Origin of the sequence: Draconibacterium mangrovi (assembly GCF_010586825.1) — a bacterium.
Classification (GTDB): Bacteria; Bacteroidota; Bacteroidia; order Bacteroidales; family Prolixibacteraceae; genus Draconibacterium; species Draconibacterium mangrovi.
Window position 1 is genome coordinate 173,015 of sequence record NZ_JAAAGB010000009.1, and the last position, 53,955, is coordinate 226,969.

Below are 53,955 nucleotides of genomic sequence, written 5' to 3' on the forward strand. Positions count from 1 at the left end.
GGTGATAAAATCGGCAAGGGTAATGAAAAAAGCTGTAGCTTATTTGCTGCCGTTTATTGAAGCCGATAAAGCAAAATTCAAAAACAGCACGTCGCAGAAAAAGGTGCTGATGGCCACCGTTAAAGGCGATGTTCACGACATTGGTAAAAATATAGTTGGTGTGGTACTGGCCTGTAATAACTACGAAATCATAGATTTGGGCGTTATGGTTCCAACCGAGAAAATCCTTGAGGAAGCCATTAAAAACGAAGTTGATGTAATCGGGCTGAGCGGATTAATCACTCCGTCGCTGGAAATAATGGTGGAGATTGCCAAAGAAATGGAACGCCGCAAGATGAATATCCCGGTGATGATCGGCGGTGCAACCACGTCAAAAATACACACTGCCGTTAAAATTGCTCCTGAATATTCGGCACCGGTTGTTCACGTAAAAGATGCATCACTGGCCGTTAATGTGGTTTCCCACCTGATTTCCGGAAACGAAAAATTCCTTCAGAATCTGGATGCTGAGTACGCTCAGATTCGCGAATTCCAGGGAAAACGAAAAACAAAAGAATACTTAAGCCTTGAAAAAGCACGCGAGAATAAATTCCCGATCGATTGGAACAATACTCCAATTTATAAACCGAATTTTACCGGGGTAAAACACTTGATCGACTTCCCGCTGGAAGAACTGCGGAATTACATCGACTGGACATTCTTTTTTATCACCTGGGGATTAAAAGGACATTACCCGCAAATTCTGGCCGATGAAAAACAGGGCGAAGAGGCTAAAAAGCTTTTCAAAGAAGGAAATGAATTCCTGGATGAAATTATAGAGAAAAAGATGCTGCAGGCCAATGCTGCTTTTGGAATCTGGCCGGCACAATCGGATGGCGACGACGTTGTTCTATACGAAGATGAATCGTGCGAGAAAGAGATCGGACGTTTCTATCATCTTCGCCAGCAGGAAAAGAAAAAAGAGGGTGTGGCTAATTTCTGTTTGTCAGACTTTGTCGCTCCAAAAGAGTTGGGGAAAGTGGATTATTGCGGAGGTTTTGCCACTACTGCCGGAATTGGAATCGAAAAATGGACGAAACAATTCCGCGAAGAGCACAACGATTATAAAGCCATCATGGTAGAAGCTCTGGCCGACCGTTTAAGTGAAGCTTTTGCAGAACTGCTTCACCTCGAAATTCGTAAAAATTACTGGGGTTATGCACCCGACGAAAAACTGTCGCTCGACGAAATCCTGAAAATAAAATACCAGGGAATTCGTCCGGCTTTGGGTTACCCGGCTTGTCCGGAACACGCTGAAAAAGAGAATCTGTTTCAACTGTTAGATGCTGAGGAGATTGGCATTTCGCTTACCGAGCATTTTGCAATGTATCCGAATGCATCGGTTTCTGGACAGTACTTCGTGCATCCTGAATCGCGCTATTTCAGTCTCGAAAAAGTGGGGAAAGACCAGGTTGAGGATTATGCGAAACGTAAAAATGTATCGGTAGAATTTGTTGAGAAGTTTTTGCCAACAAACCTGAATTATAAATAACAGAGTCCGATTCATTTTAAAAAACTGTCATTTATTTTTCAATTTGAAGTTTATTCAGACGATCAGGTACGAAATTGTTAAATTTGCATCAGCAAAACAGACTAAAATCGCATGAAAGTTATAGACACCATAAATCAGGCAAAGAAAACCGTTTTTTCTTTTGAACTGTTGCCGCCATTAAAGGGCAACGATGTTTCGCGCCTGCATAAAACGATTGAAAGCTTAACCGAGTTCGATCCGAAATACATTAACATTACTACCCACCGCGACGAGATTGAATTTAAAGAACTCGCCGATGGAAGCATTGTAAAACAAACAGTACGCAAACGCCCGGGAACAGTTGCTATTGCTGCCGATATTCAGCACAAATACGGCATTCCGGTGGTTCCACATATTTTATGTGGCGGTTTTACAAAGAGTGAAACAGAACACGTACTTATCGACCTTAACTTTTTGGGAATTAACAACGTTCTGGCCTTACGCGGCGACGGGTTAAAAAACCAGCATGTGTTTCAACCCACCGAGAATGGCCACTCAAATGCCAACGAACTGGTAAAACAAATTAAAGATCTTGGAAAAGGGAAGTACCTGGATGCCGACCTGAAAAACAATAAACCACTTGATTTTTGTATTGGCGTTGCCGGTTATCCGGAGAAGCATTTTGAAGCGCCAAACATGGAGCAAGACATGGCTTACCTGAAACAAAAAGTTGACGAAGGAGCCGATTACATTGTAACCCAAATGTTTTTCGACAACCAGGTATATTACGATTTTGTGGACAGATGCCGTGCAATGGGAATTACTGTTCCGATTATTCCGGGTATTAAGCCTATCAACCTGAAAAATCAGTTGACTGTGCTTCCAAAAATCTTTAGCATCGACTTGCCTCAGGAGTTGTCAAAAGAGCTGACAAAGTGCAAAAATAACGATGACGCACGCCGTGTAGGAACAGAGTGGGCCATTTTCCAATCGAAGGATTTGGTTGCGCATAATGTACCATCGTTACACATTTATACGTATGGTATTTCTGATAATGTTAGTGAAATTGTAAAAGCTGCTTTCTAAGCAGAAATTAACCAAAATCAAAAAAAAAAAGCAGGCTGGAAAAATCAATTTCCAGCCTGCTTTTTTTAAATGTATTGCTCAATTATATTCTTTCTAAAACATCCTCCGGCTTCCTTCGTCAGCCACCTCCTTTAGAAGGAGGATTGACAATATTCCACGTCAGTGGTTAAGTAAGAATTCCCCTTTGAAGGGGAAAAGAAGGGGATGATAGCTATTAATTCCCTGAATAATTATAATTTTTATTCTGAATTTCCACTTATCCTTCCACCTGAATTTCAATATCCTGCTGATTTAGTTTATCGTTATCAGCCTGGTTGTTTAACTTTAATGAATAAATCATTGCTTCCACCTGGCGCAACAAGTTGCGTTTATCTTTACTTGGCGCATACACAAAGCCAAAAGCGTTAATTACACGCTGGTTCGAAGCATCCAATTCCGATAGAGCAACGTATGGTCCACCCATAAAATCATTCTCAACACGCCACAAACCACGCATTTCGGATGCATAATTTCCATTGTGCTTAATTACATTATTAATCTGGTCGATGCGTTTTTCTGTCGACATATAACTTCCGTCGGTTGGGCCGGGAACATATTTTTTAAGCAAACTGTCGCGGATTGGCAACTGATAACCAACTGTAAAAGCGCTGTCCGAAACATACGGATACGAATAAATTACAATTCCCTGTGTAATTTCAGGCGAATCGAACTGTACCCACAAAAAATCCTTTTTCTTTTCCATGATCCGGAAACCCGGTGGCACTTTCATGGTTGCATTAAACTCGGTATTCAGCGTATTAAAAACGGCCTTTTCGTAGGTGTTTTTATAATTCATTGTTATACGCTCTTTCTCGGCCTGCACAAAATAGGAGAGTATTCTGTCCTTGTTTTCGTTGAAGATCTTTTCAAATTCTTCGGCATTTTTAGCGCTAATTTGTATGGTGGCCTGTGGATAAGCCCATACATCGTCGGTGAATTTTATACCGCTCTCGTCAACATTCGGTGAGATAGAAGTTTGTACAATGTTTCGGGTCGATCTGAAAATATCTTTAAAAGCTTCGTGCGGCACATCAATCAAATCGAAAAGCGGTTCTTCCTGTGGCAAGCCCGCGTGCGGCTGCGCCAGTGTTTCGCGAAGAACTTCTCCGGGCTTACCATTCCACGAATCTTTTGATATTACTACAACCATTTCACCGGCTTTTCCGGTAATATTCTTGTACATAACAGTTGAATCTGAATCGCAGCCGGCAAAAATTGCAGCAACGAGTACCAGATAAACAAGGTGGCTAATACGTTTCATATAATCAGTTTTTTGGATTTCTAACATAAATAACAAAAACCTTACCAGACTGTTATTCTACAACATGGTGTAATAAAAGACCATTGGATGAAATACAAAAAATCCCGTAACTGTAACACAGACGGGATTTTAATATCTATTTCGATATTAATTACTTGTCGATTTTTTCGCTTTCCGGTTTTGTATCCTCAGCGTCGTCCTCTTTTGTGGCTTGTTTAAATTCCTTCATTCCTTTTCCCAGCCCTTTCATCAATTCCGGAATTTTACGACCACCAAACAGAAGTAAAACAATAATTAAGATGATTATTATTTCCTGAGGTCCGATAAATCCTGCAACTACAAATAAATTCATATACTAATAAGTTAATTGGTTCAACAACAAAAATAGTTTTTTTTCATTAAAATGTACCGTTAATCATTTTAATTATATCGTTGGCATTTGCATAAAGTACCAAAGCCAAAAGTAATACCATTCCGGCAATTTGTGCATACTCAAGGAATTTTTCTCCGGGCTTTCGTCCGGTAATCATTTCGCCAAATAAAAACATTACGTGTCCGCCATCCAATGCAGGAATTGGCAAGAGATTCATAATGGCAAGAATAATAGAAATAAACGCTGTCATATCCCAGAAATGTGCCCAATCCCAGGTAGGTGAAAATATATTTCCAATGGTTGCAAACCCACCCAGCGATTCGTATGCTTTTGTTTCTTTCTTAAAGAATAACTTAAACTGTTTCAGATAATTACCGGTGGTTTGAACACCACGATTTATACCTGCAGGAATAGATTCAAGGAAACCATATTTTATGGTTTTAAACTCGAACATATCTTCAGGATTATTAAATGCAGCATTAAATCCTATTTTCCCATCTTCGTTTACCGTCAGCGTTTTAGTCATTTCCTGACCATCGCGGGTAATTTCCATCGCAATTTGCTGATCTTTCTTTGATTCTAAATAGTTGGTAAACTGATCGTAATAATCAAACGAATTACCATCAACATTTCCCAAAATATCTCCAACCTGAAGACCGGCCTGTTGTGCCGGAAAATCTTTTGCCAAGCGTCCGATCTGAATATCGTAAGGAATACGTTCTTCCCAGATACCTTTGCTTTTTAGCAATAGCGCCAGATCCTCTCCTGTGATCTCCACATCTACTTTTTGTCCGTCGCGTTCTACCTGAACGGTTTTTGCACCATCTAAAACAATGGTTGGTACAATTTTGCGGAATTGCTCAATGTATTGATTATCAACGGTAAGAATTTTATCGCCTGTTTCAAATCCGATCTTCTCCCCCGTTTCGTTAACAACAACTCCGTATTTTACATTCTCGGTTGGCAGGTATTCTTCGCCCCAGGCATAAAGCACACCGATATAGATTACCATGGCAAAAATAAAATTCATCAGTACTCCACCCACCATAATAAGCAAACGCTGCCAGGCCGGTTTTGCCCTAAATTCATAGGGTTGCGGTGGTAGTTTCATCGCTTCTTTGTCCATCGATTCATCGATCATTCCCGAAATTTTTACATAACCGCCAAGTGGCAACCAACCGATTCCGTATTCGGTTTCGCCCTTTTTTATTTTAAAAAGCGAAAACCACGGATTAAAAAAGAGGTAAAATTTTTCTACCCGCGTTTTAAATAAACGGGCAAACATAAAGTGGCCGGCTTCGTGCAAAACCACTAATATCGACAGACTTAAGAGTAATTGTGCTGTTTTAATTAATATCGACTCCATTAAATTCTTCTAAATTTTGTTTTCTGTTAACAACTGTGCCACTGTTCTTGTTTCGTTGTTGGTCTCAATTAAATCATTGAGTGTTGGCTGATTAACAAAATCAACCTTGTTCATGGCTTGTTCTATTATTTCGGGCATTTGCAAAAAGCTGATTTTCCGTTTCAAAAATGCCTCAACAACTATTTCGTTTGCAGCATTTAAAATACAGGGCATATTTCCGCCCTTTTCCATTGCCGCAAAGGCGAGTGCAAGGTTACGAAAAATTTCTGTATTTGGCTGCTCAAAATGCAAAGACGGGTAATCTAAAAAGTTGAACCGCGGGAAGTTATTTTTAATCCGGTTCGGAAATCCCATGGCATATTGTATGGGTAACTTCATGTCAGGCAATCCCATTTGTGCTTTCATCGAACCATCTTCAAACTGAACGATGGAATGAACGATAGACTCGGGATGAACGATAACATCTATTTTTGAAGCAGGCAATCCAAAAAGCCAGTGCGCCTCAATTACCTCGAAACCTTTGTTCATAAGCGTTGCCGAATCGATGGTAATTTTTGCGCCCATATCCCAGTTGGGGTGCGCCAGGGCATCATCAACGGTAACATGCTGAAGTTCGTCAAGTGTTTTTCCACGAAACGGACCTCCGGAACAAGTAAGGTAAATTTTTTCAATCGGATTCATAAACTCGCCAACCAAACACTGGAAAATGGCTGAATGCTCCGAATCAACCGGCAGCAGATCAACCTGTTTTTCGAGGGCTGCTTTTGTTATGATTTCGCCGGCAACCACCAGCGTTTCTTTATTTGCCAGCGCAATTGGTTTCCCGGCCTTAACGGCATTATAAGTCGGAATCAATCCTGAATAACCCACCATGGCTGTTAAGACCAAATCGATGGTATCCATTTCCACCACCTGGTTTAATGCCTCTTCTCCGGCGTATACTTTTATATCTTCATCCTCAAGAGCATCAGAAACCAGCCGGTAGTTGTCCTTGTTGGCGATAACCACCACATTGGGCTGAAATTTTTTTGCCTGCTGAATGAGCAGTTCCACACTGTTATTTGCTGTTAAAACCTCAACTTCAAACAATTCAGGATTTCGCTCAATCACCTCGAGCGCCTGGGTTCCTATGGATCCTGTTGATCCAAGAATTGCTATTTTCTTCTTCATCTTAAAAGTCAATGTACTGTTCCGGATCAAGTGCGGTTCCATCGTGCCACAACTCAAAATGCAGGTGCGGCCCACTTGATAATTCTCCTGTATTTCCGATAATGGCAACGGCCTCCCCGGCTTTGACTGTCTGTCCGGTTTTCTTCAATAATTCGGCATTGTGTTTATACACCGAAACCAAATTGGCTTCGTGCTGAATGTAGGCTACATAACCCGTTTCTAGCGTCCACCCGGCAAAAATCACCGTTCCGTCTAACACCGACGAAATACGGGCATTGGGCTCACTCACCAAATCAACACCAAAATGATCGGGTGTATTTTTAAAATGTTGCGATACAACACCTTTTACCGGCACAAAAAAGTGTACCTGGCTGAGTTGTGTAATATCGGTATTATTGTTTCGAATGGAAAGACTCAACTGTTCGGCCAGCAATTTATCCTGAAAAACAGAATCGTGATTGTACTGTTTAAATTCTACCTCATCCGTCTCAATATCGGCTGCGGTCATTTGGTCATCCTCTGGTACTTCGCCCGACATAATGGCCTGTATACCTTTAAAAAACTGATCGCGTTTTGCCAACTCCTGTTCCAGCGAATCGACCACCAAAGCATTACGTACCAACATTTGCCGGTACTCTGCTTTTGGGTAACCTGGAATATATTCACGCAACCCGGTAGTTGCAATCAGCAAAATTACGAGTATTACCAAAACTGCCGATGTTAAACTGGTTACAGTAAACACTTTCAGCCGCGAAAGCTTCATGCTCCACACCGACTGAAACGTGGTATCGTTGTAAATAATTAACCGGTATTGATTTTTTAGTTTATCAAAAAACTTCTTCTCTTCCACTCCCCCAAAATTTTTAAGGCTACAAATTTAGTAAGAATTGAGACATAGCCCTGCCGTTTAGGTATTTTTAACCAATTGATTTAGAACTAAAAGAAATTAGGTTGTGCCTATTGTTCAACAGGATAGCAAATTCGGGTGATCCATTTTGCCGGATCGGGTTCCTGCTGCGGATCAGTTAGGTATATTTCCATTGGTGCACTGGCTAGGTTAAAACCGTGTGCTTCCATCCATTTTTGCAACAAAATGTGTCCTTCCTGCAAATTGCTGTAATCGCCATAAAAATCGAGGCAGGCACAAGTAGTGGTTGGAAAGGTAGACACTTTTACAATACTGTTTCCATCAACATCGGCGTCAATCGGGATACCACATTCAAGGTCAATATTTTCTTCATCCATCAGGTGGTACAGGGCAAAAGGCATTCCAGCCATTTCAATTTCCTCTTGTGCCAAAAACCTGCTAATCTCGCTGTACATTTCACTCATTTCACGACTCACCTCAATAAAAGGCACTGTTTCGCGAATACCGGCATATTTCATTTCTGCTATATCTTCAAGTAATATTACTTGTTCTTTCTCTTTTTCAATTACCTGGCAAAGTGCTTTTAATTTAACCAGACCGTTGTCGAAATCGGTTGCCATACTCTTTTTCATCAGCAGCCCGATCCAACGTGCAAATGGGTTATTACCAACATCATATGTCAGTGTCCAGGTTACTGTGGCTCCTTCGTTTTTATCTGCTAATAAAAAACTACTTAAGGCCTCGCCTCGCTGCATAAAATCAAGCGAAACGGTAACTTTGCTTAATGGGTCTGCCTCAATAATTTCAATGGTTGCGCCACTGTTTTCTTTGGTTTCATTTGTCCAGATATAGCCGCCGCCCATACCAACACCGTGGTTAATATACTCCACACTCATATTCTCGCCCATTCGTTTCCAGGGCGACCAATGATCCCACTGATGCAAATCAACTAGTTGTGCATATACGGTTTTTACAGGGGCCTGAATATCGGTACTCCGCTCAACTACTACTGTTTTGGGTAAAAAATAAGCAAGGGCAACAAACAACGCTCCCCACAACAAAACCCACATAATAATTCTGGCAAATCGGCTCATAAGAAGTTTTTAATTTCAATATAGTGCAATTCGTGTAATTCAAGCAGCATTTCAAATACAAATGTTGAAACCGGACCAAAATTTACAGGAAAGTTAAAAATGCTACTGTAGATTGACCTAATTACAATAATCTATATTCTCTTCCTTTAAATAAAACCGAAGGACAAAAGAGATATAAATCACGTTGTCAAGTATTTTGAAAAACTATATTTGCACAAATTTTTTGAATAGAACAATTATTAAAATGATGAGAAAATTAAATCTGATACTGTTGATATCGATCTTCATGATTGGTTCAGCAGTTGCAAAAGAAGGAATGTGGCTTCCTTCACTTATTCACAAACTGAACATTAAAACCATGCAAGATATGGGCTGCGAATTGAGTGCTGAAGATATTTACAGCATCAATCAATCGAGCCTGAAAGATGCGATCGTTGCACTCGACCGCGGATCGTGTACCGCCGAAGTAATTTCAAAAGACGGTTTGCTTTTAACCAACCACCACTGTGGTTTTGGCGAAATTCAACAACATTCGAGTGTTGAGCACGATTACCTCCAAGATGGTTTTTGGGCCCGTTCGAAAGAAGACGAACTTCCGAACCCGGGCAAAACAGTTACTTTCCTTATTTCGGTTGAAGATGTAACGGCTAAGGTTTTGGCCGACATTACCGACGAAATGAGCGAAAGCGAAAGAAACAACAAAATCGACCAGGTAGTTCGTCAGCTGGAAAGAGAAGCAAAAGGCGACTCGCACTACGAAGTTTATATCAGAGACTTTTTTAAAGCCAACCAATACTTCCTGTTTGTTACCGAAACTTTTAAAGATGTTCGTTTGGTAGGAGCACCTCCGCAAGCATTGGGTAAATTTGGTGGCGACACCGACAACTGGATGTGGCCACGCCATACCAACGATTTTTCGATGTTCCGCGTTTATTGCGCTCCTGACGGAACTCCTGCAGAATACTCGGAAGACAATGTGCCTTACCAGCCAAAACACCACCTGCCAATTTCGCTTAAAGGTGTTGACGAAGGCGACTTTGCTATGGTATTTGGCTACCCTGGAAGCACCAACCGTTACAAAACATCGTGGGGAATTGACTACACCATGAAAGTAACAAACACTGCCCGTATATTGGTTCGCGAGAAAAAACTGGACATAATTGCCAACTATATGGCTACCAGCCAAAAAGCAAAAATCCAGTATGCATCGAAACACGCACGCAGCGCCAACTACTACAAAAATGCAATTGGCCAAAACGAAGCATTGACAAAACTGGGCATTATTGCACAAAAACAGGAATTGGAAAAAGAATTTACCAATTGGGTAAATGCCAATGCCGACAGAAAAGCAAAATACGGAGAAGCACTTCCTTTAATTGAAGGATCGTACGAAAATGTAGAGGCTGAAAAAGCAATGGAATTTGCCGCCGAAGCTTTGTTGCGCGGACCAGAGATTTTTATGTTTGCCTACCGCGCCAGCCAATTGGCCGACCTGTTGGAGAAACCGGAAGATAACAAAGACAAAATTGAAGCCTTTGCCGGCAGACTGGAAGAATCACTGGATGCTTTCTACAAAGATTACGACGCTGCTACCGACGAAAAAATTGTTGCCGCACTGATGAAGATCTATGCTGAAAATGTTTCGTCAAGTTATTACCCGTCTTTCTACTCTGAAATTCAGAACAAATACAAAGGTGATTACGCTAAGTACACCGAAAAAATGTTTAATAAGTCGATTTTCGACAACCAGGAAGAGCTAACTGCATTCCTCAAAAATCCTTCGTTAAAAACACTGCAGAAAGACATGGTTTTCCAGGCAACTGTTGATATTTTTGATATGTACCGTGCCACATCGATGAGTTTAAGAGAAGGTGACGAAAAGCTGCTAAAAGGAAGAAGATTATTTGTAGCCGGTTTGATGGAAATGCAGCCTGACAAGAAATTCTACCCGGATGCCAACTCAACCATGCGTTTAACTTACGGAACCGTAATGCCATACGATCCGCGCGATGGCGTAACGTACAAATACTACACAACAACTGATGGTTACCTGGAAAAAGAAATTCCGGGCGATTACGAGTTCGACGTTCCAAAACGAATGAAAGAACTGTTGTTGGATGAAAATTTTGGTCAGTATGCTGACGAAGATGGTAAACTTCGTACTTGTTTTATCACCGATAACGACATTACTGGCGGAAACTCAGGCAGCCCTGTTATTAACGGAAAAGGCGAGCTGATCGGTATTGCTTTCGACGGAAACTGGGAAGCTATGAGTGGCGACCTTGATTTTGAAGAAAACCTGCAACGTTGTATTAACGTTGACATCCGTTTTGTACTTTGGGTAGTTGATATTTATGCCGGAGCACAAAACCTGATCGATGAAATGACAATTATTCGCTAAGCGAATTCAAGATATTCAATTAAAACCTCGTCAATTTTGGCGGGGTTTTTTGTTTATCAGATATGAGATTATGAGTATTGAGCAATGAGACAAACAAAAACAAAGTTTGTTTATTAAAAAGAATACTCACTACTTTGTATTCAAAATACAAATCAACAAATGGCTCGTCCAAAAATTACGATATATACCGATGGTGCAGCACGCGGAAATCCGGGAAACGGAGGCTACGGAATTGTGATGCTTTCCGGTCCTCACCGCAAAGAACTTTCGGAAGGGTTTAAACATACCACCAATAACCGGATGGAGTTGCTGGCGGTAATTGTAGCATTGGAATCGCTGAAGATCGAAGGCTGCGATGTTACCGTTTACACCGACTCGAAATATGTTGCCGATGCGGTTGAAAAAGGATGGGTGTTTAATTGGGTAAAGAAACGTTTTAAAGGCAAAAAAAATCCCGACCTTTGGATGCGTTTTCTCGAGATTTATAAAAAGCACATTGTTAAGTTTGTTTGGGTGAAAGGCCACGCCAATAACCCGCTTAACGAGCGTTGTGATGAACTGGCAGTTGAAGCATCGATGAAGCCAAATCTTTTAGTTGACGAAGGTTATAAACCGGAATAATTTGAAATGAAACGTTTAAGTTTGGTCCTGCTTCTTTTTACTTTTATTTCTTGCCAAAAAGAAGTGGAGCCGGATAACAAAATGGAAACCATAAAATATATAGAAAGAGCAAGCGGGGAAGTTAAAACCGAAAATGTTCCCGGCGAAGGAATGCTGAAATGGTTGTACGCACCGGGAAGCGGGAAAGCTGCCCTGAATTTGTTGTTTAAACGCAAAATTGTTTCGGCAATGGGCGGCTGGTATATGAATTCCAGGCTTTCGGCTAAACGTATCCCGAAATTTGTTAACGAGCACCGCATTAATTTAAACGAATGCGAAATCAGCGATATTCAGCATTTTAAAAGCTTTAATGACTTTTTCTATCGCAAGCTAAAACCGGGTGCGCGGCCTTTGCAGGAAGGTGTTGTTTCTCCGGCTGATGGAAAAATTCTGGCCTTTCAATCGATGAAGGATATTCCGTCGTTTTTTATTAAAGGATCTGAATTTAACCTGCAGACTTTCCTTGGCGATGAAAGTCTGGCACAGAAATACGAAGCAGGAGCAATGGCAATTGTTCGTTTGGCTCCGGCCGATTATCACCGTTATCATTTCCCGGCATCGGGAAAAGCGTCTGAATCGCATAAAATTAATGGCCACTATTATTCGGTTTCGCCACTGGCCTTGCGCGGAAGTCTGAAAATTTTCTGTGAAAACAAACGCGAACACTGCACACTTTCAACCGAAGAATTTGGAGATATTCTAATCGTGGATGTAGGTGCCACAATGGTGGGAAGTATTATTCAAACCTACGAGGCAAACAGCAAGGTAAATAAAGGAGATGAAAAAGGCTACTTTGCTTTTGGCGGCTCAACACTGGTTTTGCTGTTCGAAAAAGGAACGATCACATTTGATTCCGACCTGATTGAAAACACAAAAAAAGGCATGGAAACCACCGTTAAGGTTGGCGAAAAAATTGCTTCTGCTATAAATGAGTGATAGCATAACACGCATTCATACTATCACCTCTTAAACTTTTTTATTTAATACTCCCTTACTTTCTCGCCAACAATTGTGATATTTGGGTAATTAACGAAACTAAACCATGAAAAACCTAAGTCTCATTTTTCTTGCACTTGTACTTTTTGGGTGTAATCACTCTAACTCTGTCGTTCTTCAAAGTCCCGACAGAAAGCTAAAAATAAGCGTTACTGCCAACGACACAGCTTTTGTTGTCTATTCAGTTGAATCGGAGGGAACTCCGTTAATCCAAAAATCAAAGCTGGGCTTTGCATTTGAAAATGCACCTACATTAGGCCGGAACATGGAAATTGTTTCCTCCTCCGAATTGCATGTCAACCAAAGCTGGAAACCGGTTTACGGTGAACGAGCAGAAATTCCGGATACATACCATCAGGCCATCATTCACCTGAAAGAAACGGTTGAACCGGAACGGGAAATGGAGTTAACGGTTCGCGCATATAACGAAGGTATTGCGTTTCAATATACATTACTTCCAACTGGAAATACAGAATCGGTAACAATTCAGCAAGAACTCACCGAATTCTGTTTTAGTAAAGATTATAATGGCTGGGTTTCCGACCGGGCACAATCGGAATACCGGAAGGTTCCCATCAGCGAGATCACCAGTCCGGCCGAACGTCCGCTGGTGGTGGAAGCCGATGAAAAACTTGTGGCAATTGGCGAGGCAAAACTTGTCGATTTTTCGCGCATGAAACTACAGGCTGGCGAGCGAGCCAATTCACTGGTCGCCACCTTACATGATAACCCATCAGTGAAATTGCCCTACACCTCTCCCTGGCGAACTATTATGACCGGTGATTCTCCCGGAGAATTGCTGGAGCACAACTACTTTCTGCAAAACCTGAATGATCCGTGTACTATTGAAGATGTTTCGTGGATTAAACCGGGGAAAGTAATTCGCGAAGTTACGCTCACCACCCGAGGCGGAATGGCCTGCGTGGATTTTGCTGCAGAGAATGGCCTGCAATACGTTGAATTTGATGCCGGCTGGTACGGTTTTGAATACGACGACAGCTCGGATGCCAGCACCATTACCGTTGATCCAAAACGCTCTCCCGGCCCATTGGAGCTTCAAAAGGTCATCAATTATGCCAATACCAAAGGAATAGGAATTATTCTTTATGTAAACCGCCGGGCGCTGGAAAAACAACTTGACGAAATACTGCCGCTGTATAAATCGTGGGGCGTGAAAGGCGTAAAATATGGTTTTGTTCAAGTGGGTTCTCAGGAATGGACCACATGGTTACACGAGGCCGTAAAAAAAGCAGCGGATAACCAACTTATGGTGGACATTCACGATGAATATCGTCCCACCGGGTTTTCACGTACTTACCCCAATCTTATGACCCAGGAAGGTATCCGTGGCGACGAAGAAAGCCCGGACAATCAGCATACTTTAACCACACTTTTTACCCGGATGCTTGCCGGTGCTGCCGACAATACCATCTGTTACTTTGCTCCACGTGTTACTGAAAAAATGGGCGGCCATGTTTCGCAGCTGGCAAAGGCAGTTATGATGTACAGCCCATGGCAATTTCTGTTCTGGTATGACCGGCCACCCAATTCTTCCGAAGTGATTGGCGGCGTTCCCGGAGCCAAGGATTATATTGAGATTACCCCGGAACTGGAATTCTTTAAAAATATGCCCACTGTTTGGGACGAAACAAGAGTACTGGAGGGAGAAATCGGAGCATATGCCACGCTGGCACGCAAATCCGGTAACGATTGGTATTTGGGTTCACTCACAGGGAATGTTACGCACACCGCCCAACTGGACTTATCATTTCTTGAGCCAGGCAAAAATTATGAAACCTTAATTTACTCTCATGATCCGGATGCTGAAGTTGCGACAAAAGTTAGAATCGATCATCAGGAAATGCGTTATGATTCCATTTTGAGTTTTGATATTGGCGCGAATTCAGGCTTAGCTATTCATTTCAAACAAACGAACTAAGTACATTCCTCTATTTTTTAAAATGCCACCGACAAACGGATTCCCGGATATACATTTTTAAAGAAGTCGTTAAAATAAAGTTCAGGTTTAATCATAAATGTATTGTTGATCTTTTTGTTTACCGACACTCTAAAAGTGTTGTCCTTAAAAAAGTCGTTGTTCCGTTTCACCAGGTAACCCACCGAAAAACCGTACCATTTGTCCTGCCCTGTAACATCCGAGAAATTGTGTTCCCAGGCCAGTGAAACAAAGTGGTTAAGTTCAAAAAACTTGTTGTCGTTCGATTCCGAAAAATCATACATCATGTTGTAATCAACAGCGTACAAATTTCTAAATACTCCCTTTTTGCTGAACGATACTCCCAGCCTGAAATTAATATCAGAAACAAAGGTGTTTTTGATCCAGCCCGAACCAATTCCTCCTGAAAGGATAAGCATATCAAGGTTTTTACTGTTGTTTTGGAAATTAGCTTTCACTTCGTCGCCACGTAAATCCAGCCAGGCAATAATCCCTTTCTTGTATTTATCGCCGTACTCCTTTTTCAGGAAATCCTCGCTTTGCTGCGCCTTCTTTTCAAATTCATCGGAGAGGAAAAAGTCAAGATCATCCAGATCGTCAACAAAGATTTTCATTTCCATGGCACGGTACGAAAAGTAAATACAGTAACGGCCAAAGTCTTTTTCAAAAGTGCTTCCATCGTCGAAAACTACCAGACTTTTGGTGTTCCTTTTGCTGCGCGACAACTCAATCTCTTTATAATTCCACACCCACATATCTTCACCCTGATCTCGAAATTCAATGGTGATCATTTCATCATCGGCCGGCGGCACAACAGTCATTTCAGCAAGTACTTTTTGAATCTGTTCTACCCTGCCCTGCATACTCATTTTGTGTGGTGTTTTATTTAGGGCATTGGTGCTGGCCACCTCAATCAGCATTTTATCGAACTTATATCTTACCGTATCGGCTTTAAAATAGCCATCCATGGCTGATGCTGAAAGTGCGAGGCTTAGAAAAAGAAAAATTGAGATAATTGTTTTCATGGTTCTTTAATTGTAATTGTTGTTTACTTTTTGAAAATTGTACTGTTCAGGTTATTTCTGTTCTCGATAAAGTTTTTCTGAAATACTTTCATTTCCATCTCCGGCGATTTAAGTGATGGTTTTTGTTGAGGCCCCAGTTCTACGCGTTCGCTTTTTAACTCAAAAGGATTTGCGGTCGGAGAAGGCTCCGGGCTTTCCGATTCTGCCTGGTTTTTTAAAGCAACTAGTTCTTCATTTAACGTCTCTATCTCGGCTTTCAAAGCAGCATTTAGGTTTTGAATTGTTTGCATTGAATCCATGGCCTGCTGATAATTCTGCTGCCATTCAATAGATTCTTCTTGAACATTGCTTTCAACTACCCTGTTGCGGTAAACTACTTTTTCCTTTTCAACCACCTGCACTTCGGTTCTTACTTGTGTAGGCAAGGTTTGTAACGAGTCGACCAATAATTGCAATCGTGTGATTTCATGCTTTACATTTTCCATTTCAGCACGTTGTTTGGCCCGGCTGTTTAGTGACGCCATAACGCCCAGCGTAAGCAATAAACCCAGAAAAACCGCTGCAATTCGCCAGAATGCGGCCACTCCTTTTCGTCCGCTCAATTCCGAATCAAGGCGGCTCCACATTTGCTCCTTTCCGGCAAACGATGTTTTTTTATCGCTTGATTCAAATGCCTTTTTTATTCTATGTTCCAGCTTGTCCATAATCCTGTGCAAGTTTCTTTTGTAAAAATTGGCGTGCTTTAAAAAATTGCGACCGTGATGTGCTTTCCGAAATTCCCAGCAATTCGGCAATTTCTTTGTGTGCATAACCATCGACAACATTCATTAAAAACACGGTTCGGTATCCATCCGGCAATTCATTTACCAGGTCAATCAGCGCTCCGTCGTCCATCTCTTCAATCCAACTGCTTTCATGACGTTCTTCATCCAGCGTTTCCACTTTGTAAAGTGTACTCAGTTCTTTTCGCCTGTCCATCAGCGTTTGGTTAATTACAATGCGTGTTAACCACCCCAGCAATGCCGGCTCGTTGATGTATTCAAACTCAGGCAACTTGGTATAAATCTTCATAAAAGCCTGAAAAAGTGCGTCTTCTGCCAATTCATCATTAACGGCATAACGCCGCGCAACGGCAAACAGGCGGTCGACATATTTATCGAACAGCAGCTTCTGAGCCCGCCGGTCGCCCCTTTTTACTTTATGAATTACTTTTTCGAGTTGCACTTATTTGTTTGCTTTCAACTTTAAAATGCAAGGTAAACCAAAAACGTTGCCTGGGTGCTAAAATATTTTCGTAAAGAATGGAGTAATAGCATGAATGTGAGGCATACTATCACTGAGGCATACTAATTTTGGCAAAAAATATGGCACCACCCTATACAACTTATATTTTTCATTTAAATGACATTCCCGAATTTCACACACAAACACTATTACTTTAAATAACTACAGCAGTGACAATTACACAACCCACCTCAATTTATATCGAGATTTTAAGGGGGACCTTCCGAAGGTATCGTTTTACCTTCCAAAGGTATCGTTCTACCTTCCGAAGGTATCCGTTTACCTTCAGAAGCTTAAACGCCGCATTCGGAAGCCCGAGTTTGGGCTTCCGAAGCTCAAGTGCCGCCTTTTTAAGGTATCAATCCGGCTTCTGAAGCTCAAGCGCCGGCTTTTTAAGGTATCGATCCGGCTTCTGAAGCTCAAGATTCAGCTTCAAAAGCTCAACGTTTGGCTTCGAAAGCCGGACGTTGAGCTTTCGAAGGTATCAACTGTATTTTAGAAGCATTCGGGTATACATAATAATTTAAATTGTGAAGCTAAGAACAGCTGTCCTCACCTTTTTTACAACAATCTTTGGTTCTGAAAGGCAGCACTTCGAATTATAAACTAAAAAACGTTGTTCTGGAAATATGCACATTTATAATAGCATCGAATTTTGAAGAAAACGATAACAACTGGAGGGAAAAATAATGAAACAGAAAAATCGCCGGTTATTTAGAATTTAAGTGACAGTTGTTCATCAAGCAAACGAAATGTCATTCGGTGGTATTTGCTGGCTCCGTGTTCTTTTATTGCCGCGCGGTGTTTTTTTGTCGGGTAACCTTTGTTCTTATCCCAATCGTAATATGGAAACTCCTTGTGGATTTCTGCCAAATAATCGTCGCGGTACGTTTTAGCCAGAATTGATGCTGCGGCAATGGAATAAAACCGTCCGTCGCCCTTTATCATGCAGGTGTAAGGGATTTTGCTTTTTGTTCGGAATCGGTTACCATCTATCAGCAAATGTTCAGGAACAGTTGCCAACTTTTCTACCGCCCTGTTCATGGCCAGAAAAGAGGCATTCAGAATATTTACCTCATCAATTTCCTTGTTGTCGACCGCAACCACTGCCCAGGCCAGCGCCTGTTCTTCAACCAGCGGACGTAAGTGGTAACGTTGTTTTTCGCTTAGTTTTTTTGAATCGTTTAACAGTTCATTTTCAAAGTCGGCCGGCAGAATTACCGCCGCAGCAAATACCGGTCCGGCCAGGCAGCCTCGTCCGGCTTCGTCGCAACCGGCTTCAATTGTATTCTTGTTGTAAAAAGGAAGTAGTTTTTGTTTCTCCATGAAAACGGGCAAATTGCTAAACTGTCAAATTGTTAAACTGCTCACTGCGACTGAAAACTATTACTGTAAACTCTTTTCAACGCTCATCCACAGCAAACGTGCTGTTTCGTCCCAGCTAAACTTCTTTTTCTGCTGAAATCCTTTCTCCACCAGCTCGGCGCGCAAATCAGGGTCTTCGTGCAACTTAATCATGGCATCGGTAATCTGATCAATTTTTAACGGATCGGCATAAAGTACTGCATTGCCGCCAACTTCAGGGATTGATGTTGTATTGGAACAAATCACCGGAACACCGGCACTCATGGCCTCCACCACCGGGATACCAAAACCTTCGAAAAATGGTACAAAAGTAAGTGCCATTGCAGCCCCAAAAATATCATGCAAATCGGCCGTTGTTACCCGCCCCGTAAACACTACATCATCTTTATGGCGCATATTTTCGAAGGTTTCAAAAATATCGCCTGTTTTATGCATTTCGCCCCCAACAATTACCAATTTTGTTGTAGTGTTAACCACACTTTTAAACGCATCGAAAGCCTTTAGCAAGCCACAAACATTCTTTCTCGGATGTAAGGCTCCAACAAACAGAAAATATTCTGCACCATTTGTAAACATGGAACGCACCTCCATTTTCTCTTCTTCAGAAAGGGGCTCAAAAATCTGGTTAATACCGTCGTAAACCACATCAATTTTGTCGTAATCGACTTTAAAGGAACGGGTAATATCTTCTTTCGAATAAAACGATACTGTGGCAATCCGTTTAGCCAGGCGGGCAAATCTCGGAAAATAATGCTTGTAATATTTACCTTTTAGCCAGGGAAGATCATCGGGACGATGCACAAAGTTAATGTCGTGAATAACGCCCAACTGAGGCACCTTGGTGCGTTGCGAAAGATAACCATCGGGCGACAGAAAAAGATCTGCTTTGTATTTTTTCAGGATTGCCGGTATCCGGAATTCAAACCAAAGATACCACAAAACAGGATGACGTGTTGGCGGCCCAACAATTACCGGAGTAACATTTTCGGCAAAAATAAAATCCTCGCTGAATGCCCTGTCGAATATAAAAATAAACTCATGCTCGGGATGATTGATCGTCATCCGTTTTAGCGTTTCGTAAGTAAACCAGCCTATTCCCTCAAGCTTCCCTTTTATTAATAAACGAGTATTTACGGCAATAACCATAAGTGCTGTCGATTTTTCGTAAATGTACAAAGTCTGTTCAAATATTTGTTACTTTTAAGTATTCAAATTCTAGATACAATTCAAGAAACACGGTGTTTTGAAACGCAAATTTGTAACCAACCTGATATTATTACTTTTCCTGAATCTGCTGATAAAACCAATGTGGATTTTTGGTATCGACAGGACGGTGCAAAACACTGTTGGCGACGAGACTTTTGGTCTCTATTTCGCGTTGTTCAACTTCTCGATGTTGCTTAATATTTTGCTCGACGTTGGGATTACCAACTATAACAACCGCAACATTGCACAGCATAACTTTTTATTACCGAAACACCTTTCCAATATCATTGGTTTGAAGATTATTCTCGCCATTGTTTATGCCCTATTTAGTTTAGGAATTGCGGCCATTATCGGGTACAACAACATTCAGTTTCACCTGCTTTTCTTTTTAATCTTCAACCAGTTTCTGATCTCTTTCACACTTTATTTAAGGTCCAATCTCAGCGCTTTACACCTGTTCCGGACTGACAGTTTAATATCGGTTTTAGACCGGAGTATTATGCTCATTCTTTGTAGCATTTTACTTTTTACATCGTGGACAAATATCCGTTTTTCAATCGAATGGTACGTTTATGTTCAGACTATTGCTTACGTGCTGACCGCTATAACGACTTTTGTTGTCGTGCTTTCTAAATCGGGGCGCATAAAAATGCGATTCGACCTTTCCTTCTTTCGGGTATTTCTCCGGAAATCATATCCTTATGCACTCCTTATTTTACTGATGTCGTTTTACAACCGTATTGATTCTGTTTTGCTGGAACGTTTGCTCCCGAATCCGATTGGAAAAGAGCAGGCCGGTATTTATGCGCATTCGTTTCGGTTGCTTGATGCTGTATCGATGTTTGGGTTACTGTTTGCGGGATTACTGTTGCCGATTTTTGCAAAAATGATCAAACAAAAAGAACACGTCGGGCAGATGGTGAAACTTTCATTTACGCTTTTAATCGTGCCTGCAATAATTATTGCTGTTTCGAGTATATTTTACGATAACGAGATAATGGCCGCACTATACACTTCAAGTACTGAGTATTCTTCAGGCATTATGGGAATTCTGATGACCGGATTTATTGGCATTGCCTGCACTTATATTTTTGGCACTTTATTAACCGCCAATGGCAGCATGAAACAACTAAACATTATGGCTTTTTGCGGAATGGTGTTGAACATTGTGCTTAACCTGGTGCTAATTCCCCGTTTTATGGCATACGGATCAGCCTATGCAAGTGCGGCTACCCAGTTGTTTACCGGATTTACCCAGGTAGCTCTTGCCCTTTTTATTTTTAAAATAAAACCTCAAATTTCTTATATCTTCCAATTAGCTCTTTTTACCGGGGCCGTTATAGTTGTCGGACTGATTTCGAAACAAATCAGCCAATGGGTTTATGGATATCTTGCCATGTTGGCAGGCTCGGTAATTCTGGCGGTATTGTTCAGGCTTTTTAACTTAAAAGATCTGTATCAGAGCATTCGTTATGAAAAGGAATAATCCATCGATTGAAGAATTAAAAAACGGAGACGATTACGAACTTCTGGCAGAACCGGAGCATGATGAGATTAAGTCGTTTGTACTTTCGCAACTGGAAAAAGGAGGTTGGCTGGTTAAAGGATTTATGGTGTATCAGGCTGTTATGATACTGCTGGGTTTATTCATTATTACCCGCGCTGTGGTTTTTAGTTTCAAAGGCATTCACGAACCACTTTGGTACAGTATCGGAACTGTTATTTTTTGTGTAACGGCGCTTATTATCATTCACGAACTGCTGCATGGTGTTGCGATAAAACTTACCGGTGCCAAGAATGTGCGATACGGAGCCTATTTTAAAAAGTTTATATTTTATGCCGAAGCCGACCGCCATGTTTTTAATCGCGGGCAGTTTACCTTCATCGCGCTTGCTCCGCTGGTTGTGGTAAAACTAATCACCGTTGTTGGGATTATTATCTTTTTTAGTCATCCGCTGGTTTATGTGTTTACACTAATCATGTGTATACACAGTTTGTTCTGTGCCGGCGATATTGGCTTACTTTCCTTATTCTATTCAGAAGAATCAGAAGTATTTACCTTTGATAGTAAAGAGGAGCGAAAAAGTTATTACTTCAGAAAGAAGTATAATTTTGGGCAAAAAAAAGGCAGCTTCTACAAGCTGCCTCAAAGCCATGAAAACAATTAAACAATGTTCAGAAAACAGAAAACTAGAAACAATTAAATAGTCATTATATCTTCTTCCTTGGCTTCCACCAAGGCTTCGATCTTCTTACCAAATTCATCAGTCAGTCGTTGCACTTCCGCTTCCGCGTCTTTCTCGATATCCTCCGACAATCCTTCTTTTAGAAGTTTCTTAAGACTATCGTTCGAATCTTTTCGTGCTCCGCGAACGCTTACTTTTGCGTTTTCGCCTTCCTGATGGGCTTGTTTTACCAAACCTCTTCGTCTTTCTTCAGTCAGTACCGGAATATTTATTCTGATAATCTCGCCGTTGTTATCCGGATTCAATCCCAGATTTGCATTTTGAATTGCTTTTTCAATTTGTGGGATCAAATTCTTTTCCCAGGGTTGAACAGCAATTGTTCTTGCATCAGGTGTACTTACGTTAGAAACCTGATTTAGCGGCGTTTGACTTCCATAATATTCCACATGAACTCCATCTAACATAGCTGGATTTGCTTTACCTGCACGGATGTGAACTAATTCCTTTTCAAGGTGTTCAACGGCAGCTGCCATTTTCTCTTTACAATGGTCTAAAATAAATTCTACTTCTTCTTGCATCGGTATAACACTGTCTTTCCAACTGCGGACTGTCAGCAAATATAGAAAAAATATAAATTCACAAAAATTTTTTACCCAATTTATTCCTGTTTCAAATAAATCAAGCCTAGCTATAAACCAAAGTTCCTAGATCTTCGCCACCCATAACTCTCTGTAGATTACCCTTTTGATCCATATTAAACACATAGATCGGAAGATTATTTTCTTTACACAACGTGGTAGCGGTAAGATCCATTATTCGGAGATTACGGTTATATATTTCGTCGAAACTGATCTTATCGAACTTGGTAGCAGTTTTATCTTTTTCCGGATCTGCAGTATAAATACCGTCAACGCGTGTTCCTTTTAGCATAACTTCGGCTTCAATCTCGATTCCACGCAGGGCACTTGCTGTATCGGTGGTAAAATACGGATTACCGGTCCCTCCTGATATAATTACTACTTCGCCATTTTCCAAAGCCTCAACTGCTTTGTCTTTCGAGTAATATTCTCCAACAGGTTCCATCCGAATTGCGGTTAGCACTTTCGATTTAATCCCCTGACCAACCAATGCCGAGTTTAAAGCCAGACTGTTTATTACAGTTGCCAGCATCCCCATCTGGTCGCCTTTTACTCGATCAAAACCTTTGGCTGCTCCGCTTAGTCCGCGAAAAATATTACCGCCGCCAATTACAATTCCAACCTGTACACCCGATTTTACAATTGCTGCAATCTCTTCGGCATAATCGCCAAGTCGTTGCTGGTCTATTCCGTATTGTTGATCACCCATCAACGATTCGCCGCTGAGTTTTAGTAGAATGCGTTTGTATTTTGCCATGATTATTTGCGTTTTTTAGATGCACAAATATAGTACAACCTTATTTAAAACAGGGAATGGTTTTATAGTTAATTGAATCAAACATCCTGATGTGCTTTGCGATTGGGGTTCGTTCAACAACCACATTTCAATGCGCTACGTTTATGAAATCTGAGTTTCATGAATAAAAAAGCCACTTGCGTTTTGCAAATGGCTTCAAAAAACTCTGTGCTGTCTAATCAATTACCCTTCGCAGTGGTAATTAAATACTCATAAAAAACTGCTTCTCTGAACAGCCACGAAAATTGCGCTTTTTATATGCCGAAAACATGACAAAAATCAATTTTCATCAATGACAAAATCCGACCGATTTACTGCTTTTAAGCGAATGAGGAGAAAATACACGAAACCCTAACTGAAATTGTTAGGAGAATAAAAAATGATAGCGTTTTATGTTTTTCCCTTGCAGATTGTAACTTATTAAAAAGATCAAAAATGCATTCGATTATACCTATGAGATACAACATTTTAATAAGTAAACTCAATCATTCTTTGCATTAGATAATCTCTATACCCTGATCCTTACACAGTTCAACCGACATTTCGCTTAGTTTGTATTTTTGGATCTTTCCGCTGGCGGTCATCGGGAATTCATCAACAAAAAAGATGTATTTCGGAATTTTAAACCGGGCAATATTTCCGCGGCAAAAATCTACAATCTCTTCCTCGCTGAGTGTTTCCCCATTTTTCAATTTAATAAAAGCACCAACTGCTTCGCCATATTTTTTGCTTGGAACACCTGCAACTTCAACGGCTTCGATTTGCGGCAAACGATACAGGTAATTTTCAATTTCGCGCGGGTAGATATTTTCGCCTCCACGCACGATCATATCTTTTATGCGGCCGGTAATCTTATAAAATCCATCTTCGGTTTTTACAGCCAGATCGCCCGAGTGCAACCACCCTTCCTTATCGATAACCTTTGCCGTTTCTTCAGGATTGTTGTAGTAGCCTTTCATGACATTATAACCCCGGCAGCAGATTTCACCCTGGTCGCCCGGCTTACATTCTTCGCCCGTTTCAGGATCCACGATTTTCACTTCAACATTAGGGAATTCAAAACCAACCGTGGAAGCCCGAACTTCAACCGAGTTATGTGTACGTGTAGCCGTCATTCCCGGCGAACTTTCAGTTAAACCGTACACAATAATTATGTCTTTCATGTTCATTTTATCCATCACCTGGCGCATGGTTTCGATGGGGCAAAGTGCTCCGGCCATAATTCCTGTGCGTAACGACGACAGATCGAACATATCGAACATCGGATGATTCAACTCGGCAATAAACATGGTTGGCACTCCGTAAAGCGCCGTACATTTTTCCTTTTGTACAGAAGCCAGCACCATTAAAGGATCAAAATCCTCGGTAAAAACCATTGTTGCTCCGTGCGTTACGATGGAACACACAGCCAACACGCAACCAAAACAGTGGAATAGTGGAACACAAACCAACAAACGATCGTCTTCGGTGTATTTCATACACTCGCCGGTTGCAAAACCGTTGTTCAGAATATTGTGGTGCGAAAGCATTACACCTTTCGGGAAACCTGTTGTTCCCGAGGTGAATTGCATATTTACCACATCGTGGCAATTGAGCGTTATTTTAACGCTTTCCAGCTCCAGATCATCAATGTGGCTTCCCAGCAACATTAACTCGTCGGTACTGTACATCCCACGATGTTTTTGCTGACCGATAAATCCTACATTTTTAAGCTGCGGGAATCTGTCTGATTTCAGTTTTCCGCGTGGTTGTGTTTTTAGCTCGGGCACCAATTCAAACACCATCTTCACATAATCGCTGTCGCGGTATCCATCAACAATAAACAGCGAGTTTATATCGGCATTTTTCAGGATGTATTCCAGCTCCGCCAGCTTGTAATTGGTATTAACCGTTACCAGAACCGCCCCGATTTTTGCAGTGGCAAACATCAGAGTGGTCCAGTCGGGAACATTTTTTGCCCACACACCTACTTTATCTCCCGGTTTTATACCGATAAAAAGCAATCCTTTTGCCAGGCGGTCTACCCGTTCGTTAAACTGCTTATACGAAAACCGCAGGTTACGATCGGGGTAAACAATAAAATCTTTATCTGGCGTTTCAAAGGCCCATTTTTCAAGTATATTTCCTAAGGTATAATCAAGTAGCTGCATGAAAATGTTTTTTAATTATACGGGAGTATAAACTACCGCTAGAATTTTTGCAGCCTGTTCGCCGGCTGCGTGAATATTGTGGGCAACAACCGAATCGATATAGATGGTATCGCCTTTCTGTAAGAGGTAAACTTCTTTTCCGTAATTGATCTCAATACTTCCTTCGAGCACATATATAAACTCTTCGCCTTCGTGCGACGACAGTTTATAATCCGACTCTTCCGCAGGTTCAATTTCAACCAAAAACGGTTCCATATGTCTTCCGGATTTTGCCTGTGCCAGCGAGAAAAAGTTAAGGTGCTCGCGAGTACTTTCGTCTTTTGTAGAAAAGCTAAGCGTTTCTTTAGCTTTGCCAGCATTTACCAGAGCCGGACCAATGGTTTCCTGATCGTCGAGGAAGGTTCCTATACGCACACCCATTGCACGCGATATTTTAATTAGCACACCTAACGAAGGAACATTCCCCTCGTCTTCAATCAGCTGTAACTGGGCCTCATCCAAGTTGGCCTGTATTGCCAAATCACCACGCGAGAGTTGCCTGAACTCACGAAACTCTTTGATCTTATTACCGATCTTTTTACGGTTTTTCATACGATTAAAATTGTTAAATTTATTAGGGTATCGTATGGAACTCACACATTTTTAATTATCCTCTTGGGTGTAATTAGTTTATATGCTCGTTTCATCCTATTTATTTTTTACTTTATCTTGTATTAGATGCCTGTCTGCCATTGCTATAAAACTCACCCCTATTTACTGAGACTTGTTTTATAAGACATTTGATTACGGTGTAAAAATAACAGTTTGGATGAAATGTAAAAATGACGCCAATTAGTATTTTGGGTTCTAGGCCATTTTGAAACTAATGTTGCACAACAGCATTACTTCACAACAATAAAAAAAGGTGCCCAAACGAGCACCTTTCTGTTTATTTTATTTTTGCTTTCGCAAATACATCAATGTTCCACTGCCGGATTAGCTGATCCATTTTATGAATCGGAAATCCTGGCGGTGTGGCAATTCCGGATGTTTGGCATACAAACGGAAACTGTATGAGAACGATCCCGGATGGTCGGGTAAAATGGTATGCTTATAACAGCAAGTTGTGCCCTCGCACTTATCCGGATAGAATTCAACTGTATCAACAATTTTTTCCTGCCCGTCTCTATTTTCAGCAATTAATAATTCCACACCAACTTCCTCAGGTTTCAGGCCTTTTAAGTCAACCGATACTTTAACCGGGTACTTATCACCCATCACCATTGTGTGCGCAATACCGTCGATGATTTCGATGTTTTTCACCTCAACTCCATCCCATTTTGCAGCCATTTTGGCTTTCCAGGCAGCAATTTCTTTAGCCAGTTTAAAACCATCTGCATTCACACGCTGAGAACGCTCATACTGCGGATTGTAGTAACGGTCCTGGTAGTCGCGCATCATTCTAGATGTGGTAAAGTTTGGCGAAACATTTGCAATGGTATTTTTCACATATCCCACCCATTTTTCAGGAATATCGTATTGGTTGCGGCCATAATAAGCAGGCACAACTTCTTCTTCCAGAATATTGTAAATGGTTTCGGCATCCAGCTCATCCTGGAAATCCTGTACATCATAAGCACGCTCGGCCGGCAGTGCCCAACCGGCATCTTTCCGATAACCTTCAACCCACCAGCCATCAAGAACTGAGAAGTGCAGCGTACCGTTCATTACTCCTTTTTCGCCACTGGTACCCGAAGCTTCCAACGGACGGGTTGGCGTGTTCATCCAAACATCAACTCCCTGCAACAGCATTTTTGCCAGGTTCATATCATAGTTCTGAACGAAAAGAATTTTACCACGGAACTCGGGACGTTTCGATACTTCAACAATATTTTTAATCAGATCCTGTCCTGCTTTATCTGCCGGGTGAGCTTTACCGGCAAAAATAAACTGTACCGGACGCTCAGGATTATTTACAATTTTCGCTAATCGGTCGAGATTACGGAACAACAAGTGCGCACGTTTGTAGGTGGCAAACCTGCGTGCAAAACCAATTGTTAATGTATTCGGATTCAGTTTTCCGAGAATCTCGCTGATCAACTTCGGATTCTCCGAACGTTTAACCCAGTTATCCGAAAAACGCTCTTTAATATAGTTAATCAGCTTTTGACGTAATTTTTTACGCAGCTCCCAGATCTCGTAATCCGGAACATTGTAAATATTCTTCCACACATCAAAATCCAATTGATTGGTCGGAAATTCTTCGCCAAAATATTTTTTATGAATGTCTTTCCACTCCTGTGCTGCCCAGGTTGGGTAGTGAACACCGTTGGTTACATAACCAATCTCCAGTTCCTCCTCGAGGTAACCCTGGAACAAATGTTTTAGCACCGCCTTACTTACATCGCCGTGCAGCATACTAACGCCGTTAATTCCCTGCGACAAGTTGCTGGCCAGGTAACTCATATTAAAATGATCCTCTTCAACCCTTGCCTTACCCAGCATCTCGAAATCTTCCCAGGTCAATCCCAACTTTTCGACAAAGAAATTCATGTAATGACGGAACATATCGACATGAAAAGAATCGTGCCCTGCCGGAACCGGCGTGTGCGTTGTAAACACTGTTGATGCATTTACAACTTCTCTGGCCTCGGCATAGCTAAGTTTCTGTTCAGCCATCAGATTGGCAATACGTTGTATTCCAATAAACGCTGCGTGCCCTTCGTTACAATGGTAAATATCTGATTCTACACCCAGCTTTTTTAATGCCTGAATACCACCCAACCCAAGTAACATCTCCTGTTTCAGGCGGTTTTCGTTGTCGCCACCGTATAAATGATGGGTTACAAAACGGTCGGCATCGTTATTTTCATGATGATCGGCATCAAGCAAATACAGTTTTACCGAACCAACATTGGTTTGCCAAACACGTCCGATCAATGTCCTTCCCGGATATTGCACTTCAACGCGCACCCATTCGCCATTTTTATCTAATGCCGGCTGAACAGGGATTTTCGAGAATTGCTGTGCATCGTAAACAGCCATTTGCTCGCCGTGTAAATTCAGTGTTTGTTTAAAATACCCATAGCGATACAACAAACCTACGGCAACCAGTTTTACTTTCATATCGCTGGCTTCTTTCAGGTAGTCGCCGGCCAAAATACCCAAACCGCCCGAGAATATTTTCAAGCTGTCGTGCAAACCGTACTCCATACTGAAATACGAGATTCCGGGGCCTGCAAGCTCCTTACGCTCATCAAGATATTGGTTGAACTTTGCATTTACTTCGTGCATTCGGGCTACGAACATTTCATCGCGCTCCAGCTCTCTAAAACGGTTGTAGCTCACCTGGTCGAGCAACACAATCGGGTTATGGGCGCATTCTTCCCAAATTTCCGCATCTATATGCTGAAATAATTCGCGTGCTTCAGAATTCCAAACCCACCAAAGGTTTTTTGAAAGCTCGCGCAGCGGTGAAAGACTTTCCGGAACGTTAGATTCTACAATAATCCGTTTCCATACCGGCTCTCCCACAACCGGATTCTTTATAAATTTTTTCTCTTCCATTTTCTTCTCATTTTATTAATTACAAACTATGCCCGGCGGGCAAGCTGATCGTTCTAACTTACTTAGAACGAGCTGCAAAATTAGATTATCATTTCAACAAAGTGTTTGTTCTACAATTATCGTTAAGTGAATTTAATGTTAGCGACAAATCGTCTATTTCTTATTTCGCAAAGCCGTTTTTTGCTTTTTCGTTTTTTGCAAACGGCGCAAATCGGCTTCCATTCTTTTAATTTTTTCTTCTTTTTCTTCGAGTAAACGATGAAGCGAAGCAATTTCATTCTCCACTTCACTTTCGGGAACATGCGCATTTAAACGGATTTTAAAATCACTCAGCACATTCATATAATTGATAAAAGCCTCGTAAGGCGAATCAAAATGGCTGTAGGATTTATGTGGATTACCATCGGCAAAATACTTGGTCGACATGTAAAAGAAATGATCGCTCGCCTGCAGGTAATTCCAATCCTTCTGAAGAACAGCGTCGGTACACCGGGCCATTTGTCCTTTCATGGCATACAATTTTTCAAAGGCCTCCTTCTGCATCTCGTTCCCCAGCCAGGCACTGAGATCGCGCTCTTCGTCGGACCAGGAAATTGGATGAGGAACACTAACAACTGAAATCGGCTGAAGTTCATTAACAGCCTCCGAAGGTGTTGAAAACTTTAGCTTATCGCTTTTAATGATCTGTTCAGCCAGCGCATTTAAGAAATCGAATATACCGGCTTCTTTTGGCTGCCGGGTTCCAAACGAATCGTAGCCCATAAACAAGTTTATTACCTCTTCTTTTTCACCAACTTTTTCGAGCCAGCTCACATATTTTTCTGCTGTTAGCGGATATTTATCCCAGTTTTTATCGGAGAAACGAAATCCAATGTCGTCGCTCAGTTTATAGTTCCGCATTAATACTTTTAGCCGCGGATTAATGGCGTTTACATACAGAAAATCCGGGCTTTTCCATCCCAGCACGTGTTTGGCTCCTTCAGTTAACATGGCCGAATAACCCAGCTTGGCCACTTTCTCTCCAATTTCGTCGGAGTAGATCATTTCAGTATTGCGGAAAACACGCGGTTTCTGACCAAACAACCTGATAATCTGCTCGTCGTGCTTTTTCACCTGGTCGGTAAAAGCATGGATATCTCTTAACGAACTTAATGAATGCGAATAAGTTTCTGCCAGAAACTCAACACAACCGGTTTTTGCCAACTTCTGAAACGACTCGATAACATCGGGCGCATAAAGTTCAAACTGTTCCAGTGCCACGCCGGTTATCGAAAAAGCTACCTTAAACTTATCACCCAGTTTTTTAGCCAGCTCAAGCAACAATTTATTGGCCGGCAAATAACTTTTGTCGGCTATATTTCGGATTATGCTTTCGTTTGAATAATCGTCGTAGTAATAATGGTCGTTCCCGATATCGAAAAAACGGTAACGCCGGTGTCTGAATGGTTGATGTATTTGAAAAAACAAACAAATTGATTTCATAACAGTTGGGTTAATATTCTTGCAAGGTACTTTCGTAAACTTTTCTCACTTCACGGGCCGAGTGTGTCCACTTTAATTCATCCACCTCTGTTTTTCCGGCCCTTTTAAAATGCTGGGCCAAAGAGGAATAATTTAATACTCCATAAATAGAATCGGCCATTGCGTAGGTATCCCAAAAATCGATCTTTATGGCATGTTTTAAAATTTCCGACACCCCCGACTGGTTGGATATAATTACCGGCACATTTAACTGCATGGCTTCAAGCGGCACAATTCCGAAAGGCTCCGATACCGACGGCATAACAAACACATCGGTCATGCTAAAAAGGTCGTTTACATCATTCCCATTCAGGAAACCGGTAAAATGAAATTTATCGGCAATGCCCAACGCTGCTGTTCGTGCAATCATTTCGTTCATCATATCTCCGCTTCCGGCCATAACAAAACGCGCATTCCGCATTTTTTTGAGCACCAGGTTTGCGGCTTCAACAAAATAACCGGGGCCTTTTTGCATGGTTATCCTTCCTAAAAAAGTAACCACTTTATCGTTAACTCCTTTTGGCGGCAAACTTCCTTTTTCTTTATTTACCGATTCAACCGCATTATAAACGGTAACCACTTTTTCGGGCGGAATTCCGTACTTATCGATCACGATTTTCCGTGTAAGGTTGCTCACTGCAATAATTTTATCGGCCGCTTCCATGCCTTCGCGCTCAATGGCATAAACCCGCGGGTTTACATCGCCTCCGCTTCGGTCGAAATCGGTGGCATGCACATGAATAACCAATGGTTTCCCTGTGGCCTGGCTGGCAGCAATTCCTGCCGGATAAGTGAGCCAGTCGTGTGCATGAATAATGTCGCAGGGATTATCTTCGGCAATCAAACGAGCCACCAGCGCATAATCGCGAATATCTTTTAACAGACCGGGGCCGTAACCACCGCTAAATTCTATTTTTGAGTCTTCGTCGGTTTCAACAAATTTTGTCTGGCGTAAATAACGTTTGCTTTTTAATGTCCAGAATTCCTCTTCGGTAACATAGGGAAGAATGGGCGAATCTACTTCGAGGTATTCCATTGTTTTTCCGCCTTCATCAAAAGTAAAGGTCGTTCGGTTTACGGGAATAGTATTGGCTCCAATCAGCTTTATTCGCGACTGATCTTCGTCGCCAAAAGCCTTCGGAACCACAAAAGTTACGTCAATATCTTCAATATCTGCCATACCTTTTGTAAGCCCGTAACAGGCTGTCCCCAATCCACCGGAGATATGGGGAGGAAATTCCCATCCAAACATTAATACCTTCATCTGATCTTCTAATTTTCCGGTTGCATCCAAAAATCAATTGTTTTTGGTTTATTCTGTATAGTTCTGTACCAATTCGAGCGCATACGAAACTCCGGCCACATTCCAGGCCTGCGAAATGGCGCCTTTTCCAACATGCGGTGGATCGCCATCGTACATTTCCGGAATATTCCCGATACAATGCTCGGTCATTTCGGCTTCAAAACTTTCCATAATCTGCTTCACAAACGGCAATCCTCCCCGCTTATGAATTTTCAAATAAGCTTCAACAAAAAACTGAAGTAACCAGGGCCAAACAGCTCCCTGGTGCACCGCCAGCTCCCGTTCTTTTGGGCCTCCGCTGATATTACCAAAGTAACGCAAATGATCGGGCGATAATGTTCGCAGCCCCCTGTTGGTTAACAGTTTGCGCTTCACTACACTTAACACCTGCTTTTGTTGCTCTTTTGTAAGCGGTGTATAATCCATGGCCACAGCAATTACCATATTTGGTCGTACTGCCCATTCGTGCTGTTCATCTTTTACCACATCGGCCAGGTAGCCATGTCCATCGCTCCAGAAGGTTTTCAGGAACGACTGCGCCACTTTATTAACCATGTGTTTCCATTGCGTAATAAATTCATGGTCGCCGGCCATGTCAGCCAAATCAAGGGCAAAACAAATGGCATTAAACCACAGGGCATTCACCTCAACAGGCATTCCGGCGCGTGGTAAAACGGCCTTGCCGTCAACACTGGAATTCATCCAGGTTAATGCTGTATCTTCCTTTTCGGCATAAATCAATCCGTTGGGCAACACCTTTATATCTTCCCGTTTCTGACTGGTATAGGCATTGAGTATTCGTTTAATCACTTCGCCATACGTTCTCCAAAGCAACTTTGGATTGTTCTTTTTCTTTAAATACTGCTGAATAACCCAAATAAACCACAACGATGTGTCGGCAGAATGGTAGGTAAGTTCTTTATCCTTGATCTGATCGGGGAAAAAACCATCGTTAAAATATTTCAGGTACGAATCGAGTATTTTCTCACACAGTTTCGGATCGTTAAACGCCAGACACAATCCGGGAAGCGACACAAATGTTTGACGGGTAATGCTGTCGTACCAAGGGAAACCGGCAATAATATCGGCCGTGTAACCTTCGTGCATGATAAACTGGTGAGCAGCCCGTTCCAAAACACTGTTGAAGGTTTCTTTGCCTCCTCGTTTGTTCTGCTCTTTGGTAAACCGCTGTTTTAACGAGACCGGATTAGCTTCTGTTAAACCTGCAGCAAAAACGATCGACTCCCCTTTTTTCATCGGAAACTCAAAATAGCCCGGCACAAAAAGATCTTCCAGATAATCGTAGCCCCGGATCAGCTCTTTCAGGTATTCAATATCGTAATACCAATCGGGTACACCAACAAAATCAACTGCTTTGCTGCATTGCATAAACAAATCGGGGTAGCCTTCGTACAAACATGTTTTTATGCCGTTTTTGGCCTTCCTAAACTTGCGGTTTACAAACATATTTGCCTTACTCAGCTGATGAATATTTCGGAAAGCCAGAAATGGTTTTAATCGCAAAGTTGTTGGCGATTTAGCTTCCTCAAGCGTATATTTTATCAGAATTTGTTCCTCTTTTTCAACCAGCAGCCGTTCTTTTGTAAGCACAACCCCGCCAACCCGGTAGGTAATTTTGGGTATGGCATCAAACTCTACATTGCGGATATATTTGTGCCCTTTGGGTTCGTAGGTTCCGCCTTTGTAGCGGTGGATTCCGAGGTTGAATTCGGCCTCGTTTTGTATCACTGTTTCATCGAGCGACGAAAGCAACACATGTTTTTCACCTCCAAATTTTTCAATAGGACAAACAAGCAAACCATGGTATTTTCGGGTATTGCAGCCGTTTAGCGTAGTACTTAAGTAAGAACCGGCTCTATTTGATCGTAATATTTCTTTGAACAGCGAATATTCAAGATTTACCAGCTGCTCCTTATCAAATTCAAGGTAATGCATATTAGTAACACTTTGGTAAATTGAGTATTGGTTCAGCAGCCACAACGAAGTTGTCTCTACTAAGTTAAGGGATTTAACTTACAATTGTGTGGTCACCACCACCAAATTGCTCAATCTGTACATTAAAATAGTCTTTTTCTAACTTTAAATTAAGATACGGGAATCTTTTTTCCAGCAACTCTAATTTATTTAGAAAACTAAGGAGAAATTTGGAATATTCAAGGGACTTTTTGTTGATTGGGCGATGCTTTACAGCATTGCTTATTTTTTGAACTTCCCGCGCAATTTCGATACTTTCAGGGTTGATTAGTGCCGCTTCAAAACGCGACCAGATATGCTTAATGGCCACCTCTGAAATGTGCAACATATCTTCGGCATAAAAACGATAATCGCGCAGTTCATCCATCACAATTTCGTACGACGGGAAATAGGCACATTTTTCAGCTCCATGTTCCTGAATAAGTTGATCGACAGCTAGTATCAACGTCGACTTACTTCGCTGGTTTTCAATAGCACCGTCTTTCCAATGACGAATCGGGCTGACCGTAAAAACCACTTTTAGCTCAGGATTTATTTGCCAGATTTTGTGCAGCAATTTACGATAGACTTCAACGATTTGTTGTACCGACAAACGTTCGCGCGCAAACTCGCGGGCCGGAATTTTATGGCAATTCGAAACCAGTTCACCACTTTTTTTATACCGGTAAATCCATGCCGTGCCAAAAGTGAGAAATAGAAAACCGGCCTGCTTTAAAAAAGTTGCCGAAATTTTAATACGCGTATTGATGTCATCCAAGGCCTTATTTTGTTCCGTATTCGAAAAACGGCCATGATGACTAAAGCTGTGCCAAAGGCCGTTGTGCTCTATAAGATCGATTGCCGAAAGCTGCTTTTCTTCGAGCAATAGCTGCAGGCCGTTGGCAACAGAAAGCGGATTATACAAAATTCCAAACGGATTGATGTCAACCGGGTATTTCAGGGCTTCCATTTTTGCCCCAACATTTTCGGTAAAACACGATCCCAGAAACAGGTTCTTTATTTTATAACCCGTTTGCCACTTAAACTGCGGCACATCTACTATGGTTTGAAATTTTGCTTCGGCCATTTACTTCACTTTCGGGATATCCACTTTTTTCAGCACCAACGCCGTTCTTGCCGGAAGGTAAAGTCTCAGGTAATGCTGGCTATCCAGTCCTTTACTTGGCATGGTGTAGTAACTGATCTCCTCATCAACCCGGTCGTGACCACCAAAACGGCCGGAATCGGTATTGAGCACAATTTGATATTTCCCGGCACCCAACGGAATTCCGTAATCGGTAAACGACTGCGTTGGGTTAAAATTGAAAACAAACAAAAACAGTCCGCGGTGGTAGGCCAGCACTTTATCCGGCTTATTTTCCAAAACCTTGTCAACCGGAGGAATTGAAAGTATTTTGTTTTGGTTGATCAACTGAATCATTTCCTTGTCAAAATCATACAGCCAATGAAACTTCAGATCCTGATCCTCGGCAATGCTCCAAATTCGACGGGCATGACTGTACGACCAGTTGTTTCCTACGCGCGGAAAATCGATCCATTCGGGATGTCCGAATTCATTTCCCATAAAATTCAGGTAAGCACCGCCGGCAGTACTTGCAGTTGCCAGCCGGATCATTTTATGCAGTGCTATTCCACGGTCAACAATCAGGTTCGGCTGATCTTTTCGCATGGAAAAATACATCTCTTTATCTATCAGCCGGAAGATAATGGTTTTATCACCCACCAAAGCCTGGTCGTGCGATTCGGCATAACTCACCACCTGCTCGTCCATACGTTTCGAGGTTAGCTGGTAAAAAATATCGCCAACCTCCCATTCGTCGTCCGACTTTTCTTTTATCATTTTTATCCAGAAGTCAGGAACGCCCATTGCCATTCGGAAATCGAATCCCAAACCACCATCGTCTATCGATGTTGCCAGGCCGGGCATTCCACTCATGTCTTCAGCAATCGACAGCGCCCGCGGATTAATTTCTTTAATCAACTTATTTGCCAGTTTAAAATAGGTAGTTGCCTCGTGGTCTACATTGGCATTAAAATAGTCGTCGTAAGTGGTAAAAGCGATCTCCAAACCATGGTTGAAATACAACATGCTGGTTACGCCGTCAAAACGGAATCCATCAAATTTATACTCCGTGAGCCAGTAGCTGATGTTTGATAAAAGGAAGTGCAGCACCTCATTTTTATCGTAGTTAAAACAATAACTGTCCCAGGCAGGATGCTCACCTTTTCCGCCCTCGTGGAAAAACTGATAGCGTGTGCCATCGTAATTTCCGAGGCCTTCAACTTCGTTTTTTACCGCATGCGAATGCACCAGGTCCATAATCACAGCAATTCCCATTCCGTGTGCCTCATCAATCAGCTGCTTTAATTCTTCGGGGGTTCCGAAACGCGACGATGCTGCAAAAAAGCTACTTACGTGGTAACCAAAACTCCCGTAATAAGGATGCTCCGGAATAGCCATTAACTGAATTACATTGTAGCCGTTGGCTTTTATACGCGGCAACATCTGCTCACGAAATTCATTGTAAGTATGTACACGTTCCTCTTCGCCGGCCATACCCACATGCCCTTCATAAATCAGTGGTTGCTCATCGGTCCGCTGGAACTCCGGGTTCTTCCACTCGTAAGAATTTTCGGGCGCCCAAACCTGCGCATTAAATATGTGTGTATTTTCGTCCTGCACAACACGCGTGGCCCAGGCAGGAATTCGTTTCCCATAATTTATCGACCAATGCACATTTAAGGCATACAAATCGCCATGCGCCAGTTGATTGGCTGCCAGATGCAATTCCCAAACACCGTGGTCGAGACTTGCAAACGAGTACTCAACACTTTCATGCCAATCGTTAAAAGTACCAACCAGATAAATATGCGTTGCATTGGGTGCCCACTCGCGAATTACCCATCCCGATTCAGTTCGGTGCAAACCAAAATACAGATGCCCGGTAGCAAAATCGGCCAGACTCCGTCCTCCGGTAACTTCTCTTTCTTTACGATCAGCAAGTATCATCCGGTCGGAAATAACTCCGGCATAAGGCTCAAGCCACTTATCGTTCTGAACTAATTTTGGCAGGTATCTTTTCATTCGTTTGGTTCCTTTCTTTTAGTCTTTCAAATCCGGATAACACTTCCGAATTTGTTTTTTAAAGATATAGAAACAGACGTGAAAATGCAGATTATTAAAAGAAAATGCGCTTCCATAGCTCTTCTTTTTCCCTAAAGTTCATTAACTAACTGACAGGCAGACTTCTGTTATAGCGCATTGAACATTTAGAATTATTTAACTGCGAAAAATTACCCTTGCCCGGGAAATCCAAAAGATGTTGACGGATGTACATGAAAAGGAAGGATTGTTTATGACAACAATCAGAGAAAGAAATAAAAAAAACCATGGCGGGGGGCGCCATGGTTAGTAGTTGTTAATTAAATGCTGTTTAATTATAACTTAAAGATGCAAAGGTACGGAACAATTATCGTACCATAATGCATCGACACCCTAAAAACAATTATGTTGTAGAATTGTTTTGTGGATGTCAAATATCAGGCTTTTTCAACTGGTATTTTGTAACAGCAGGCCAGGAAAGGAATACAAAAGATTACTTTTACGCCTTTAAAGATTGACAAATGAAGAAAACCGGATTTACTACTACAGCATTAAATGTACCCTACGCCAAACAAGATCCACACAAGGCACTGCAAATGCCTTTATACGAATCGGTGGCGTACGAATTTGATTCGGCCGAACAGATCGAAGCCAATTTCAGAGGCGAGTACATTGCTCATGTTTATTCTCGAACAACCAGCCCAACGGTGGAGTATTTCGAGTTAAAACTAAAAGCGTTGACACAAAGCAGCGGCGTAATTGCTGTAAGTTCGGGCATGGCCGCCATTACAAATACGATTATGGCGATTACTAAAACGGGCGACAATATTATCTCCGGAAATCGTTTGTTTGGGCACAGTTATGCCTTGCTGCAAAATACGCTCTCGGAATTTGGGGTGGAAACACGATTTAGCGATTTAAGCTCGGAAGAAGAAATTGAAAAACGTATCGATAAAAATACCCGCGCCATCTATTTTGAAACGGTAACCAATCCTCAACTGGATATTGCTGATATTGAAATGCTGTCGCGCGTGGCCAAAAAACACGGGCTGGTTCTGGTTGCCGACAGCACAATTACTCCGCCCAATGTTTTTAGCGGCGGGAAATTTGGTGTGAATATCGAGGTGATGTCGACCACAAAATACATCTCGGGAGGAGCCACTTCGTTTGGTGGTGCCATTGTGGATCATGGCAATTTCGACTGGAACCGAAACCCAAATACGGCTTCGTACACAGAAAAATTTAAAGAGAATGCCTTTCTTATTAAAGTAAGAAAGAACGTTTACCGAAATACCGGCGGAAGCATGGCACCACAAACTGCGCGCTTTCAAATCCAGGGGCTCGATATACTGGAGCTTCGGGTAGAAAAGTGCTACCAAAACTGCCTGGCTTTGGGCGAATTTATGAAAGCACATCCCCGGATTAAAACGGTGAGTTACCCGGGACTGAAAACCGATGAAAGGTACCCGCTGGCGCAAAAATATTTTAACGGTGTTCCGGGTACTATTATGAGTTTTGAGCTGGAATCGAAAGCAGCCTGTTATTCGTTTATGAACAAGCTTCAAATCATTCGCCGGGCAACAAATTTAAACGACAATAAATCGCTGATCATTCACCCGTACTCAACTATTTATGCCGAGTTTACCGAAGAGGAACGTGTTGCAGCATGCATAAACGACCGCATGATGCGCCTTTCGGTGGGCATTGAGAATGTAGCCGATATTATTGCAGATATTGAAGCGGCGCTGAAATGATATTTAAACACCAAGACTCAAAGACACTAAGAATTAAACCACAGTAGGCACATAGGAATCAGTAGGTATTCTACTGTTAAATTGTTCTATTGCTAAATTGTAGAAGTGTAAACTGCGACTGAAAACTGCTCACTCTCCTCAAGGTTCTGCAATCTTAAATCGTTAATCAGCATTCGAAATTCATTATTCAATTGCTCCTCATTCACTCAATAACCCATTCACTATTCTACTGCTAAATTGTTCTATTGCTAAATTGCTACACTGACCCATTGCTCAACTTTAAACTGCGACTGAAAACTGTCTACTTTCTTCCTGATTCTGAAATCTTAAATCGTTAATCAGCATTCGAAATTCATCATTCAATTGCTTCTCATTCATTCAATAACCCTTTTACTATTCAACTGCTAAATTGTTCCATTGATAAATTGCTACACTGACCCATTGCTCAACTGTAAACTGCGACTGAAAACTGAAAACTTTCTTCCCACTTCTGAAATCGAAATTCATTTGGGTAACGAGTTCCGAGCTACGTGTTTCGAGTTTTACTTCTTTATGAAACTTTATGCATTCTTTATGCGGCTTTGTGGTTAAAAACTTTAAAACACAAAAATTCTAAGGCGCGAAGACTTGAACCACAATAGACACATAGGAATCATTAGGATCTCTTTACTATTTCTATATTGTTCTACTGCTAAACTGTTTACTGCGACTGAAAACTGTCTACTTTCTTCCTGATTCTGCAATCCAAAATCGTTAATCAGCATTCGAAATTCATCATTCAATTGCTCCTCAGTCATTCAATAACCCATTCACTATTCAACTGCTAAATTGTTCTATTGATAAATTGCTACACTGACCCATTGCTCAACTGTAAACTGCGACTGAAAACTGCTCACTCTCCTCAAGGTTCTGCAATCTTAAATCGTTAATCAGCATTCGAAATTCATTATTCAATTGCTCCTCATTCACTCAATAACCCATTCACTATTCTACTGCTAAATTGTTCTATTGCTAAATTGCTACACTGACCCATTGCTCAACTGTAAACTGCGACTGAAAACTGTCTACTTTCTTCCTGATTCTGAAATCTAAAATCGTTAATCAGCATTCGAAATTCAGCATTCAATTGCTCCTCAGTCCCTCAATAACTCATTCACTATTCTACTGTTAAATTGTTCTATTGCTAAATTGTTAAACTGAGAACTGCGACTGAAAACTGTTTACTGTATTCTATAATCCTTAATCCTTCTTAGTACGCCAACATCACTGTACCATTCTTAACTGTTCCTTTTCCATCGTTCAGCAGCAGTACGTAGATGTAGTTACCGGCCGGTAATCCTCCTGATCGGCCAAGGGTAAGTACGTTTTCAGATGTTCCCCACCACCATGCATCCTGGTAAGTTCCCCAAACATCGAGGTTACCGTAGTGTTCTTTCTCCCAAAGTTTAACACCGTTACGGTTAAAGATCATCAGTTTGGCATTCGGATATTTCTGAATACACAGAATCTGGAAGAAGTCGTGAACATCATCGTCGTTTGGCGAGAATCCTTCAGGAATAAACAGCTCACAATTCAGCTCGGTATCCAGGTATTCCGGATAACCATCCAGATCGAGGTCGTCGTCGCTGTAGTCGCCGTTACCGTTCAGGTCTTCATTCACTGTCAGGTAATCATCATCTTCATCGTTGGTATCGCGCCAGTCGCGTGTTCCGTCATCATCAAAGTCCTGCAGCGGCGCATTACTACCAATCTCGTTACCATAATCGGCCCATCCGTAATAGGTATCATAAGCATCATCCAATCCATCGTGGTCGGCATCGGTATACCATCTTAATACATCGGCAATACCATTGTGGTCGGCATCGTGACCTTCAATCATATCAAATACACCGTCGTTATCCGAGTCAATATCCAGGTAATCAGGCATTGAATCGCCATCGGTGTCGGTCAACTCTTCGTCGAAAGTAATTACACCACCAATGGTTACGTCGTAAACATCATCCCAGCCATCGTGGTTGGCATCAATTCCTGAAGGCGGTATGTAATTGTGCTCGCCCTGACCTTCAATATTATCCGGTATTCCATCGTTGTCCGAGTCAATATCCATATAATCCGGTATTCCGTCATGATCGGAATCGATTAATCCCATCTGTTCCTCAGGCCAGTAACCGCCATTCTCAATATTATCGCGGATTCCATCGTTATCATCATCAATATCATCAGCATCAGCAACACCATCACAATCGTTATCCGGAACACGGGTGATATAAACCCAGGCGGTGGCACACAACGATGAAGGAATTCCATCGTCGCAGATCCTATACTGGAAGCTATCGGTGCCAAAGAATCCATCAAACGGAATGTACTCGAACCTTCCGTCTTCAAACAAGGTTAGGATACCGCTGTCAGGAGGTGTTACCGGTGTAGTATTTACGGTAATGACATCACCCTCATCCGGATCGGAATCATTATCAGTAACATTTCCAAACAGTTCTCCACAAGGTACCTCGTAGTAGTCGTCAACAGCCACCGGCGGCTCGTTGGCCGGAAGTACAGTGATAAATACAATAGCCTGCCCACACTCTGGGTCACAAGGTATACCATCGTCACAAATTTCGTAGTAGAATATATCTTCCCCTACGAAACCCTTGTTTGGTATATAGGTTGCAGTACCGGTTGTTTTATCGATAACTACTGAACCATGATTAGGACCGACTTTTACACCAAGTGATTCCAGATTAATGTTCGTTTTCAGGTCGAAGTCGTTATTGGTTACCGGAATATCAACCGGAACATCCATTGCAGTGATAGCCGAATCGTTTTCAACAATTGGAGGCGTATTACCTATAACAACAAACTCTGAAGTACAAGTACTTGAATTACCATTTACATCGTAAGCTGTTGCCGTAATTGTTGTGCGTCCAATGTCGTCACATCCCAATATGTACTTATCCAGTAATACCGTGTCAATTCCACATTCATCCCAGGCTGATTCCGTAACAACATCCCATGTTAGTAAGAAAGTACCATCTTCTTCGCTTAACTTTACGGTATCTCCCGGGGCACAAGTAATTTGAGGAGGAATCTCATCGATAACAGTCACGTTTGCCTCGCAGGTATCGGTATTGCCATAGATATCCGTAACAATTAACTGAACAAGGTTAACACCAACATCGGTACAGTCAAAACGATCTCTGGAAATATCGATGGATGCAATTTCACAGTTATCGGTTGAAGTATTGTTGATTTGTTCAGCCGTGATTGTTACCTCTCCGTTTTCATCCAGGTAAACCGTAATATCCTGACAGATTGCATCCGGCGGAACGGTATCAAGCACGGTAATATTTGCCACACATTCTGCCGAAAGGCCTACCTCATCATAAACAATTACCCGGGCCTGTGTTCCTGACTCTATATCCTCGCAGGTGATCTCGTTCACTTCAATTACTACCCTCAGGTTTTCAGGAGCGGTACAATTATCGAACACACTGTCGACCATGCCAACCGAATCCTGCACAGAGATACGATAAGTTCCGTTTTCATCCAGGTAAACGGTAATATCGGCACAATATACCTCAGGTGGTTCCTGATCGAGAATGAGGAAATAAGTGGTATCGCGGCCAATGTTTCCGCACATATCGGCAATACTGTAGTAGTAAATTAACTCCGAACGACCAGGTTCAATATTAATTAAGGTGTCGCGAACGGTAAACGACGATGGATCGATTGCACAGTTATCGTAAGGCACAGGTACTCCCGATGCGATAAAATCAGTGTAGGTTTTGTAATCCGCATAAACAGCAGAGTAACATTCCACGGTATCGCCTTCAGGCGCATTGAGTACCGGTGGAATAGTATCGTGGAAGTCGATGGTTTGTATACAGGTATCCAATCTTCCGTAAATATCTTCAATTATGTAAGTACGTTCAATGGTTAAACAGTACTCACTTGAAACCTCATTATCAAAACTTGTGATGTTAGCCACTATATTGGCCGGATTAAAGTATCCGCCTATGGCAATAAACTCAGCAATATTGGTAGCTGCAGGGTATTGGGTTACATCCGGGCATTCAAATATTGTATCCGGCGGACAGCTAAACTCCGGCTCAAAGGTTCGCAAGGTTACAGATAAACTATCGTAACAGCCAATCTCGTCGCTTACTTCCACCCAATAATCACCGGCGTACAGCTTGACAATATCCTCTGAAGATGCAGAATATCCGTCAGGGCCTGTCCAGTTAATGGTATACGGTTCGCTTCCACCGATGATATTCAGATTGATGCTTCCAACCGGATTTGGATCATAGCCCTGATCCACCAAATTAGCACTCAAGTCGATTGCAGGAAGAACAGTTATAGTTAAACGATAAGGCGCTGCGTGATAGCTTGAATCAGGATAGAAAATATATTCGAAATCGCCTGCTGTAGCCGTACTTATTGTGTCCGGTAGCCAATACCCCGGTGTTCCGTTTAATGCGGTGTCGGGAAATTCGGGTGCAACAGAATACTGGCAGAACGGGCCGACAGCTGCAAAAACAAGATCGTTGGTTACTTCTATCTCCTGCTCACATTCCCTGGTATTGCCACAGAAATCAGTTACCTCGTAGGTTCGTGTAATCGTTTCCGGATTGGTTTTTCCATCAGAAACATCGCTTACATGGCGGAAACTAACAATTCCACAATTATCATCAAAAGTACCTCCTGCAGCTAAAAATTCAACAGAATCAAGAGGTGGCGGAACGATACCTCCGGACACCGCGAAGCCCGGCGGACAACTGATTGTTGGCTCTTCGTCATCATCAACAATTATCCGGTGCGTTGCACTTAAGGTTTCACCATCAAAATCCTGGATGCTGTATGTTCTAATTTCTTCATAACAATATTCACTACCTCCAATAATTACAGATTCTAGCTTGAAGGTGCTGGTATCCAGTCCCCAATCGGAGAATACTTCAACATCAGGATGTAATGCCAGGTATTGCTTCAGTGAGTCGAGAAGTGGGAAATTGTTACGGTCTTCGTAACAGATTGGCGTTTCAACCGGTGACATTCGCCTTTCGGTTGCTACCGGCTCAGTAATTGTTGCGATTAATATTTCCTCACAACCATTCGCATCAGTTACTGTTAGCGTATACTCCCCGGCAGGCTGGTTATACAAGTCTTCGTCAGTACCAACAATATCGCCTGCTTCATTTGTCCACACATAAGTGTAGCCCGGTGTTCCACCACCAAGCGAAACTTCTATGCTACCGGTTGATTCACCTATAACGAGAACGTCGGTAACTGCATCGAGTGTAATTTGTATCGGATCAGGCTGCGTAATCTGAATACTGAGACTATCCGTACAACCCAATGAATCACGAACCCATACGGTATAAACATCGGCCGGTAAATTACTTATATCTTTAGTGGTTTCACCGTTACTCCATACAAATGTATAAGGTGCTGTACCTCCTGAAACCGTTAAATCAATGGCCCCATCTGCAAAGTCGTAACAGCTTACAGGTATTGAATCGGCCACAAGCTCCATAGGCGGACTGATAAACAAGTGTAATCGTAAAGTATCTGAGCAGGCTCCTAAATCGGATATGTAATCATAAATGCCCGACTCTGAATAGGTAATGCCATTTCCGGCAGTCCAGGTATATTCTACACAGGCTGTATCATAAATCTCTGTAAGGCCGCCATCAATTATGCTAACAGATAATATTAGTGTCGAATCACAACCTGATAATGTTGGATAGGTCACGCTGTAAACACTATCAACTAAACTTGATATGGTTTGGCTTTCCCAATCCGACACTTCCTGGCCGTAACACAGAACTGCGGTACTATCGTAACTGAATCCGTCGACTATACTTACTGTAAGCGTCAGCGTGGAATCACAACCGGCTACTGTTTGGTGTTCTGAAATATAAACACTGTCAACCAGGCTCGATATGATCTGGCCTTCCCAATCCGATACACTTTGGCCGTAACACAGAACGGCGGTACTGTCATAAGTAATTCCGTCAATAATACTTACTGTAAGCGTCAGCGTGGAATCACAGCCGGCTACTGTTTGGTGTTCTGAGATATAAACGCTGTCAACAATGCTAGAAACGATCTGACCTTCCCAGTCAGATACGCTTTGGCCGTAACACAGAACGGCGGTACTGTCGTAACTGAATCCGTCGACTATACTCACAGTAAGGGTTAATGTGGAATCACAACCTGACAATGTTTGATATCCTGAGATATAAACGCTGTCAACAATGCTAGAAACGATCTGACCTTCCCAATCCGATACACTTTGGCCGTAACAAAGAACGGAGGTACTGTCGTAACTGAATCCGTCGACAATACTTACTGTAAGAGTTAAGGTAGAATCACAACCTGATAATGTTGGATAGGTCACGCTGTAAACACTATCAACTAAACTTGATATGGTTTGGCTTTCCCAATCCGACACTTCCTGCCCATAACACAGAACTGCAGTACTATCGTAACTGAATCCGTCGACTATACTTACCGTAAGAGTTAAGGTTGAATCACAACCTGATAATGTTGGATAGGTCACGCTGTAAACACTATCAACTAAACTTGATATGGTTTGGCTTTCCCAATCCGACACTTCCTGGCCGTAACACAGAACTGCGGTACTATCGTAACTGAATCCGTCGACTATACTTACTGTAAGAGTTAAGGTTGAATCACAACCTGACAATGTTTGATATTCTGAGATATAAACGCTGTCAACAATGCTAGAAACGATCTGGCCTTCCCAATCAGATACACTTTGGCCGTAACACAGAATTGCAGTACTATCGGAACTGAATCCGTCGACTATACTTACCGTAAGCGTTAGCGTGGAATCACAGCCGGCTAATGTGGGATAGCTTATTGTATAGAAACTGTCAACAATGCTTGAAACGATCTGTCCTTCCCAGTCCGGTACGCTCTGTCCGTAACACAGCACAGCGGTACTATCAATCGTTATAGAAGGATTAACCGTTATAGTTACCGAATCAACAGCCGGAATACAGGTTCCGTTGTCGGCTAAACCTTCGGCAGTAATAAAGAGGGTAACTTCACCATTAAGAATATCGTTGGGGCCAAAAGTGTAGGTGGGATGCAGACTGTATTCATCGCTGAATGTTCCGTCGCCGGTTCTGCCCCAGTATATTTGGCTGTGGTTCCAGGCGGTATCGCCTAACAGGGTATAATCGTCGAAGCTACAAAGCACATCATCCTCGCCGGCACGTGCTTCGGGAAGCGGGAATACCCGAACCATTCCTTGTTGTACAGTATCACAACCGTGTTCGCTGGTTACATACACCCGAATATCATAATCGCCATCAGTATCCCACAATATGGTGCTTTCACTTCCGTATATGGTATCGGTTCCCAGATCCACCTCAAAAGGTACGGATGATACCAGGAAGGTATCATTAAGCTGGTGGTCGATAATGTACCAGGAGTACGTATAACCGGCTTCACCATCGCGGCGATAGGTGCGTTCGGTACCTTCACATACCGAATCGATGACATAGCTTTCCTGGGCGAGCAGATTGGTCGCTATCATCAGGAAGAATACTATGTACATCAGTCTTTTCATATTTTATTAGTTACGAGCTGCGAGTCGCTAGCTTCGAGTTTTTTCTTTTCTTGTTTTTCTTTTTTGTGGTTCTCTGTGTCTTCCTTGTGAATCTCTGTGTAATTTTTTTTACAACTAAGACACGAAGTACACTATCTTTTTCTCTCGCAAAGACGCTAAGTCGCTAAGGTTTTGCCTATCGCTTTTCCCCTATTGCCTGTTATTCATTCTGCAATCTTAAATCGTTAATCTTCATTCTTTTATCAACCTACTACCTGTCTTGCTCCAAACTACTGTTGTTCGCTGATCATTGCCACATCGTGGAGCGCGGTTGACGTCTACTTCTTATCCCAGGGCGTTGCCCCGGCTAGTTGCCAGCGCCCCATTGGGGCTTTTTATCAATCATTCTGTAATCTTAAATCGTTAATCATCATTCTGCAATCTTCTCCTCCTCCTTCACTCAATTACACATTTACATTTTCATCCTTTACCAATGTTCTTCGCCGCGGAGGCCATTTTCATTGGCCGGAAGCCCGCTAACGCTTGCGCGGAGCCTTCTTCAGGTCGCCGGAAGGCTTCTTTTGGTCGTGCGGAGCCTTCTTCGTATGACGCGCTGTCAGCTTTCAGTTGTGCGGAACACTTTTCACCTGACGCGCTGTCAGCTTTGAGTCGTGCGGAGACCACTTTCACTCGCGCAGAATACATTTTCACCTGTGCGAAATCCTTTTGTTCCAATTCACGATCGATATATATTCCTTTTTGTTTCATTGTTAATTCCTTTGCCTTTTGCCAACTCATTCACTCAGTTACTCATTCACTACACTACTGTTCAATTGCTAAATTGTAAAACTGAAAACTGCGACTGAAAACTGCAAACTTTCCTCCTATTCTGCAATCTCAAATCGTTAATCTTCATTCTGCAATCTTCTCCTCTTCATTCATCCGTAATCGTTAAAATTAATCCTTTCCACGCTAATTCTCCTCTTTTATATAAATTGGTTGTTGCGCCGGTTTCGGGAAAATAACGATACCCGTGCTTGGCCGCTCTGATTCCGGATACTCATAGGCTTTACAACCATCATCAACACTAATTACCCAGAAGGTTGTTTCGCCTTCCGGTAATGCTTCTATTATCGGAATAGTGATCTCCGGACCAACTACATCGCCATTTAAATTAAATACACTTGGTGTAACAGCATCGCCAATGGTGTAGGTAACGGTATATGGCCCTCTTCCGGTAAAGCGAATATATACATTGGTTGGATCGCCAATACAAACCGAGTCGGCGGAAAATGCCATATCCAGATTGGATTCCAGAACTTCCATTACATACATTTCTACATTATCGGTACATGACACCTCGTCCCAAACATGAATTCGAACGTAATATTCGCCCGGAGCAAGACCGGTTACTTCAACCGTACTACCCGCATACTGCCCATCAACAAAATACAATGCAGGATCGAGCGTTGTAGCCGGATCGAGCACATCGGTTGGACTGGGCGACGCATTATATATTCCCCACACAAAATGTGTTTCAGGAATATTGGGCCGACTGCTTACACTAAACGTCATCGTATCGCATTCCTGAATAGCAATCTGTGCTGCAGCATTTGCCACAGCCAGCACCGCCAGCAGAATTGCCAGAATAAAATGGATAATATGTTGTTTTAATCGGTACATAAGTATTAGCTGCGGGTTTCGAGCCTTTTCTGTCATTCCGAGCACAGAGAGCCTGCCTTACGGTAGTCAGGAAATCTGTTGCGTCAGAGTTCTCTTGTTACAGATCTCTCCTCACCTATTCGTCGAGATGACAGCTTTTATTTCTTCTTTTGTTTGTCTTTCTTTTTTACACATTCTCTTTTACAATTCTTTTCTCTTACCCGGACAGCCGGTTTTTAGTCTGCAAATATTTACCTATTCTTTTGTTTAACCTCTACCGGCACTGGTAAATTGATAAACTTTTAAACTATATGTTTTGCACATTGCCTGTTGCTAATTCAATATTCCCGGCGCTAACGCAACGGGCTATAACGTTTCGCCCCTTTGGGGCTATTTTGCATATTGCCATTTGCATATTGCCTATTCATTTAATCCATGCTTCGATCGAGACAGGTCCGCTCCGGATGACAGTCCGGCATTCTACTATTCCACTCTTCCATCATTGGCTTTTCCTCCTGCATTCGGACATTTCCCGTGCAGTATTGGCGGAATGCCTTTGTTGGATGGAGTGCATAAACCGCTGTGTGCTCTGTGTTTTCTCCGCGTTCTTTGTGGTTATTTCTTTTTACCACAGAGTCCATTGAGAATCCACAGAGGCTCACAGAGGGTTGATTAAGCGTGACAAGCCCGTTGGCCATAGCAAGGCTATTTGCCGGTGCACGGCCACGAGGCCCGTCGCGCATATTTAGCAATGGACTGCCCTTAAAGAAGCTACAAGCTTCGAGCTTCGAGCTTCGAGTAACCCCCTTTGTCCTTCGGACACCCGCCGGTTGATCGGGCAGGTTTCCCCCTCCCGACAAAAGTACGGGACAAGCTAAGTGGGGAAAGACGTTGTGAACGATGGATTGTACTCGCCACTCAGGTCTCGTTTCTCGCGACTCTACGGGCGGCGCATTGCCTTTCCAGATGTTGTGTATATTATACTTCACATTTCATCATGTTTTTAATTTTTAAATCGTTGCGTTCTTACTATTGATTGTCATTCCGAACGAAGAGAGGAATCTTTAACTCCTTTGCTCCTCTGTGACAGATCTCTCAGTTGTCCCTCCTTCGAGATGACACGAGAAACTGCAATGACAAACGCTATTCAGAAACGCTGTTTATTTCACATGCCCTACATGGGCTTCTCTCCCAAGTGCTCCGTCAAACGACAGATAGTTCATTTTAATCCTTTACTATTAATCGTTAATCCTTTCTCACTTCCTTTTCATAACCTTTTCAGCTACAAGTTGCAAGTTGTTAATCACTTTTGCCTTTACACTTTTAACTTTTGCCTTGAAATTGCCCAGGGCGAAGAGCAAAGGGCACGAAACCGTGGCTCCATGCGCTTTGCCCGTTACGCGCTGCGCTATCTTGTCCGTCAACCGACGGATTAGGTTATGAAAAAGCAAAGTTCGGAACTGTTATTGTTCGTCACCTGTTTTAAGTTCAGTATCAACTGCACCTCCAACTGCATTTTCGACTTCAGGTCTTGGAGTAATATTATATAAAATACCATCATGAGTAAGACCACCAAAACGGTCAATTGTACAATCTCCATCGTGTAAATCACCCAATACTGGATTTTCATATCCGTCAGCAGCAGTGGTACCAGCTCCATCATATGCAAGGCCATCTACTTCAAAATGTATACTGCGGACTGCATCATCGTGTTCATATTGTGTACCCCAATCCAGCCTTACTCTCACAACAATACAGTCGTGACCACCAGTAGGAATAGCACCTGCACCGATTGTTCCGGCTGCAGCAGCACTAGCAGCAGCAATAACAGCTGTACTTTCATACCCTGTGGCCTGAGTAGAATCAGCCCAATTACTAATTGTATTCCAACCTGTACCAGCAGCAGCATCAGCAGCATAAGCCCACTCTGCTACAAGCGCCTCATAATCGTTTCCACCAGAATTGTATTCTATAAAGAAATTTGGCAACCAAGAATCTACATAATTTGCGGCAGTTACCATAAAGTAAACCCAGTTTTCTCCATAATCAACAATCAAAGAATCTCCAGGAGTAATATCCGGACCAATAGTTCCAGTTCCTGGATTATAAATAGCAGATTCGATTGGAGAAACACATTCGAAATATGGCTCAGTAGAAGTTCTATCAGCAACGCTATCGCCACTTTGACTCAAAACGGCAACATCAAGAGTAAATGCAGGTTGCGGAATAATTCTATATACCACAATGTTATCGTTACAGCGATCTTCGCTTTCAACATACGCTACCAGCAAAATAGCTTCGTTCGCTGTAGTTAAACCACTAAAATATTTCCATGACATTGTTATTGAGTGTGCAATAGTACCGTCAGAAGTAATACCTGCAGTAGTGGCTCCGTCTGCGTCTAGGTTATAAGTAGTTGCTCGATCTATAACACTTAGAATATAACTACCGTTACCATCACCAGGATCAATATCATCATCTGTTCTTGGCAGAATTTGATTATTATTATCTACTAACTGCTGAGAATCGTCAATTAAATCAAAGTTGTTAACCACAAACCATCGAACGTCGTCGGTCGCATTAGTAGTATTAACTATATAAGTATACTCTACTCCGGGATTAGGGTGTAATTCATCCACCAGATCACAGTTTGATAATGGTGTTGGCGCAATACAATCCGGTACCTTGTCCAAATACTGCAAGTAACCATTACCTGCTGTTCCATCATAATGGGCATTAGTTTGTCCATAAGAATTCATACCGACTAAAATAGCCGCGACAAAAACTGTTAGAATTAAAATTTGCTTTTTCATAATTTAAAATTTTAATGTTTGCTGTTCTTTGGTTTATATCTGGTTAGTGCTGATCTTTCACCCCCTGTCCTGCGGACATCCTCCGTCAGCTGACGGAGAACCTGCAACAATGTTGCTTTTCCGATAAACAAGTTGTTTCTAATCTGCCACTTGCCCTTTCAATAAACTTCAGAACGTTTTTTTGTTGTTTGTTGACCCCCTTGTCCTTCGGACATTCCCCCCAAGGGGGAAAATTCCCAAAAACAAGCTGATCAATTTTGTTTGTTTGTTGATTGACATTTTGGTTAATTGTTGAGTGTCAATCAGTTTTTTTACTTAATAATGATAAGGTGTCTCTTCATTGTTTCATTACCCCTCTGTCTTTCGACATCTCCCCTTAATAAGGGGAGAGCGCCTTTAAGGAGAGCTGCTGCATATTCAATACTTTTGCTGTCCTTGCTTAAAACGTCTTCCCCTTGCAAGGGGAAGTGTCCCGAAAATTCGGGACGAAGGGGTATGGTACAACTCCAAAACCTCTTATCCGGTTTTCAAAATTTCAATTTTCTCTTCAACTTCTTTGAAGAGGTTTGTAAATAGGTCACCCCCTGTCCTTCGGGATCCTCCGTCAGCTGACGGAGAACTAGCTTTATTGCAGCTTTTGCAACGTTTAGCTGGCCTTTAGCCAGAAGATGTTTTCAGTACTTCAATTTTTTCTTCTGCTTTTCAGAAGAAGTTTGGTTTAATCATTCAAATTCACCCCCTGTCCTTCGGACATCCCCCTAAAGGGGGAATTAGCTTTGTTGCAGCTTTTGCAACGTTGAGCTGGCCTTTGGCCAGAGGTTTTTGTTCGCTAAATCAAGGGGGCATGCCACGTTTGGCAATTCCCCTGATTTCCTAATACAGATGGCCGGGCCACGGAAGCTGATTAAAGATTAGGAATTCAAATCCTTATGCGTCTTTTTCACTTATACTGCGTTAAGCTCTCCTTAAATAGCTGATGCTATTCGCGTCGATCTTGCCTTGTCTAAGTAAAAAATCCATCATAACTCTTTTAAATTTTAATCATTAAACAACTTCCAGAGAAAGTGGTGATTATTTAGTGTATCGCCTAAATACTTGTTGTTGTTGTAGAGAATAACCACCACGGTTCTCTTTAGCCTCAGGCAACCGGAAACCAGTCGCCTTTACAGAACCATACTTTCTGCCTACTCTGTTCGGTAGAAAGATTTAATCTTTAGTCATGTTTCATAGGCACTCATTTTATTGGCGTTAGCAAATGTCCCAGACTGTCCTTTCAGAACGGACTGAATTAAGCAAGTTTCTGAAATGTTACCTGAGTTTGATAACTGACCCCTCCTAACCTCCCCAAAGGGGAGGAAATTTCCCCCTTCGGGGGACAAAGGGGGTCTGTTCCCTTTTCTACAATAACTCATTTCAAAAATGCTGGCTAAACCACTCCACTGTTTTTCACTCTTTGAAATCAGGAAGAATGGGAATAATTTATTATCTCCTGTGCCCATGGTTTCGAATACAGAAAGATGGGCGTTTTTTGTTATACCCGCTACCCTCTTTGAGGACGGGTTATTATATTTTATTGTTAATAACGTAGCTGTTAGCTGCGAGCCGCGAGCCGCGAGCCTGTACCCCCCGACTTCCGCCGGGTCTTCTTCGAAGCCACCGGCTCCACTCGTCCCCCTACCAGTAGGGGGACAGTTGAGGCCGCAAGCTCCGTTGTACGGAGTGAGGCCGAAACGGGGGGTAAAGTTTTCTCCTTTATCTTCTGTCATTCCGAACAAAGTGAGGAATCTGTTACTCTGTTGCTCTAATGCTACAGATCTCTCAGTCCGACCTCCTTCGAGTCTCTCTGTCATTCCGAACGAAGAGAGGAATCTGTTTCTGTTTCGCTCCGCTATGGCAGTTCTCTCCTCGTGTCCTCGTTGAGATGACAATTGATGCATGGTTTCTATGTTATTATCGTATCTCATTTTTAATAGGCCGCTTTAATTACTTGTGGTCGTGGTGTTATCGTAATGTCTTTTCTAAGCTCTTCAGTAATTGGATTACCGTTACAGTCTTCTATCCAGTAGAATATGCTGTGTGTTACCGTGCTAAAGGTTACGCCATCGCCCCACAGGTAAATATCCTGTGGAATACCACCTGCATCTTCATATTTTGATGGTTGCCCTGTACCCGTAACATCCGGATGACTAACGGCAGCTCCGGTAACCGGATCGGGTGTATCAGCAAACTCAATGCGCCACTGCAGGTTAGTAATCATCGATAGTGAATCGCAGCAGTTATCAGTAAGCGATGTTAAATCAAGATCGGTATCGCCCGCTAATAAGGTGCGGTAATCGATTGGCGATTTTTCCATGTTCGGATCAACATGATTAAATACCGGATCAGGATCGCTTTCGTTGTAGGTTGCCCAATGCAGCGGATCAACACAGTTTTCATACGGATCGGCGGTAATTACCGGCGGCTCTTCGTCGGTAACAATTACCAGGTGTTCGCATTCAGCAGATCCTGAAATATTTTCAGCATACCAGTGAACTCTTGAAGTGCCTGTCTCAAAATCATAATCAGGAATTGTTGGTGGTCCCGGATTGGCAGCACTTCCAACAAAAGGAGATGCACTGTTTGTTGCCCCAACAGAACCATCCGGATTATAAATCGTCCAAATCCAGGTAATTGGTTGTATACCTTCGTTTAAGGTTGGTAATCCAAAACCATCAGGCTGTGGCTCCGAATTTCGGGTAGCTGTACAAACTCCCGGATCGGTTGTTGTTTCATAATCTGGCGGACAAGTAATTACCGGTGGGCCTTTTACGGTAATTGTAAAACTACAGTCAGCCGTATTTCCATTCCTGTCGGTAACGGTATAAGTAATGGTTGTTACACCAATATAGAAGGTATTTGGACTAGGATATTCTCCTACTCCGGTCAGTTCACCTGCATCATATTCTGATTCGTAACCTGCAGGAGGAGTCAATACCCATGACAATACCGAATCCGGACAATTGTCACCCCAATCCAGCGGTGCCAAGCCCGTTACATCATCCTGATAAGGCAGGTCATAATCGGCCTGTACTTCAATATCAGGAGGACAAACAACAAATGGCAGAAGATCGGTAACTTCGATGTTAATTACACAGGTATATACATTACCCGAAGCATCAACAATGGTCCAGGTTACGGTATGTGGACCTACTTCAAAACGTTCGGTTAATGGCAACAGGGTAGTAACTGTTCCTACTGCAGCCGGTGGAGTA

General features: G+C 42.3%; 36 protein-coding genes (1 of these 36 running past the window's edge). 9 read left to right on the top strand and 27 right to left on the bottom strand.

Translation table 11 applies throughout. From position 1 onward, the window contains the following. Both metH and metF read left to right on the top strand, forming a co-directional pair. On the top strand, positions 1-1,531 hold the 3' end of the coding sequence (gene metH, locus G4420_RS19270; RefSeq protein WP_163325576.1) for a methionine synthase. Its footprint begins 2,138 nt before the window's first position; 1,531 of the gene's 3,669 nt are visible here — the last part of the coding sequence; its start codon lies beyond the left edge, outside the window; it ends in the stop codon at positions 1,529-1,531. A gap of 111 nt (positions 1,532-1,642) precedes the next feature. Then, on the top strand, positions 1,643-2,596 hold the full coding sequence (gene metF / locus G4420_RS19275) for a methylenetetrahydrofolate reductase [NAD(P)H] (RefSeq protein ID WP_163325577.1): 954 nt from the start codon (positions 1,643-1,645) through the stop codon (positions 2,594-2,596). Between the two features lie 256 nt (positions 2,597-2,852). Here the strand turns inward: metF and G4420_RS19280 are convergent, their stop codons facing one another. The 6 genes from G4420_RS19280 to G4420_RS19305 form a co-directional block, all read right to left on the bottom strand. Beyond that, the gene (locus G4420_RS19280) at positions 2,853-3,896 is read right to left on the bottom strand and encodes a DUF4837 family protein (protein WP_163325578.1); all 1,044 of its coding nucleotides are present in this window, start codon (positions 3,894-3,896) and stop codon (positions 2,853-2,855) included. A gap of 151 nt (positions 3,897-4,047) precedes the next feature. Next, complete coding sequence (gene tatA / locus G4420_RS19285; RefSeq protein ID WP_045031189.1) at positions 4,048-4,248, bottom strand: twin-arginine translocase TatA/TatE family subunit; 201 nt, start codon at positions 4,246-4,248, stop codon at positions 4,048-4,050. A gap of 46 nt (positions 4,249-4,294) precedes the next feature. Next, the gene (rseP, locus tag G4420_RS19290; protein WP_163325579.1) at positions 4,295-5,635 is read right to left on the bottom strand and encodes an RIP metalloprotease RseP; all 1,341 of its coding nucleotides are present in this window, start codon (positions 5,633-5,635) and stop codon (positions 4,295-4,297) included. A gap of 9 nt (positions 5,636-5,644) precedes the next feature. Next, a complete protein-coding gene (locus tag G4420_RS19295) occupies positions 5,645-6,805 on the bottom strand; it encodes a 1-deoxy-D-xylulose-5-phosphate reductoisomerase (RefSeq protein ID WP_204273757.1) in 1,161 nt (386 codons plus the stop codon). A 1-nt stretch (position 6,806) separates the two neighbouring features. Continuing rightward, positions 6,807-7,655: a M23 family metallopeptidase gene (locus G4420_RS19300; RefSeq protein ID WP_246241698.1), complete on the bottom strand. Its 849-nt coding sequence runs from the start codon at positions 7,653-7,655 to the stop codon at positions 6,807-6,809. A 107-nt stretch (positions 7,656-7,762) separates the two neighbouring features. After that, entirely contained in the window at positions 7,763-8,767 is a 1,005-nt protein-coding gene (locus G4420_RS19305; protein WP_163325580.1) for an SRPBCC family protein, read from the bottom strand. A gap of 244 nt (positions 8,768-9,011) precedes the next feature. On the opposite strand from G4420_RS19305, the gene G4420_RS19310 reads away from it, so the two are divergent. The 4 genes from G4420_RS19310 (at position 9,012) to G4420_RS19325 (ending at position 14,763) form a co-directional block, all read left to right on the top strand. Continuing rightward, positions 9,012-11,168, top strand: a complete 2,157-nt coding sequence (locus G4420_RS19310; RefSeq protein WP_246241700.1) for a S46 family peptidase — start codon at positions 9,012-9,014, stop codon at positions 11,166-11,168. 159 nt (positions 11,169-11,327) lie between these two features. Beyond that, complete coding sequence (gene rnhA, locus G4420_RS19315) at positions 11,328-11,789, top strand: ribonuclease HI (RefSeq protein WP_163325581.1); 462 nt, start codon at positions 11,328-11,330, stop codon at positions 11,787-11,789. A 6-nt stretch (positions 11,790-11,795) separates the two neighbouring features. Then, entirely contained in the window at positions 11,796-12,764 is a 969-nt protein-coding gene (locus G4420_RS19320; protein ID WP_204273758.1) for a phosphatidylserine decarboxylase, read from the top strand. Between the two features lie 106 nt (positions 12,765-12,870). After that, a complete protein-coding gene (locus G4420_RS19325; protein WP_163325582.1) occupies positions 12,871-14,763 on the top strand; it encodes a glycoside hydrolase family 97 protein in 1,893 nt (630 codons plus the stop codon). Between the two features lie 17 nt (positions 14,764-14,780). Here the strand turns inward: G4420_RS19325 and G4420_RS19330 are convergent, their stop codons facing one another. The 5 genes from G4420_RS19330 to G4420_RS19350 form a co-directional block, all read right to left on the bottom strand. Further along, the gene (locus tag G4420_RS19330) at positions 14,781-15,806 is read right to left on the bottom strand and encodes a hypothetical protein (protein WP_163325583.1); all 1,026 of its coding nucleotides are present in this window, start codon (positions 15,804-15,806) and stop codon (positions 14,781-14,783) included. Between the two features lie 23 nt (positions 15,807-15,829). Continuing rightward, positions 15,830-16,510 carry a hypothetical protein gene (locus G4420_RS19335; RefSeq protein WP_163325584.1) on the bottom strand — a complete coding sequence of 227 codons (681 nt, stop codon included), beginning with the start codon at positions 16,508-16,510 and terminating at the stop codon, positions 15,830-15,832. Further along, on the bottom strand, positions 16,491-17,030 hold the full coding sequence (locus G4420_RS19340) for an RNA polymerase sigma factor (protein ID WP_163325585.1): 540 nt from the start codon (positions 17,028-17,030) through the stop codon (positions 16,491-16,493). The genes G4420_RS19335 and G4420_RS19340 overlap by 20 nt, the downstream gene beginning before the upstream one ends. A gap of 774 nt (positions 17,031-17,804) precedes the next feature. After that, complete coding sequence (locus G4420_RS19345; RefSeq protein WP_163325586.1) at positions 17,805-18,416, bottom strand: ribonuclease HII; 612 nt, start codon at positions 18,414-18,416, stop codon at positions 17,805-17,807. A 60-nt stretch (positions 18,417-18,476) separates the two neighbouring features. Further along, positions 18,477-19,601: a glycosyltransferase family 4 protein gene (locus G4420_RS19350; protein ID WP_163325587.1), complete on the bottom strand. Its 1,125-nt coding sequence runs from the start codon at positions 19,599-19,601 to the stop codon at positions 18,477-18,479. A gap of 97 nt (positions 19,602-19,698) precedes the next feature. Between G4420_RS19350 and G4420_RS19355 the strand changes: the two genes are divergently transcribed. Then, complete coding sequence (locus G4420_RS19355; protein ID WP_163325588.1) at positions 19,699-21,147, top strand: oligosaccharide flippase family protein; 1,449 nt, start codon at positions 19,699-19,701, stop codon at positions 21,145-21,147. After that, a complete protein-coding gene (locus G4420_RS19360; RefSeq protein WP_163325589.1) occupies positions 21,134-21,829 on the top strand; it encodes a DUF3267 domain-containing protein in 696 nt (231 codons plus the stop codon). Before G4420_RS19355 ends, G4420_RS19360 begins: the two co-directional genes overlap by 14 nt. 32 nt (positions 21,830-21,861) lie before the next feature. Here the strand turns inward: G4420_RS19360 and frr are convergent, their stop codons facing one another. From frr to G4420_RS19410, 10 genes are all read right to left on the bottom strand, one after another. After that, positions 21,862-22,425: a ribosome recycling factor gene (gene frr, locus G4420_RS19365; protein ID WP_163325590.1), complete on the bottom strand. Its 564-nt coding sequence runs from the start codon at positions 22,423-22,425 to the stop codon at positions 21,862-21,864. A gap of 106 nt (positions 22,426-22,531) precedes the next feature. Then, positions 22,532-23,242, bottom strand: a complete 711-nt coding sequence (pyrH, locus tag G4420_RS19370; RefSeq protein ID WP_163325591.1) for a UMP kinase — start codon at positions 23,240-23,242, stop codon at positions 22,532-22,534. 536 nt (positions 23,243-23,778) lie between these two features. Further along, positions 23,779-25,431: an AMP-binding protein gene (locus G4420_RS19375; protein ID WP_163325592.1), complete on the bottom strand. Its 1,653-nt coding sequence runs from the start codon at positions 25,429-25,431 to the stop codon at positions 23,779-23,781. A 15-nt stretch (positions 25,432-25,446) separates the two neighbouring features. Continuing rightward, complete coding sequence (locus G4420_RS19380) at positions 25,447-26,022, bottom strand: helix-turn-helix domain-containing protein (protein ID WP_163325593.1); 576 nt, start codon at positions 26,020-26,022, stop codon at positions 25,447-25,449. Positions 26,023-26,406: 384 nt separating this feature from the next. After that, complete coding sequence (gene glgP, locus G4420_RS19385; protein ID WP_163325594.1) at positions 26,407-28,977, bottom strand: alpha-glucan family phosphorylase; 2,571 nt, start codon at positions 28,975-28,977, stop codon at positions 26,407-26,409. A gap of 153 nt (positions 28,978-29,130) precedes the next feature. After that, positions 29,131-30,459: a glycoside hydrolase family 57 protein gene (locus tag G4420_RS19390; RefSeq protein WP_163325595.1), complete on the bottom strand. Its 1,329-nt coding sequence runs from the start codon at positions 30,457-30,459 to the stop codon at positions 29,131-29,133. Positions 30,460-30,469: 10 nt separating this feature from the next. After that, positions 30,470-31,762 carry a glycosyltransferase family 4 protein gene (locus G4420_RS19395; protein WP_163325596.1) on the bottom strand — a complete coding sequence of 431 codons (1,293 nt, stop codon included), beginning with the start codon at positions 31,760-31,762 and terminating at the stop codon, positions 30,470-30,472. A gap of 48 nt (positions 31,763-31,810) precedes the next feature. Next, positions 31,811-33,757, bottom strand: coding sequence for an amylo-alpha-1,6-glucosidase (locus tag G4420_RS19400; protein ID WP_163325597.1), 1,947 nt, complete (start codon positions 33,755-33,757; stop codon positions 31,811-31,813). A 73-nt stretch (positions 33,758-33,830) separates the two neighbouring features. After that, positions 33,831-34,862, bottom strand: coding sequence for a GSCFA domain-containing protein (locus G4420_RS19405; protein WP_163325598.1), 1,032 nt, complete (start codon positions 34,860-34,862; stop codon positions 33,831-33,833). Continuing rightward, on the bottom strand, positions 34,863-36,881 hold the full coding sequence (locus G4420_RS19410; protein WP_163325599.1) for an alpha amylase C-terminal domain-containing protein: 2,019 nt from the start codon (positions 36,879-36,881) through the stop codon (positions 34,863-34,865). Positions 36,882-37,420: 539 nt separating this feature from the next. On the opposite strand from G4420_RS19410, the gene G4420_RS19415 reads away from it, so the two are divergent. Next, positions 37,421-38,653, top strand: a complete 1,233-nt coding sequence (locus tag G4420_RS19415) for a PLP-dependent transferase (RefSeq protein ID WP_163325600.1) — start codon at positions 37,421-37,423, stop codon at positions 38,651-38,653. A 1,249-nt stretch (positions 38,654-39,902) separates the two neighbouring features. Here G4420_RS19415 and G4420_RS19420 read toward each other — a convergent pair. From G4420_RS19420 to G4420_RS19445, 6 genes are all read right to left on the bottom strand, one after another. After that, entirely contained in the window at positions 39,903-46,250 is a 6,348-nt protein-coding gene (locus G4420_RS19420; protein WP_163325601.1) for an Ig-like domain-containing protein, read from the bottom strand. 459 nt (positions 46,251-46,709) lie between these two features. Further along, entirely contained in the window at positions 46,710-46,997 is a 288-nt protein-coding gene (locus G4420_RS19425) for a hypothetical protein (protein ID WP_163325602.1), read from the bottom strand. Between the two features lie 204 nt (positions 46,998-47,201). Beyond that, a complete protein-coding gene (locus G4420_RS19430; RefSeq protein WP_163325603.1) occupies positions 47,202-47,912 on the bottom strand; it encodes a hypothetical protein in 711 nt (236 codons plus the stop codon). 1,442 nt (positions 47,913-49,354) lie between these two features. After that, positions 49,355-50,704, bottom strand: a complete 1,350-nt coding sequence (locus G4420_RS19435; RefSeq protein WP_163325604.1) for a hypothetical protein — start codon at positions 50,702-50,704, stop codon at positions 49,355-49,357. Positions 50,705-51,921: 1,217 nt separating this feature from the next. Next, the gene (locus tag G4420_RS19440) at positions 51,922-52,668 is read right to left on the bottom strand and encodes a hypothetical protein (RefSeq protein ID WP_163325605.1); all 747 of its coding nucleotides are present in this window, start codon (positions 52,666-52,668) and stop codon (positions 51,922-51,924) included. Positions 52,669-52,670: 2 nt separating this feature from the next. Continuing rightward, on the bottom strand, positions 52,671-53,955 hold a 1,285-nt coding region (locus tag G4420_RS19445), incomplete at its 5' end, for an HYR domain-containing protein (RefSeq protein ID WP_163325606.1).

Bases quoted from the DNA above. Each gene is read 5' to 3' on its own strand.
- metF (WP_163325577.1), top strand. From the start codon at position 1,643: ATGAAAGTTATAGACACCATAAATCAGGCAAAGAAAACCGTTTTTTCT.
- G4420_RS19280 (WP_163325578.1), bottom strand. From the start codon at position 3,896: ATGAAACGTATTAGCCACCTTGTTTATCTGGTACTCGTTGCTGCAATT.
- tatA (WP_045031189.1), bottom strand. From the start codon at position 4,248: ATGAATTTATTTGTAGTTGCAGGATTTATCGGACCTCAGGAAATAATA.
- rseP (WP_163325579.1), bottom strand. From the start codon at position 5,635: ATGGAGTCGATATTAATTAAAACAGCACAATTACTCTTAAGTCTGTCG.
- G4420_RS19295 (WP_204273757.1), bottom strand. From the start codon at position 6,805: ATGAAGAAGAAAATAGCAATTCTTGGATCAACAGGATCCATAGGAACC.
- G4420_RS19305 (WP_163325580.1), bottom strand. From the start codon at position 8,767: ATGAGCCGATTTGCCAGAATTATTATGTGGGTTTTGTTGTGGGGAGCG.
- G4420_RS19310 (WP_246241700.1), top strand. From the start codon at position 9,012: ATGATGAGAAAATTAAATCTGATACTGTTGATATCGATCTTCATGATT.
- rnhA (WP_163325581.1), top strand. From the start codon at position 11,328: ATGGCTCGTCCAAAAATTACGATATATACCGATGGTGCAGCACGCGGA.
- G4420_RS19320 (WP_204273758.1), top strand. From the start codon at position 11,796: ATGAAACGTTTAAGTTTGGTCCTGCTTCTTTTTACTTTTATTTCTTGC.
- G4420_RS19325 (WP_163325582.1), top strand. From the start codon at position 12,871: ATGAAAAACCTAAGTCTCATTTTTCTTGCACTTGTACTTTTTGGGTGT.
- G4420_RS19330 (WP_163325583.1), bottom strand. From the start codon at position 15,806: ATGAAAACAATTATCTCAATTTTTCTTTTTCTAAGCCTCGCACTTTCA.
- G4420_RS19335 (WP_163325584.1), bottom strand. From the start codon at position 16,510: ATGGACAAGCTGGAACATAGAATAAAAAAGGCATTTGAATCAAGCGAT.
- G4420_RS19345 (WP_163325586.1), bottom strand. From the start codon at position 18,416: ATGGAGAAACAAAAACTACTTCCTTTTTACAACAAGAATACAATTGAA.
- G4420_RS19350 (WP_163325587.1), bottom strand. From the start codon at position 19,601: ATGGTTATTGCCGTAAATACTCGTTTATTAATAAAAGGGAAGCTTGAG.
- G4420_RS19360 (WP_163325589.1), top strand. From the start codon at position 21,134: ATGAAAAGGAATAATCCATCGATTGAAGAATTAAAAAACGGAGACGAT.
- frr (WP_163325590.1), bottom strand. From the start codon at position 22,425: ATGCAAGAAGAAGTAGAATTTATTTTAGACCATTGTAAAGAGAAAATG.
- pyrH (WP_163325591.1), bottom strand. From the start codon at position 23,242: ATGGCAAAATACAAACGCATTCTACTAAAACTCAGCGGCGAATCGTTG.
- G4420_RS19375 (WP_163325592.1), bottom strand. From the start codon at position 25,431: ATGCAGCTACTTGATTATACCTTAGGAAATATACTTGAAAAATGGGCC.
- G4420_RS19380 (WP_163325593.1), bottom strand. From the start codon at position 26,022: ATGAAAAACCGTAAAAAGATCGGTAATAAGATCAAAGAGTTTCGTGAG.
- glgP (WP_163325594.1), bottom strand. From the start codon at position 28,977: ATGGAAGAGAAAAAATTTATAAAGAATCCGGTTGTGGGAGAGCCGGTA.
- G4420_RS19390 (WP_163325595.1), bottom strand. From the start codon at position 30,459: ATGAAATCAATTTGTTTGTTTTTTCAAATACATCAACCATTCAGACAC.
- G4420_RS19395 (WP_163325596.1), bottom strand. From the start codon at position 31,762: ATGAAGGTATTAATGTTTGGATGGGAATTTCCTCCCCATATCTCCGGT.
- G4420_RS19400 (WP_163325597.1), bottom strand. From the start codon at position 33,757: ATGCATTACCTTGAATTTGATAAGGAGCAGCTGGTAAATCTTGAATAT.
- G4420_RS19405 (WP_163325598.1), bottom strand. From the start codon at position 34,862: ATGGCCGAAGCAAAATTTCAAACCATAGTAGATGTGCCGCAGTTTAAG.
- G4420_RS19410 (WP_163325599.1), bottom strand. From the start codon at position 36,881: ATGAAAAGATACCTGCCAAAATTAGTTCAGAACGATAAGTGGCTTGAG.
- G4420_RS19415 (WP_163325600.1), top strand. From the start codon at position 37,421: ATGAAGAAAACCGGATTTACTACTACAGCATTAAATGTACCCTACGCC.
- G4420_RS19420 (WP_163325601.1), bottom strand. From the start codon at position 46,250: ATGAAAAGACTGATGTACATAGTATTCTTCCTGATGATAGCGACCAAT.
- G4420_RS19425 (WP_163325602.1), bottom strand. From the start codon at position 46,997: ATGAAACAAAAAGGAATATATATCGATCGTGAATTGGAACAAAAGGAT.
- G4420_RS19430 (WP_163325603.1), bottom strand. From the start codon at position 47,912: ATGTACCGATTAAAACAACATATTATCCATTTTATTCTGGCAATTCTG.
- G4420_RS19435 (WP_163325604.1), bottom strand. From the start codon at position 50,704: ATGAAAAAGCAAATTTTAATTCTAACAGTTTTTGTCGCGGCTATTTTA.
- G4420_RS19440 (WP_163325605.1), bottom strand. From the start codon at position 52,668: ATGAGATACGATAATAACATAGAAACCATGCATCAATTGTCATCTCAA.